This is a genomic window from Streptomyces sp. NPDC056835 (genome assembly GCF_042789485.1).
Taxonomy (GTDB): domain Bacteria; phylum Actinomycetota; class Actinomycetes; order Streptomycetales; family Streptomycetaceae; genus Streptomyces.
This window is the reverse complement of record NZ_JBHUBB010000034.1, coordinates 1-56,079: the sequence shown is the minus strand read 5'-3', so window position 1 is coordinate 56,079 and position 56,079 is coordinate 1. Positions and strand designations below refer to the sequence as shown.

At 69.8% G+C, this 56,079-nt stretch carries 51 protein-coding genes, 2 pseudogenes and 1 riboswitch (1 of these 54 only partly in view); of the genes and pseudogenes, 23 read left to right on the top strand and 30 right to left on the bottom strand.

Translation table 11 applies throughout. The annotated features are described in order from the left end of the window. Positions 1-1,078: the 5' portion of an SWIM zinc finger family protein gene (locus ACFRMN_RS31070; protein ID WP_383025727.1), read on the bottom strand. The gene continues 299 nt to the left of window position 1, outside the view; 1,078 of the gene's 1,377 nt are visible here — the first part of the coding sequence; the start codon lies at positions 1,076-1,078; its stop codon lies off the left edge, out of view. A 69-nt stretch (positions 1,079-1,147) separates the two neighbouring features. Beyond that, positions 1,148-2,773, bottom strand: a complete 1,626-nt coding sequence (locus ACFRMN_RS31065) for an alkaline phosphatase D family protein (protein ID WP_383025725.1) — start codon at positions 2,771-2,773, stop codon at positions 1,148-1,150. Between the two features lie 285 nt (positions 2,774-3,058). Between ACFRMN_RS31065 and sigJ the strand changes: the two genes are divergently transcribed. Next, positions 3,059-3,955: an RNA polymerase sigma factor SigJ gene (sigJ, locus tag ACFRMN_RS31060; RefSeq protein ID WP_383025723.1), complete on the top strand. Its 897-nt coding sequence runs from the start codon at positions 3,059-3,061 to the stop codon at positions 3,953-3,955. Between the two features lie 256 nt (positions 3,956-4,211). Continuing rightward, entirely contained in the window at positions 4,212-4,976 is a 765-nt protein-coding gene (locus ACFRMN_RS31055; RefSeq protein WP_383025721.1) for a GntR family transcriptional regulator, read from the top strand. A gap of 36 nt (positions 4,977-5,012) precedes the next feature. On the opposite strand, the gene ACFRMN_RS31050 is transcribed toward ACFRMN_RS31055, so the two are convergent. The 11 genes from ACFRMN_RS31050 to bioB form a co-directional block, all read right to left on the bottom strand. Beyond that, entirely contained in the window at positions 5,013-6,170 is a 1,158-nt protein-coding gene (locus ACFRMN_RS31050; protein WP_383025719.1) for an ROK family transcriptional regulator, read from the bottom strand. A gap of 118 nt (positions 6,171-6,288) precedes the next feature. After that, positions 6,289-6,780: a DUF6328 family protein gene (locus ACFRMN_RS31045; RefSeq protein WP_383025717.1), complete on the bottom strand. Its 492-nt coding sequence runs from the start codon at positions 6,778-6,780 to the stop codon at positions 6,289-6,291. Between the two features lie 111 nt (positions 6,781-6,891). Then, a complete protein-coding gene (gene mug, locus ACFRMN_RS31040) occupies positions 6,892-7,431 on the bottom strand; it encodes a G/U mismatch-specific DNA glycosylase (protein WP_383025714.1) in 540 nt (179 codons plus the stop codon). A gap of 7 nt (positions 7,432-7,438) precedes the next feature. Continuing rightward, entirely contained in the window at positions 7,439-8,872 is a 1,434-nt protein-coding gene (gene purB / locus ACFRMN_RS31035) for an adenylosuccinate lyase (protein ID WP_383025712.1), read from the bottom strand. Positions 8,873-8,992: 120 nt separating this feature from the next. After that, positions 8,993-9,772 (bottom strand): SGNH/GDSL hydrolase family protein, encoded by a 780-nt coding sequence (locus tag ACFRMN_RS31030; protein WP_383025710.1) that lies wholly within the window; start codon positions 9,770-9,772, stop codon positions 8,993-8,995. 116 nt (positions 9,773-9,888) lie between these two features. Next, complete coding sequence (locus ACFRMN_RS31025; protein WP_383025811.1) at positions 9,889-10,902, bottom strand: hemolysin family protein; 1,014 nt, start codon at positions 10,900-10,902, stop codon at positions 9,889-9,891. Continuing rightward, the gene (locus tag ACFRMN_RS31020; RefSeq protein WP_383025708.1) at positions 10,902-12,239 is read right to left on the bottom strand and encodes a hemolysin family protein; all 1,338 of its coding nucleotides are present in this window, start codon (positions 12,237-12,239) and stop codon (positions 10,902-10,904) included. The genes ACFRMN_RS31025 and ACFRMN_RS31020 overlap by 1 nt, the downstream gene beginning before the upstream one ends. An 88-nt stretch (positions 12,240-12,327) precedes the next feature. Then, positions 12,328-12,756, bottom strand: a complete 429-nt coding sequence (locus ACFRMN_RS31015) for a GNAT family N-acetyltransferase (protein ID WP_383025706.1) — start codon at positions 12,754-12,756, stop codon at positions 12,328-12,330. 182 nt (positions 12,757-12,938) lie between these two features. Beyond that, complete coding sequence (gene bioD, locus ACFRMN_RS31010) at positions 12,939-13,724, bottom strand: dethiobiotin synthase (protein WP_383025704.1); 786 nt, start codon at positions 13,722-13,724, stop codon at positions 12,939-12,941. 3 nt (positions 13,725-13,727) lie between these two features. Next, positions 13,728-15,017, bottom strand: coding sequence for an adenosylmethionine--8-amino-7-oxononanoate transaminase (locus ACFRMN_RS31005; RefSeq protein WP_383025702.1), 1,290 nt, complete (start codon positions 15,015-15,017; stop codon positions 13,728-13,730). Continuing rightward, complete coding sequence (gene bioB / locus ACFRMN_RS31000; RefSeq protein WP_383025700.1) at positions 15,010-16,164, bottom strand: biotin synthase BioB; 1,155 nt, start codon at positions 16,162-16,164, stop codon at positions 15,010-15,012. Before bioB ends, ACFRMN_RS31005 begins: the two co-directional genes overlap by 8 nt. A 142-nt stretch (positions 16,165-16,306) precedes the next feature. Between bioB and ACFRMN_RS30995 the strand changes: the two genes are divergently transcribed. Then, complete coding sequence (locus tag ACFRMN_RS30995; RefSeq protein WP_383025698.1) at positions 16,307-17,458, top strand: 8-amino-7-oxononanoate synthase; 1,152 nt, start codon at positions 16,307-16,309, stop codon at positions 17,456-17,458. Between the two features lie 27 nt (positions 17,459-17,485). Here ACFRMN_RS30995 and ACFRMN_RS30990 read toward each other — a convergent pair whose 3' ends face one another. Then, positions 17,486-17,710, bottom strand: a complete 225-nt coding sequence (locus ACFRMN_RS30990) for a DUF397 domain-containing protein (protein WP_383025696.1) — start codon at positions 17,708-17,710, stop codon at positions 17,486-17,488. Positions 17,711-17,718: 8 nt separating this feature from the next. Further along, a complete protein-coding gene (locus ACFRMN_RS30985) occupies positions 17,719-18,573 on the bottom strand; it encodes a helix-turn-helix domain-containing protein (RefSeq protein WP_383025693.1) in 855 nt (284 codons plus the stop codon). A 256-nt stretch (positions 18,574-18,829) separates the two neighbouring features. Between ACFRMN_RS30985 and ACFRMN_RS30980 the strand changes: the two genes are divergently transcribed. Continuing rightward, complete coding sequence (locus ACFRMN_RS30980; protein WP_383025690.1) at positions 18,830-19,270, top strand: ATP-binding protein; 441 nt, start codon at positions 18,830-18,832, stop codon at positions 19,268-19,270. A 144-nt stretch (positions 19,271-19,414) separates the two neighbouring features. On the opposite strand, the gene ACFRMN_RS30975 is transcribed toward ACFRMN_RS30980, so the two are convergent. Together ACFRMN_RS30975 and ACFRMN_RS30970 are read right to left on the bottom strand one after the other, a co-directional pair. Further along, positions 19,415-19,888 carry a C40 family peptidase gene (locus ACFRMN_RS30975; RefSeq protein WP_383025688.1) on the bottom strand — a complete coding sequence of 158 codons (474 nt, stop codon included), beginning with the start codon at positions 19,886-19,888 and terminating at the stop codon, positions 19,415-19,417. A gap of 3 nt (positions 19,889-19,891) precedes the next feature. Beyond that, positions 19,892-20,075, bottom strand: a riboswitch (cyclic di-AMP (ydaO/yuaA leader). A gap of 328 nt (positions 20,076-20,403) precedes the next feature. Further along, complete coding sequence (locus tag ACFRMN_RS30970; protein ID WP_383025685.1) at positions 20,404-21,051, bottom strand: ATP-dependent Clp protease proteolytic subunit; 648 nt, start codon at positions 21,049-21,051, stop codon at positions 20,404-20,406. A gap of 220 nt (positions 21,052-21,271) precedes the next feature. Here ACFRMN_RS30970 and ACFRMN_RS30965 point away from each other — a divergent pair, with 220 nt between their 5' ends. The 8 genes from ACFRMN_RS30965 (at position 21,272) to ACFRMN_RS30930 (ending at position 28,085) form a co-directional block, all read left to right on the top strand. Next, entirely contained in the window at positions 21,272-21,586 is a 315-nt protein-coding gene (locus ACFRMN_RS30965; RefSeq protein ID WP_383025682.1) for a type II toxin-antitoxin system Phd/YefM family antitoxin, read from the top strand. A gap of 249 nt (positions 21,587-21,835) precedes the next feature. Then, on the top strand, positions 21,836-22,138 hold the full coding sequence (locus tag ACFRMN_RS30960) for an urease subunit gamma (RefSeq protein ID WP_383025679.1): 303 nt from the start codon (positions 21,836-21,838) through the stop codon (positions 22,136-22,138). 15 nt (positions 22,139-22,153) lie between these two features. Beyond that, positions 22,154-22,465, top strand: a complete 312-nt coding sequence (locus ACFRMN_RS30955) for an urease subunit beta (RefSeq protein WP_383025676.1) — start codon at positions 22,154-22,156, stop codon at positions 22,463-22,465. After that, positions 22,458-24,179 carry an urease subunit alpha gene (locus tag ACFRMN_RS30950; protein ID WP_383025674.1) on the top strand — a complete coding sequence of 574 codons (1,722 nt, stop codon included), beginning with the start codon at positions 22,458-22,460 and terminating at the stop codon, positions 24,177-24,179. The genes ACFRMN_RS30955 and ACFRMN_RS30950 overlap by 8 nt, the downstream gene beginning before the upstream one ends. Further along, the gene (locus ACFRMN_RS30945) at positions 24,179-24,853 is read left to right on the top strand and encodes an urease accessory protein UreF (RefSeq protein ID WP_383025671.1); all 675 of its coding nucleotides are present in this window, start codon (positions 24,179-24,181) and stop codon (positions 24,851-24,853) included. Before ACFRMN_RS30950 ends, ACFRMN_RS30945 begins: the two co-directional genes overlap by 1 nt. Positions 24,854-24,928: 75 nt before the next feature. Further along, positions 24,929-25,606: an urease accessory protein UreG gene (ureG, locus tag ACFRMN_RS30940; protein WP_030349817.1), complete on the top strand. Its 678-nt coding sequence runs from the start codon at positions 24,929-24,931 to the stop codon at positions 25,604-25,606. Then, complete coding sequence (locus tag ACFRMN_RS30935) at positions 25,603-26,364, top strand: urease accessory protein UreD (protein ID WP_383025668.1); 762 nt, start codon at positions 25,603-25,605, stop codon at positions 26,362-26,364. Before ureG ends, ACFRMN_RS30935 begins: the two co-directional genes overlap by 4 nt. A 209-nt stretch (positions 26,365-26,573) precedes the next feature. Next, positions 26,574-28,085, top strand: coding sequence for an alpha/beta hydrolase (locus ACFRMN_RS30930; protein ID WP_383025808.1), 1,512 nt, complete (start codon positions 26,574-26,576; stop codon positions 28,083-28,085). A gap of 172 nt (positions 28,086-28,257) precedes the next feature. Here ACFRMN_RS30930 and ACFRMN_RS30925 read toward each other — a convergent pair whose 3' ends face one another. Both ACFRMN_RS30925 and ACFRMN_RS30920 read right to left on the bottom strand, forming a co-directional pair. After that, a complete protein-coding gene (locus ACFRMN_RS30925; RefSeq protein WP_383025665.1) occupies positions 28,258-28,974 on the bottom strand; it encodes a lysophospholipid acyltransferase family protein in 717 nt (238 codons plus the stop codon). A gap of 220 nt (positions 28,975-29,194) precedes the next feature. Continuing rightward, on the bottom strand, positions 29,195-30,400 hold the full coding sequence (locus tag ACFRMN_RS30920) for an erythromycin esterase family protein (RefSeq protein WP_383025662.1): 1,206 nt from the start codon (positions 30,398-30,400) through the stop codon (positions 29,195-29,197). Positions 30,401-30,458: 58 nt separating this feature from the next. On the opposite strand from ACFRMN_RS30920, the gene ACFRMN_RS30915 reads away from it, so the two are divergent. The 8 genes from ACFRMN_RS30915 (at position 30,459) to ACFRMN_RS30880 (ending at position 41,244) form a co-directional block, all read left to right on the top strand. Next, positions 30,459-31,202, top strand: a complete 744-nt coding sequence (locus tag ACFRMN_RS30915; RefSeq protein ID WP_383025659.1) for a TioE family transcriptional regulator — start codon at positions 30,459-30,461, stop codon at positions 31,200-31,202. 185 nt (positions 31,203-31,387) lie between these two features. Beyond that, positions 31,388-31,630, top strand: coding sequence for a DUF6296 family protein (locus ACFRMN_RS30910; RefSeq protein ID WP_383025656.1), 243 nt, complete (start codon positions 31,388-31,390; stop codon positions 31,628-31,630). 83 nt (positions 31,631-31,713) lie between these two features. After that, a complete protein-coding gene (locus tag ACFRMN_RS30905) occupies positions 31,714-32,109 on the top strand; it encodes a DUF2267 domain-containing protein (protein ID WP_383025654.1) in 396 nt (131 codons plus the stop codon). A gap of 229 nt (positions 32,110-32,338) precedes the next feature. Beyond that, entirely contained in the window at positions 32,339-36,403 is a 4,065-nt protein-coding gene (locus tag ACFRMN_RS30900) for a Pls/PosA family non-ribosomal peptide synthetase (RefSeq protein WP_383025651.1), read from the top strand. Next, entirely contained in the window at positions 36,400-37,074 is a 675-nt protein-coding gene (locus ACFRMN_RS30895; protein ID WP_383025648.1) for a hypothetical protein, read from the top strand. Before ACFRMN_RS30900 ends, ACFRMN_RS30895 begins: the two co-directional genes overlap by 4 nt. 497 nt (positions 37,075-37,571) lie before the next feature. Beyond that, complete coding sequence (locus tag ACFRMN_RS30890; RefSeq protein WP_383025645.1) at positions 37,572-37,934, top strand: hypothetical protein; 363 nt, start codon at positions 37,572-37,574, stop codon at positions 37,932-37,934. A gap of 29 nt (positions 37,935-37,963) precedes the next feature. Beyond that, the gene (locus ACFRMN_RS30885; protein ID WP_383025642.1) at positions 37,964-38,644 is read left to right on the top strand and encodes an ABC transporter ATP-binding protein; all 681 of its coding nucleotides are present in this window, start codon (positions 37,964-37,966) and stop codon (positions 38,642-38,644) included. Next, positions 38,644-41,244 carry a hypothetical protein gene (locus ACFRMN_RS30880; protein ID WP_383025639.1) on the top strand — a complete coding sequence of 867 codons (2,601 nt, stop codon included), beginning with the start codon at positions 38,644-38,646 and terminating at the stop codon, positions 41,242-41,244. The genes ACFRMN_RS30885 and ACFRMN_RS30880 overlap by 1 nt, the downstream gene beginning before the upstream one ends. A gap of 714 nt (positions 41,245-41,958) precedes the next feature. Here ACFRMN_RS30880 and ACFRMN_RS30875 read toward each other — a convergent pair. Beyond that, positions 41,959-43,004 (bottom strand): annotated as a pseudogene (locus ACFRMN_RS30875) (hypothetical protein); the annotation flags it as partial. Positions 43,005-43,247: 243 nt separating this feature from the next. On the opposite strand from ACFRMN_RS30875, the gene ACFRMN_RS30870 reads away from it, so the two are divergent. Continuing rightward, complete coding sequence (locus ACFRMN_RS30870) at positions 43,248-44,306, top strand: chitinase (RefSeq protein WP_383025637.1); 1,059 nt, start codon at positions 43,248-43,250, stop codon at positions 44,304-44,306. A gap of 164 nt (positions 44,307-44,470) precedes the next feature. Here the strand turns inward: ACFRMN_RS30870 and ACFRMN_RS30865 are convergent, their stop codons facing one another. Further along, entirely contained in the window at positions 44,471-44,917 is a 447-nt protein-coding gene (locus ACFRMN_RS30865; RefSeq protein ID WP_383025804.1) for an anthrone oxygenase family protein, read from the bottom strand. Between the two features lie 91 nt (positions 44,918-45,008). Here ACFRMN_RS30865 and ACFRMN_RS30860 point away from each other — a divergent pair, with 91 nt between their 5' ends. Further along, positions 45,009-45,587, top strand: a complete 579-nt coding sequence (locus ACFRMN_RS30860; protein WP_383025634.1) for a TetR/AcrR family transcriptional regulator — start codon at positions 45,009-45,011, stop codon at positions 45,585-45,587. A 230-nt stretch (positions 45,588-45,817) separates the two neighbouring features. Here the strand turns inward: ACFRMN_RS30860 and ACFRMN_RS30855 are convergent, their stop codons facing one another. The 9 genes from ACFRMN_RS30855 to ACFRMN_RS30815 all read right to left on the bottom strand — a co-directional run bounded on the left by ACFRMN_RS30855 (position 45,818) and on the right by ACFRMN_RS30815 (position 55,149). Next, a complete protein-coding gene (locus ACFRMN_RS30855) occupies positions 45,818-46,816 on the bottom strand; it encodes a terpene synthase family protein (RefSeq protein ID WP_383025631.1) in 999 nt (332 codons plus the stop codon). Next, positions 46,813-48,174: a cytochrome P450 gene (locus ACFRMN_RS30850; RefSeq protein WP_383025628.1), complete on the bottom strand. Its 1,362-nt coding sequence runs from the start codon at positions 48,172-48,174 to the stop codon at positions 46,813-46,815. The genes ACFRMN_RS30855 and ACFRMN_RS30850 overlap by 4 nt, the downstream gene beginning before the upstream one ends. Positions 48,175-48,236: 62 nt before the next feature. Further along, positions 48,237-49,808, bottom strand: a complete 1,572-nt coding sequence (locus ACFRMN_RS30845; RefSeq protein WP_383025625.1) for a prenyltransferase/squalene oxidase repeat-containing protein — start codon at positions 49,806-49,808, stop codon at positions 48,237-48,239. A gap of 49 nt (positions 49,809-49,857) precedes the next feature. Then, positions 49,858-50,913, bottom strand: coding sequence for a polyprenyl synthetase family protein (locus ACFRMN_RS30840; RefSeq protein ID WP_383025623.1), 1,056 nt, complete (start codon positions 50,911-50,913; stop codon positions 49,858-49,860). Positions 50,914-51,104: 191 nt separating this feature from the next. Then, positions 51,105-52,394: a cytochrome P450 gene (locus ACFRMN_RS30835; protein WP_383025620.1), complete on the bottom strand. Its 1,290-nt coding sequence runs from the start codon at positions 52,392-52,394 to the stop codon at positions 51,105-51,107. Continuing rightward, the gene (locus ACFRMN_RS30830) at positions 52,391-52,972 is read right to left on the bottom strand and encodes an ATP/GTP-binding protein (protein WP_383025617.1); all 582 of its coding nucleotides are present in this window, start codon (positions 52,970-52,972) and stop codon (positions 52,391-52,393) included. Before ACFRMN_RS30830 ends, ACFRMN_RS30835 begins: the two co-directional genes overlap by 4 nt. A gap of 10 nt (positions 52,973-52,982) precedes the next feature. Then, on the bottom strand, positions 52,983-53,363 hold the full coding sequence (locus ACFRMN_RS30825; RefSeq protein ID WP_383025614.1) for a DUF742 domain-containing protein: 381 nt from the start codon (positions 53,361-53,363) through the stop codon (positions 52,983-52,985). Further along, positions 53,360-53,797, bottom strand: coding sequence for a roadblock/LC7 domain-containing protein (locus tag ACFRMN_RS30820; protein ID WP_383025611.1), 438 nt, complete (start codon positions 53,795-53,797; stop codon positions 53,360-53,362). Before ACFRMN_RS30820 ends, ACFRMN_RS30825 begins: the two co-directional genes overlap by 4 nt. Next, positions 53,794-55,149, bottom strand: a complete 1,356-nt coding sequence (locus ACFRMN_RS30815; RefSeq protein WP_383025608.1) for an ATP-binding protein — start codon at positions 55,147-55,149, stop codon at positions 53,794-53,796. The genes ACFRMN_RS30820 and ACFRMN_RS30815 overlap by 4 nt, the downstream gene beginning before the upstream one ends. A gap of 592 nt (positions 55,150-55,741) precedes the next feature. Here ACFRMN_RS30815 and ACFRMN_RS30810 point away from each other — a divergent pair. Then, a pseudogene (locus ACFRMN_RS30810) lies at positions 55,742-55,876 on the top strand (SDR family oxidoreductase); the annotation flags it as partial. Positions 55,877-56,079 lie beyond the last annotated feature (203 nt).

The following is a 56,079-nucleotide window of genomic DNA, read 5'->3' as shown; positions in this document are numbered from 1 at the left end:
CGATGTCGTAGCCGACCCGGCCCGCCGTTCCGAGCCGGATCAGCGCGGCCCGTACCCGCTCCACCGTCAGCCCCGCCCGCGCGGCCAGCTCCACCGGGTCGATCCGCGGCTCCCACGCCAGCAGTACGGACACCAACTCGGCGTCCTCGGCGGCCTCTTCCGTCGCCAGCGCCTCCAGCACCCCGCCCTCACCGGAGAATCCGCGCGCCGGGTCGGGCGACAGGGTGAGCGTGAGCCGCATCCCCGGCAGCACCACCTCCCAGGCGCTCGCCGTCGCGGCTCCGTCGGCCACCGGCCCGTACACCCGCAGCGCCGTCGCGTCCCGCAGCACCCGCTGCAACGCCACCAGCCGGTGCGGACCCGGCAGACATACCGCCCCCGGCGCCGGCCTGGTGGTCGGCCGTAGCGTCCTGCCCGCCGGTACGACCCACATCGCCCCGCGCGAGGAACTGCCCGAGCCACGTGGCAGCGAACGCAGAAAACGGACGGCCTCGGCGGCGGTCAGCTCGGCCCGCAGATCGAAACCGGCCGAGACCACCTGCGCCTCGGCGAAGCCGCGCAGCCACCGGTCGGGCAGCGGGACCTTCTTCTCCACCACCGCGCCGTCCAGCGTGGTGACCGCCAACTCGTCGGGCCCCACCCGCAGATGCAGCGGATCGTCACCCATCATCCGGGACAGGGCCGCACGCAGCGGATTGTTCACGTCCACATTGGTCGTGCCATGCCCGGTCTCCGCGCCGTCGAGCCCGTCCCGCCCCACATCGAGCCGTGCGTACACCCCGCAGCAGCCGGAGAACGACTCGAAGCGCAGCCGGTCGCCGTTGCCCGTCACCACCGGATCCAGCGACGCGCGCGACACCTGCTGGTAGTACCGGGCGCCCGCCACATCCGCGACCGCGAGCAGCCCCCGGGCGGCGGCCCGCGGCGAGGACAGGAACCCGGAGAAGAAGCGCGGATGCGCCTCGGCACCGGTGGGTGTGAGCCCGCCCGAGGTCTCCAGGCCGAGCAGCCGTCCGCCCCGCGCACTCTCCAGGGCGGACGGACGGGAATAGGCGAGCGCCTGTACGGATCGCGTCATGGAAAAGACGTTAGATCCCGGCACTGACAATCGACTTCGGGCGAACCCCGGCAGGCGGAGCCGCGGCTCCTACTGGCCGACCTTCCCCGGCTGGAGCACCTTCGTGAACAGCACCGTTCCGCCCTCTTCCCGCAGCCGGACCGTCAGTTCACCGCCGGCGCCGTCGATGTCGACCTCGCCGAAGAGCGGCGGGACCTCCATCGGGGAGAGGTTCGAGCCCTGCGGCGCCTTGACGAAGGCCCGGTCGGGACCGAACGTGTCGTCCAGCTTGCTGGCCGGGAACTGGCCCGCGGCGATCGGGCCCGAGACGAACTCCCAGAAGGGCGCGAAGTCCTTGAAGGCGGCCCGCTCCGGCGTGTAGTGCTGCGCCGAGGTGTGGTGGACGTCCGCCGTCAGCCACAGCGTGCCGGTGATCCGCTGGTGCTTGATGTACCGCAGCAGCTCGGCGATCTGGAGTTCCCGGCCGAGCGGAGCGCCCGGGTCGCCCTGGGCGATCGCCTCGATGTTCGCCGTACCGTCCGGCACGACCAGTCCGATCGGCATATCGGCGGCGATCACCTTCCACACCGCGCGCGACCGCGACAGCTCGCGCTTGAGCCACGCGAGCTGCTCCGCGCCGAGGATGCCGTTGGTGTCGTCGGTCTGCCGGCCGGGCGAGTTGGCGTTGCGGTACGTCCGCATGTCCAGGACGAACACATCGAGCAGCGGACCGTGGTTCACCACACGGTGGACGCGCCGGTCCGCCCCGCGCGCGGGCGTCGAGATCGGGAAGTACTCGTGGAACGCCTGCGTGGAGCGGGCGGCCAGCACATCCACGTTCTTCTCGGTGTAGCGCACGTCGTCCAGGATCTGGCCCGGGTACCAGTTGTTGCGCACCTCGTGGTCGTCCCACTGAGTGATCGACGGGACCTCGGAGTTGAAGCGCCGTACGTTCTCGTCGAGCAGGTTGTAGCGGAAGTTCCCCCGGTACTCGGCCAGCGTCTCCGCGACCTTCGCCTTCTCCGGAGTGGTGACATTGCGCCAGACACGGCCGTCGGGCAGCGTCACGCTCGGCTCGATCACACCGTCCGCGTAGATCGTGTCGCCGCTGCACAGGAAGAAGTCGGGGTTGAGCCGGCGCATCTCGTCGTACACGGTGAAGCCGCCGATGTCCGGGTTGATGCCCCAGCCCTGCCCCGCGATATCGCCGGACCACACGAACCGCACGCCCTGACGGCGCCTCGCGGGCGCCGTACGGAACGTGCCGTACACCGGCTCGCCGGTACGGCGCGGGTCGTGGGGATCGGCCAGGGTCACCCGGTAGTGCACCTGCTCGCCGGCCGGCAGTCCGCGCAGCGGGACCGTACCGGTGAAGTCGGTGCCGGGGCCGAGCAGCGGACCGTGCCAGGAGCGGGCGCGCCGGAACGATTCGGTGGCCGAGGTCTCCACGATCATGCGGGCCGGCCGGTCGGACCGTACCCACACCAGCCCGGACGAGGAGGTGACATCGCCGGCCTGCACACCCCAGGCGGCGCGCGGCCGGCCGGACAGCGCCTGGGCGGGGGCGGCGCCCGCGAGCGCGGCACCGGGCAGCGCCAGCACGGCCGAGGCGGCGAGCGAGCCGCGCAGCACACCGCGGCGGCCGGGGCCGCTCGGAGCGTCGGGGGAGGGAGAGGAAGAGGAAACCGGGGAGGTGTTGCCGGAGTCGTGCGACATCGATGCGTCTCCTGTGCAGATGGTGCGCCGGGGTGTCACGCCATGCCTAACGCCCGGCGGCGGCCGGAGCACGAACCCCGGGTGAACAACCGGCCGCGCGCCCCACCCCTCGGCGGCCCCGGCCGGCAGCCGTACCCCGCGCTGGATCCCGCCCGGCGTCAACTGCGCGTACCCGATGACCAGTCGCACCGCGGAACCCGCCGTTCCCGGGATCTTCCCTCCGGGTACGGCGGCCAGGACCCAATCGCCTGGACAACCGGTGCGCCCATCGGCTGGGATGGGAACGTGGCGACCGACACCGCGAGCACCGACGAATTCGAAGCGCACCGGCCCGTATTGACCGGGGTCGCCTACCGCATGCTCGGCGGGGTCGCCGACGCCGAGGACGTGGTGCAGGAGGCATGGCTGCGCTGGAGCGCCGCCGAGCGCACGGACATCCGCGAGCCGCGCGCGTATCTCGTACGGATCACCACGCGCCTCGCCATCGACCGGCTCCGGCAGGCGAAGGCGCGGCGCGAGTCCTACGTCGGCCCCTGGCTGCCCGAACCGATCGTCACCGACTTCGGACCCGCCCTCCCCGACACGGCCGAGCGCGCCGTGCTCGCCGACTCGGTGTCCGTCGCCGTGCTGGTCGTCCTCGAATCCCTCTCGCCGCTGGAGCGCGCGGTGTTCGTGCTGCGCGAGGCGTTCGGCTTCCCGTTCGGCGAGATCGCCGTCACCCTGGAGCGCAGCGAGGCCGCCGTCAGACAACTGGCCGGCCGGGCCCGCCGCCATGTCGAGGAACGCAGGCCGCGATACGACGTCGACCCGGCCGAACGCCGCGCTCTCACCGAGCGGTTCCTCGCCGCCGCGGGTGGCGGCGATCTCGACGCGCTGCTCGCCCTGCTGGCCCCCGACGTACGGCTGGTCGGCGACAGCGGAGGCAAGGCCAAGGCGCCGCTGCGGGTCATCGAGGGTGCCGACAAGGTGGGCCGGTTCATGTTCGCCGTCGCGGAGGCAGCGGCGCTGTTCGAGTTGCGGGCCATGGAGTTCAACGGCGCCCCCGCGGTGCTCGTCCTCGCCGGCGGAGTACCCGATCTCGTCCTCCAGCTGGAGATCAGGGACGGCAAAGTGGAGTGCGTCTACATCGTGCGGAATCCGGACAAGCTCAGTGGAGCCGTCCTGGAGCGCCCCTCCGCGTAAGCCCTGCTCGTCGCTACCCGGGACACCTGACTCCGGATCCGATCCGGACGGCCGGGCCTGTGTCACGCGCGCCTCACCAGCGTACGAACGTACTGTGAACACCCTGCGTCCGAGAGTGACTTCTCTGCGTGACCGGCGGAGGATTGGTCTTGACCAACCGGATGGCCCGTCCTATCGTCACTATTTAGTGCAGGAACCTTTAATAAACAAGGGCACGGAAAACCCGCCGGAGAGACGGCGATTGCGGAGGATCAGGGTGGGGACCACGCAGCTGGAAGCAGTGCCGGAGCCTAAGTACTGGCACCTCAAGACCGTGCTCGGCGAAGCGCTCGACTCCGACTTCGCGGTGGGGGAGGTCCTGCCCAACGAGCGTGATCTGGCCGCCCGTTTCGGAGTCGCCCGCGCCACGCTCAGGCAGGCGCTCGAACAGCTGGAGCTGGAGGGCCGGCTCCAGCGCCGCCGCGGGGTCGGTACGACCGTCGCGCCGCCGCGCGTGGGCGTCGACGTCTCCACCACCCAGCACGAATGGCCGGGCACCGTACAGGACGCCTGGCAGCCCGTTGAGTGCGCCAAGGCGCCCGCGCCCGCCGCGGTGGCCCGGCTGCTGGAGACGGCCGCCGATGAAGAGGTCCACACCGTCCGCAGGGTCCGCTCCACCCACGGCCAGGCCGTCGCGGCGGAACTGCTCTACGTACCCGCCTCGTCGGTGCCCGAGCTGTCGGCCATCGACGCGTCCGAGGGCCCGGCGCGTGCCCGCGCCGTCCTGCGTGAGCTTCAGCGCCTCGGCCTCGACGGCCAGGACCGCGCCGTGGAACTGGGCTCCGCGCGCGCGGACGACGCCAGGGAGCTGGACCGGCTGCCCGGCGCACCCGTCCTCGTCGTCACGACGCGCTATGTCGTGGCGGGCCGTACCGCCGCGGTATCGGTGGCCACGTACCGCGCCGACACCTGCCGGCTCACGTTCGGGGACTCCGGCGACCTGGAGATCAGCGAGGAGCCGCAGGAACGCCGCGCGTCCTGAACCCGTTCACCCTGCCCGGTCCGTACGGCCCGTCGCTCAGCGGCGGGCCGTCACCGTACCCTCCACCGCGAACAGCTGCTCCTCGACATGGTCGAGCGCCAGCCGCAGCGCACCCGTGGCCACCGCCGCCTCGCCGAGCAGCGAGAGCGCGACGCGCGGCGGGCGCAGGCAGAAGCTGGCGAGCGCGTCACGCAGCGGGTCCAGTACGCCGTCGAGCCCGGCGGCCCAGCCACCGATCACCACCAGCTCCGGATCCAGCGCCAGCACCAGCGCCGCCACATCCTGCACCAGCCGCTCGGTGAACCGCTCGACCGCCTCCTGAGCCCGGACGTCCCCGCCCTTGGCATCGGCGAAGACCTTCGCCACCGCCTGCTCGTCGAGCGGGCTCAGCGGCTCGTCCGTCGTCGACAGCAGCGTCTCCGGCGCCGCGCCGTGCCCCAGCAGATGCAGCGCGCCGATCTCGCCGGCTGCCCCGCCGAAGCCGCGGTGCAGCCGCCCGCCGATCAGGGAGCCCGCCCCGGGGCTGAGCCCGGCCAGTACGAAGACGATGTCGTCGGAGTCGATGGCCGCGCCCTTCCACTGCTCGGCCACGGCCGCCGCGTTGGCGTCGTTCTCCACCAGCACCGGACAGCGGAACGAGCGCCGCAGCCGCTCGCCGAGCGGCAGCCCCGTCCACTGCGGCAGCGCGGTGCCCAGCCGTACGGTCCCGTCGGCCTCCACGATGCCGGGGCTGCCGACCCCGACCGCGCGCAGCGCGCCGCGTGACACCCCCGTGCGACGCAGCACATCGGCGACGACGAGCCGTACGCGTTCCAGGCGCTCGTCCGCGTCGGCCGTCTCCGAGACCACCCGTGATCCGGCGCCGACGATCCGGCCGTCCAGCCCGGAGATCAGCGCGGCCACGCGGTGCGGCCCGATCTCGATGCCCAGCAGATAACCGGCCTCGGCCCGGAACCGGAACCGGCGCGCCGGGCGGCCCTGCTTACGGGTCCCGCCCTCCGCCGGCGCGGACTCCACGACCAGGCCCGTTTCTATCAGCCCTTCCACCACGCCCTCGACCGTCGGCCGGGAGAGCCCCGTGATCCGGGTCAGATCCGTCAGCGTGAGATCACCGGCGTCCCGCAAGGAGTGCAGTACCACCGCGGAGTTGATCCGCCGCAGGAGCGAAGGGTCTCCACCGGTCAGCCGCCCCACGGTGTGTCCTCCCAGCTCGTGCGCGTGTAGGCGGATGCTACTCGGTGCCCGCCGGTGCTGCGAGTGCCGCGGACCTCCGCACAGCGACTCGTCGCCGTCATCGAGCCGTTGATACGTGTCAGGGGACTGGGCGGCGCAGCGCTCTCGGGAGTACGAACCACAGGCCGGTGAACATGGTGAGCGTGAGGGCCGTGATCGTGACGGCGGCGGTCAGGCCGAGGACAACATCCATGAGCAGGAGAACAACGCCGTTGAGCGAGAGGGCGAGGAAGACCAGCCCGATCTCGGCGAGCCGCGCGGACAGGGCGACGATCCGGATCTTGGCGCCCCGGTGGAACAGGCCGCGGTGCAGTGCGACCGGAGTCGCGAGCACCGCAGAGGAGACCACCGTGAGCAGCAACGTGACCACATACGTGCCGCGTTCGAAGTGATCGAGGTGCAGAAACCGGTTGGTGAAGGCCACGCCGAGGAGGAAGGCGAAGACGATCTGCACGCCGGTCTGCACGACCCTCAGTTCCTGGAGAAGTTCGAGCAGGTTGCGGTCGGCCCGCTCAGCGGGCGTCTCCCGGCTCAACGGAGACAGATCGCCACCCGGCGCGATATGGGACATGAGTCCCATTGTTCTCCGGCCGCTCGGTCACATCACGCGGCGCACCGCATCGCGCCCGAAAGGCTCTGGGGCGTGTTCGGCGAAGAGTCCCGATCGCCCGGTCCCCCACCGCTACGCCGCCACCGCGGCCACCCGCAGGCGCGCGAATTCCTCCGCCATCGTCCCCGCCGTCCAGTGCGCGTTCAGGCCGCTCGGGTTGGGCAAGGCCCAGATCCGGGTGTCACCTATCGTCCGCTCCTGCGGTCCGACGCGCGCCTTCTTGTCGTCGAAGGCTGTCCGGTACGCCGTGATGCCCACCACCGCCAGCCAGTTCGGCCGCAGCCGCGCCACTTTCGCAGTGAGGAGCCGGCCGCCCTCACGGAACTCCTCGTCGGTCAGTTCATCGGCCCGTGCCGTGGCCCGTGCCGCCACATTGGTGATGCCCAGGCCGTACGTCAGCAGCTCGTTCTGCTCGGCGGGCATCAGCTGTCGCGGGGTGAAGCCGGACAGATGCAGCACCGGCCAGAACCGGTTGCCGGGGCGGGCGAAGTGGTGGCCCGTGGCCGCGGACATCAGGCCCGGGTTGATGCCGCAGAACAGCACACGCAGGCCCTCCGCGACCACATCGGGGATGACACGGTCGCGGGCGGCTTCCAGCTCCTCGGGCTTCATCAGGAGGTCACAGGATCGAGCCCGGCGTATAGCCCGCGGCCTCCGGGTGGCGCTTCACGATCTCCTCGACGCGGGAGACGACCGTCGCGATCTGGTCCTCCGCCGCGCCCGTGAAGGAGAGCTTGTCCGCCATCAGCGCGTCCAGCGCGGCCCGGTCGAGCGGCATGCGGTCGTCCGCGGCCAGCCGGTCGAGGAGTTCGTTGCGCTCGGCGCCCTGTTCGCGCATGGCGAGGGCCGAGGCCACGGCGTGCTCCTTGATGACCTCGTGCGCCGCCTCACGGCCGACCCCGGCCCGTACGGCGCCCATCAGCACCTTGGTCGTGGCCAGGAACGGCAGATAGCGGTCCAGTTCGCGCGCCACGACCGCGGGGAACGCGCCGAACTCGTCGAGGACCGTCAGGAAGGTCTCCAGGAGCCCGTCGAAGGCGAAGAACGCGTCCGGCAGCGCCACCCGGCGGACCACCGAGCAGGAGACATCGCCCTCGTTCCACTGGTCGCCCGCCAGCTCGCCGGTCATCGACGCGTAGCCGCGCAGGATCACCATGAGGCCGTTGACCCGCTCGCAGGAACGCGTGTTCATCTTGTGGGGCATCGCGGAGGAGCCGACCTGGCCGGGCTTGAAGCCCTCGGTGACCAGTTCGTGCCCGGCCATCAGCCGGATGGTCTTGGCGACCGATGACGGCGCCGCCGCCAGCTGCACCAGCGCGGTCACCACGTCGTAGTCGAGCGAGCGGGGATACACCTGGCCGACGGAGGTGAAGGCCTCGGCGAAGCCCAGATGACCGGCGATGCGGCGTTCCAGCTCGGCCAGTTTCGCGGTGTCCCCGCCCAGCAGGTCGAGCATGTCCTGCGCGGTGCCGACCGGGCCCTTGATCCCGCGCAGCGGGTAGCGGCCGAGGAGGTCGTCCAGGCGTCCGTACGCGACGAGCAGTTCGTCCGCCGCGGTCGCGAACCGCTTGCCGAGCGTGGTGGCCTGCGCGGCGACGTTGTGCGAGCGGCCGGCCATGACCAGCTCCCCGTACTCGCCCGCGAGCTTGCCGAGCCGGGCAAGCACCGCGACCGTGCGGTCCCGCATCAGCTCCAGGGACAGCCGGATCTGGAGCTGTTCGACGTTCTCCGTCAGATCGCGGGACGTCATCCCCTTGTGCACCTGCTCATGGCCGGCGAGCGCGTTGAACTCCTCGATCCGCGCCTTCACATCGTGCCGGGTGACCTTCTCGCGCTCGGCGATCGACGCCAGATCGACCTGGTCGAGGACGCGCTCGTAGTCGGTGAGCGCCGACTCCGGCACCTCGATCCCGAGGTCCCGCTGGGCCCGCAGCACGGCGAGCCACAGCTGACGCTCCAGCCTCACCTTCTGCTCGGGCGACCACAGCACGGCCAGCTCCGTCGAGGCGTAGCGGCCGGCAAGGACATTGGGGATACGAGGCTTGGCAGTCACGTGAAGGGATTCTATAGGCGGTTTGTGCAGGCCGGCGCCGTGGGCGCTGTTGTGGCTTGCTACGAGAGCCCCCGCGGGCCGGGGACAGGCGCCGGTGTGCTGTCAGGCCCCAGTGTGGTGTCAGGCCCCAGTGTTCTCGTACGGCAGCAGCTCCGGCCGCTTCGCGGGCCGGCCGTCCCCCGAGGAGCGCCCCGTGACCCGGCGCATGATCCATGGCCCGAGATGCCGCCGGGCGAACCGGATGTCGCTCGTCCGTCGCGCGGGCCACGCCGCGGGCACGGCAGGCGGCAGCTCCGCGCGCCAGTCGTCCTCCGGGGCCAGCCCCAGCGTCTGCCAGACGGCCTCGGCGACCCGGCGATGGCCCTCGCCGGTCAGATGCAGCCGGTCCGCGTCCCACAGCCGCTGATCACCGAGCGCCGGAACCCCGTACAGATCGACGACCAGCGCGCCATGGCGCGCGGCCAGCTCGTCCACGAAGGAGAACAGCTCCTCCATGCGCGGCCGGAACCGCTCCATCACCGGGCCGTTCCGGCCGGGGCTGCGCATCAGCACCAGCTGTCCGCAGGCCGGGGCGAGCCGTTCCACCGCCTCGGTGAGCAGCCCGCGCACCCGCCCCATGTCGACCTTCGGCCGCAGGGTGTCATTGAGCCCGCCGACCAGCGTCACCAGGTCCGGTTTCATCGCGGCGGCGGCGTCCACCTGTTCCGCGACGATCTGGCCGATGAGCTTTCCGCGTACGGCGAGATTCGCGTACCGGAACCCGGGGGTACGGGCCGCGAGCCGGCCGGCGAGCAGATCCGCCCAGCCGCGGTACGAGCCGTCGGGGAGGAGGTCGGACATGCCCTCGGTGAAGGAGTCACCGACCGCGACGAAACTGGTGTAGTTGGCATTCATCTCCATGGCGGAGCGATCGTACCGCTCGGTATGGACCGCGCCCCAGGGGGCCCTGCCGGGACTACGAGGGCCCTGCCGGGACCGCGAGGGCCCTGCCGGGACCGCGAGGAGATCCGGCGGGACTACGCGTGCTTGCCGACCAGCTCGCGCAGTACGTCCTCCATCGTCACCAGCCCTTCGAGCCTGCCCTCCTCGTCCTCGACCGCGGCCAGATGGGTCCGGCTGCGGCGCATCGCCGTCAGCACGTCGTCCATCGGCGTCGTGGCCCGTACCCGCGCGATCGTCCGCATCCCCTGGACGGGGATCGGTTCGTCGCGCGGTACGGCGTCCAGCGCGTCCTTCACATGGAGATAGCCGAGGATCCGGAGTGAGGTGTCCACCACCGGGAACCGCGAGAACCCGGTCTCCGCCGCCAGGCGCTCCAGCCCCTCCGTGGTGATCCCGAGCCGCGCGGTGACCACCCGCTCCAGAGGCATCACCACCTCGCGCACCGGCTTGCGCCCCAGCTCCAGCGCGTCGTGCAGCCGCTCGGCCGCCCGGTCGTCCAGGAGCCCCGCGTGACCCGCGTCCGTGACCAGACGGGCCAGCTCGTCGTCGGAGAAGGTGGCGGTCACCTCGTCCCTCGTCTCCACCCGCAGAAGCCTCAGCAGCGCGTTGGCGATGGCGTTGACCGTGAAGATCACCGGGCGCAGCGCCCGCGCCAGCGCGACCAGCGGCGGGCCGAGCAGCAGCGCCGCCCGCACGGGACCGGCCAGAGCGACGTTCTTCGGCACCATCTCGCCGAGCAGCATGTGCAGATAGGTGGCCAGGGTGAGCGCGATCAGGAACGAGATCAGATGCACCAGGCCGTGCGGCACTCCCACCGCGTCGAAGACGGGCTCCAGCAGATGCGCGATGGCCGGTTCGGCGACGATACCGAGCACCAGCGTGCACAGCGTGATACCGAGCTGCGCCGCCGCCAGCAGCGCCGACACATGCTCCAGGCCCCGGATGACGCTGCGCGCACGCCGGTTGCCGGCCTCCGCCTCCGGCTCGATCTGGCTGCGGCGTACGGAGATCAGGGCGAACTCGGACGCGACGAAGAAGGCGTTGACGACCAGCGTCAGCAGACCGATGAACAACTGGAGCGCGGTGATCATCCCTCCCCCTCACCGTTGTCCCCGGCCGTGGCGAGGGGCGCGCGCAGCAGCAGCCGGGCCGCGCGCCGGCCCGTGGCGTCCACGACCTCCAGCTCCCAGCCGTTCAGTTCGAGACGGTCGCCCTCGGCGGGGATACGGCCCAGCTCCGTGGCGACCAGACCGGCCAGCGTCTCGTAAGGACCCTCGGGCATCCGCAGCCCCACGGCCCTCAGCTGGTCGGCCCGCGCCGCGCCGTCCGCCGACCAGAGCCCGTGGCCCTCCGCGTCCTCGCCCAGCAGCGCCAGCCCGGGGGTCTCCTGCGGATCGTGCTCGTCGCGCACCTCGCCGACGACCTCCTCGACGATGTCCTCCAGCGTCACGACGCCCGCCGTCCCGCCGTACTCGTCGATGACGACGGCCATCGTGACGCCGCCCGACAGCCGGTCGAGGAGGTGGTCCACCGTCAGGGTCTCCGGCACGAGCAGCGGTTCGCGCAGCAGACCGGCCACCGGCTGCCGGGTCCGCCGCTCGGCGGGGAGCGCCAGTACGTCCTTGATGTGCGCGGTGCCGACGACGGTGTCGAGACTGCCCCGGTAGACGGGAAAGCGCGACAGGCCGGTGGCACGGCTGGCGTTGGCGACATCCTCCGCGGTGGCGCGCACATCGAGGGCCATCACCTGCACGCGTGGGGTCATCACGTTCTCGGCGGTCAGCGCGGACAGGCTGAGCGTCCGTACGAACAGCTCGGCGGTGTCCGCCTCCAGCGCGCCCTTCTTCGCGGAGTGCCGTGCCAGGGCGGCCAGCTCCTGCGGGCCGCGGGCGGAGGCCAGCTCCTCGGCGGGCTCAAGGCCGAACCCGCGCACGATCCGGTTCGCGGTGTTGTTGAGATGGCCGATGAACGGGCGGAAGACCGCGCTGAAATACCGCTGGGGGGTCGCCACCACCTTGGCGACGGCCAGCGGTGACGAGATCGCCCAGTTCTTCGGGACCAGCTCGCCGACGATCATCAGGACGAGGGTCGACAGGGCCGTACCGATCACCAGCGCCACCGAGGAGGAGACGGAGGGGGACAGCCCCACGGCCTCGACCGGTCCGCGGATCAGCGTGGCGATGGACCGCTCGGAGAGCATGCCCACCACCAGATTGGTGACGGTGATCCCCAGCTGGGCGCCGGACAGCTGGAAGGTGAGGCTCCGTACGGCTTTCAGCGCGCCGGCGGCTCCCCGCTCCCCGCGCTCGGCGGCCCGTTCCAGCTCCCCGCGCTCGACGGTGGTGAGGGAGAATTCCGCCGCTACGAAGGCCCCGCAGGCGAGCGACAGCAGCACCGCCACGACGAGCAGAAGCACCTCGGTCATCGATTCACCTCCGTCCCAGGATCGGTCAGCGAGGGGAGGACCGCGCGACATCGGCCGTCCGGCATCGATGGCGGGCAGTGCCGACGGATCAGCCGTCACCCAGCGGTTTCACCCAGCGGGTCCACTGCGGCTGAGGTGCGTAGCCGGACGCGCGCCAGGCGTGGTGCGCCAGTTCATTGCCGTCCAGCACCATTGCGTCACCACGCCTCCCGCCCAGCCGTACGAAGCGCTCCTCCGCCGCCGTCAGCAGCGCCGTGCCGATCCCCAGGCGCCGCTGGTCCGGATGGACCGCGAGCCGGTACAGATGACAGCGCCAGCCGTCGAAGCCCGCGATCACCGTGCCCGCGATCGCGCCGTCGCGCTCCAGGAGGATCAGGGACTCGGGGTCGCGGGCCACGAGCCGTTCGATGCCGTCGCGGTCGTCCGTGATGCTGGTGCCCTCCGCGGCGTCCTTCCAGAAGGCCGGCACCGCGTCCAGGTCGGCCGGCGTCGCGGCCCGTATCCGAAAATCGTTCATACGGGCAATCCCACCATCGGCCGTACGGCCGGGGCGAACGGTTTGGCGAGCGGACCGCGGGGCGCGACCTCGCCCGAACGCGTCCGGGACCTGGCGAAACTGGTCAAGGACGGCACGGCCGACGTCCATGACATCGCCGCCGGACCGCGCGGCTGGAGCGTCCGGGGCCGGCCGGGCAACCCCTACGGAGTTCCCGCCGCCCCGGACGCCCCCGCCGCCCCCGATACGCCTGTCGTCGTGCCCGATACGCCCGCCGCTTCCGCATCCCGCGCGAACGTCCGCGCGTCCCACCGTCCGTCCAGCCGGGGCGCCAGCCAGGACACCGCGCGCTCCCGGAACTCCCCGGGAGCCAGCGCGCCCGCGCCCTCAGGCACCGCGCCCAGCAGCGGCGCACCCGCGGACTCCGGCAGATCCGCCAGATTGCAGCGCGCCGCGAGGTCGGGCACGGCCGGCCAGCTGCCGATCACGACGCCCTCAAGCGTCAGCGACCTCGCCCGCAGCGCCTCCGCGGTCAGCGCGGTCATATTGAGCGTGCCGAGCCCGGCGGGGGCCACCACCAGCACCGGGGCCCCCAGCAGCCGGGCCGCGTCCGCGAGCGTCGCGCCCGTCCCGTCGAACCGTACGAGCAGTCCGCCCGCGCCCTCGACCAGCACCAGATCGTGCTCGGCCGCCAGCTTCTCGGCCGCTTCGGCGATCTCCTCCGGCCGCACCGGCGCCGCGCCGGCCCGCCGCGCCGCGGTCGCCGGGGCCAGCGGGTCGGGGAACCGCGCCAGTTCGACGGCGGTGACGGACCCCGCCAGCCGCGCGACCTCCGCCGCGTCACCCGCCGTACCCGGTTCGAGCCCGGTCTGTGCGGGCTTGAGCACCGCGACCGTACGCCCACGCGCCAGCGCGACCGCGGCCACCGCCGCCGTGACGACGGTCTTGCCGATCTCCGTCCCGGTTCCCGTCACGACCACCACCGGCATGCTTCAGCCCTCTCTCGCCGCCGCCGTCACCGCGCGGCAGATTTGTTCGACATCCCGGTCATCCGTGACATACGGCGGCATCGTGTACACCAGATCGCGGAACGGCCGCAGCCATACGCCCTCCCGTACCGCCGCCCGCGTCGCGGCCTCCATGTCCACCGCGTGGTCCAGCTGGACCACGCCGATGGCGCCGAGCACCCGTACGTCCCGTACGCCGGGAAGAGACGCGGCCCGCGCCAGCCCGTCGCGCAGGCCCGCCTCGATCCGCTTGACCTCCCGCGCCCAGTCCTGGTCGAGCAGCAGCTCGATCGAGGCGCGGGCGACTGACGCGGCCAGGGGATTGCCCATGAACGTCGGTCCGTGCGCCAGCACCGGGACCTCGCCGCGCGAGATGCCCTCGGCCACCCGTGAGGTGCACAGCGTCGCCGCCATCGTGAGATACCCGCCGGTCAACGCCTTGCCGATACACATCACATCGGGCGACACGCCCCCCTGCTCGGCGGCGAAGAGCGTCCCCGTACGTCCGAACCCCGTCGCGATCTCATCGAGGATCAGCAGCACATCGTGCTCATCGCACGCCTCCCGCAGCACCCGCAGATACGCGGGGGAGTGAAAGCGCATCCCACCCGCGCCCTGTACCACCGGCTCGACGATGACCGCGGCCAGTTCGTCCGCGTGACGGGCGATGAGAGCGCGCAGACCGTCGGCGTACGGCTCCTCGTATCCGACGGGCGGCGCGTCCGCGAAGATCTGCCGGGGCAGCACCCCCGACCAGAGCTCATGCATCCCCCCGTCGGGGTCGCACACCGACATCGGCTGCCAGGTGTCGCCGTGGTAGCCGCCCCGCCAGGTCAGCAGCCGCCGCTTCGCCGGACGGCCGACCGACCGCCAGTACTGGAGACACATCTTCACCGCGACCTCGACCGACACCGAGCCCGAGTCGGCGAGGAACACATGGCGCAGCGGCTCCGGCGTGATGTCGACGAGCAGTGCCGCGAGCCGTACGGCGGGCTCATGGGTGAGCCCGCCGAACATCACATGGCTCATACGGTCCAGCTGGCCGTGCGCCGCCGCGTTCAGCACCGGGTGGTTGTAGCCATGGATCGCCGACCACCAGGACGACATGCCGTCGATCAACTCGCGCTGTCCGTGGGCGGGTTCGGCGAGCCGCAGCCGTACCCCGGACGCGGACTCCACGACCAGCGGTTCGGCACGGCCGGGCATGGGGCCGTACGGATGCCAGACATGGGCCCGGTCCAGGGCCAGCAGTTCACCGGGGGCCAGGTCAGGCATTGGGCGCCAGGTCGGTCCCGGCGCCGCGGCGGCGCACCGTCACCAGGTCCGTACGGGGCGCCCCGGTGTCCGTGGGCTGATCGCGCGGATCACTCGGAGCGGACTGCCCGGTTTCGTCTCCGCCACACGGACCGCATTCCCCGCGACGGTGCTCGGGCAGCGTGGTCGTGTCCGCGCCCTCCACCTCGAAACCCGCGTCCGCGATCATCTCCAGGTCCGACCGGCCCTCCTGGCCCTCGCTGGTGAGATAGTCCCCGAGGAAGATCGAGTTGACCAGATGGAGCGCGAGGGGCTGCATCGTGCGCAGATGCACCTCGCGCCCGCCCGCGAGCCTGACCTCCACATCGGGGCAGACGAACCGCGTCATGGCCAGAATGCGCAGACAGCGCTGCGGGGTGAGGTTCCACTCCTTGGCGAGCGGTGTCCCCTCGAACGGGATCAGGAAGTTGACCGGGACCGAGTCCGGGTCCAGCTCGCGCAGCGAGAAGACGACATCGACCAGATCCGCGTCACTCTCGCCCATACCGGCGATCAGTCCCGAACACGCGGACAGCCCGGCGGTCTGCGCCCGCTGCACCGTGTCCACCCGGTCCGCGTAGGTGTGGGTGGTGGTGATGTCGCCGTAGGTGCCCTCGGACGTATTGAGGTTGTGGTTGTACGCGTCGGCGCCCGCGGCCCGCAGCCGCTCCGCCTGGCCGTCCGAGAGCAGCCCGAGACAGGCACAGATCTCGACGTCCTCGTTCTGCTCCTTGATGGCCTCGATGGTCTGCGAGACCCGGTCGACATCCCGGTCCGTCGGACCCCGGCCGCTCGCGACCAGACAGACCCGCTTCGCCCCGCCCGCCACTCCCGCGGCCGCCGCCTTCGACGCCTCGTCGGGCTTCAGCCAGGTGTACTTGAGGATCTCGGCCTTGGAGCCGAGCCGCTGCGAACAGTATGAGCAGTCCTCGGGGCACAGCCCGGACTTGAGATTGACCAGATAGTTGAGCTTCACCCGCCGCCCGAACCACTGACGGCGCACCTTCCCGGCCGCGGCCACCACTTCGAGCAGATCGTCGTCGGAGGTCGCCAGTACGGCGAGCGCTTCTTCGCGGGTCGGCAGCTCGCGCCGCAGGCCCTTCTCCACCAGTGTGTTCAGCAGGTCCATGGTGCTGATGATTGCCCACCGAGGGCGTCCGGGAAAGGAGGAACCCCACAACACCCTCGGATCGAGGTGTGTGTATGACCACACCCTGACCCGGTCGCCCCCGGGCTAAGGTCTGTGCGCTGCCTACAAAAGGACCCGGACCATGGAGCGCGACCCCTTCGACTGGACCGATGACGAGGCACGCCGCCGTGAACGGTCGGGTCTGGTCCGTACGCTCCGGCCGCGCCCCGCCGACTCCGAGCTGCTTGACCTGGCGAGCAACGACTACCTGGGGCTCACCCGGCACCCCGCCGTGACCGGTGCGGCCGCGGAGGCCGCGCACCGCTGGGGCGCGGGCGCCACCGGCTCCCGGCTGGTCACGGGCAGCACCGAATTGCACGCCGAACTGGAACGTGAACTGGCCGCGTTCTGCGGCTTCGAGGCAGCGCTCGTCCTCTCCTCCGGGTACGCGGCCAATCTGGCCGCCCTCACCGCGCTCACGGCCCGCGACTCGCTGCTGCTGTCCGACGCGGGCAATCACGCCTCGATCGTGGACGGCTGCCGGCTCTCGCGCGCCGAGACCGTGGTCGTACCGCACGCCGAGCCCGAGGCCGTACGCAAGACACTCGACGCGCACGCCGGGCGGCGGGCGCTCATGGTGAGCGACGCGGTGTTCTCGGTGGACGGCGACGCGGCGCCGCTCGGGGAGCTGGCCGAGGTCTGCCGTACCCGCGGCGCGGCCCTGCTGGTGGACGACGCGCACGGCCTGGGGGTGCTCGGGGCGGGGGGCCGGGGCACGCCGGACGCGGTGGGTATCGCCGGGGCGGACGGTGTGGTGGCCACCGTCACGCTCTCCAAGTCCCTGGGCAGCCAGGGCGGCGCGATACTCGGCCCGGCGCGGGTCATCGGCCATCTGGTCAACGCCGCCCGTACGTTCATCTTCGACACCGGACTGGCGCCCGCGGCCGTCGGCGGCGCGCTGGAGAGTCTGCGACTGCTGCGCCGGGAGCCCGCCAGAGCGGACCGGGCGCGGGAGGTGGCCCGTACGCTGCACCGGCTGCTGACCCGAGCGGGCCTGACGGCCGTACGACCGGACGCCGCCGTGGTCTCCGTACGGGCGCCGTCACCCGAGGCAGCGGTGCGCTGGGCCGCGGAGTGCCGGGCGGCGGGGCTGGTCGTGGGCTGCTTCCGGCCGCCGTCGGTGCCGGACGGCATCTCCAGGATCCGGCTCACCGCCCGTGCCGATCTGACGGATCAGCAGATCGGCACGGCGGTGGACACGATCGTGGCGCTCGCACCCGAGGGTACGAGCTGAGCCGACCGGGCCCGGCGGACCGAGCGGTCAGTGCGCCGGCGCCCCGTCGCGCAGCGCGGAGACGAAGGAGGTCCAGGCGTCCGCCGAGAAGAGCAGATGGGGTCGGGTCACTTCCTTGGAGTCACGTACGGCCAGTCCGCCCGCGTCGATGGGGGCGCACTCCACGCAATTGTTCGCGCCGGTGCTGTAGCTGCTGCGATGCCATGTCGATGGCCATGTCGGGTGGGGGGAGATGGTCAGGTGGGGGGTCATGATGCTCCCTAGGCGCCGTCACCGATCCCGGCGATGAGATCCAATGAATCCTCGGTCGAGAGGGCATGCGCCTGCATGGTGCCGAACGCCGCGCAGTACGCCTCAAGGTCTTCTTTCCGCTCCAGATAGAGGCTATTCGTCAAATGGTCGAGAACGACCAAATCCAGATCAGTAATGTGCGGAAACGAGAAGATAACGAAAGGGCCGGTGAGTCCTACATAGCCACCGGCCGTGAACGGCAGCACCTGAAGACAGACGTGCGGAAGACGCGCCAGCTCCGACAGCCGTAGCAACTGCTCCCGCATCACGCCCGGTCCGCCCACCTGACGGCGCAGCACCGCCTCGTCCAGTACGGCGTGCAGCTCCAGGGGTATGCCGGTGCGCAGCACCTCCTGGCGGGCGAGCCGCACCTCGACCAGGGAGTCGACCGTCGCGGCGGGCGTTCCGCCGAGCGCGGCACGCGTCACGGCGCGGGCGTACGCGGGGGTCTGGAGCAGCCCCGGAACCACGGAAGTCTCCAGCGTGCGCGCGGTGCGGGCCTGGGACTCCAGGCTGATGAAGTCCCGGTACTGTGGCGGGATCACGCCGCCGTAAGCCATCCACCACCCCTGACCGTTGTTGGTGGTGCCGGCCAAGGCGCCGAGCAGCAGCCGCAGTTGCGGATCGGTGACGCCGAGCGCGTCGAGCAGCCCCGCCAGATCCTCGTCCTTCACCCCGCTGACGCCCGTCTCGATCCGGCTGACCTTCGACTGGTGCCAGCCGAGCAGCCGCGCGGTCTGGCCGCTCGTCAATCCCGCGCTCTGCCGCAGCTTGCGCAATTCCTCACCGAGCCTGCGCCGGCGCACCTCTGGAATATGCCGCATGAATGATTGCCTCCCCGCCCTGTGTTCGTCGCCCCCTTGGGCGCCGCGGCGGAGAAGATATCTTTTCGCCGCCCAAATACGGTCTCGCGTTGCAGAGTTCACCGCTTTGAGCGACAGATATATGCAGATCTCGGTGGATCGGCCCTGGGAACGGCACGATCAGTGGCAGGCTGGCGCGAAGCACGGTCCGAGGCCGTCCGCGCAGTCATCCGCTCTGTGCCGGAGCCAGGCCCGGCGGGAAAGGGACGGCGTCGCCATGGCAGACCACCAGGAAGCATCCATCACCCTGCCGAGCGATCCCGCCTCGGTCACCGCGGCGCGAAGATACGTCGTGGACCTGCTGGCCGAGTGGGGGCTGCCGGCGCGGGAGGACATGGCCGAGACGGTCCGGCTGATCGTCTCGGAACTGGCCACCAACGCGGTGCAGCACACCCTCGGCCAGTCACCCACGTTCACCGTGGAGATCAGGCTCGAACGCGACGAGCGGCTGCGCGTCGGAGTCACCGACAGCCATCCGCGCTGGCCGCAGCGGCTGCCCGCGGCCGTGCAGCAGGACAACGGCCGCGGCATGGTGATCGTCCGTTCGCTCACCGCCGAGCAGGGGGGACAGCTCTCGGTCACCCCGACCGCGGAGGGCGGCAAGACGGTCTGGATCGTCCTGCCGTGGACGGTCCCGGTCGCCGCTGACGCGCGCTGACCCCCGCGGGGCGGGGGCCGGACCGGGGCCGTCCCCGCCGGGGCGGGGGCGGCCCCTCCGACGCGCCGTCAGCGCCGGTGCGTCCGGGGGCGGTGGGGGTGTTGGGGGCTGTGGGGGCGAAAGGGCCGGTGCGGGCGGCCGGGGTCAGTTCACCCGGCCGTACAAGACGCTCCGGGTCCAGATCCGCTCCAGCCTCACCAGCGCCCCGGTCTTCGGCGAGTGCCAGATCTTGCCCCTGCCGGCATAGATCCCGACGTGGTAGACGCTGCCGCCCCAGTGGAAGAACACCAGATCCCCCTTGCGCCGTTCGGACCGCGAGACATGGAGGGAGTTGTTGTACTGCTGCTGGGCCGTGCGGGGCAGCTTCTTGCCGACCTTCTTGTACGAGTAGAGCGTCAGCCCGGAGCAGTCGAAGCGATGGGGCCCCGTGGCTCCCCAGCGGTACGGCGAGCCCTCCTTCGAGGCGGCGATCTTGAGGGCCTTGACCGCGCGCGTGGCGGCCTCGGCCTCGGGCGTGGCGCCGGGCACGAGCATCGTGCCGCCGAGCGCGGCGAGTGTGAGGACCGAAACCGCACCGGTCCTGGACATCAGAGACGGGACATTCGTCTGCGCATTCATGCGCAACCCTTCGTCAGCCGCCTATGAAGGATGACCTGTCGGGTTCGGGCTGGCGAAGTTGCCCGGCCGCTCTCACGGCTTCACCCCGAGGGACGACCACACAGGGCGTCGTCCCGTACTGCCTGGGTCCTCCACTCCTGCCGATCCACTCCTGTCGACCAGTCATCCGATGCGGCGGCAGGACTCGGCGTCCGCCCGGACCGCCCCGCCGCGGTGGCGGGGGCTTGTCGTCCCACGGATCTTGACGCAGGAACAGGTGGATATCCGAGACGAAACGACGATATGTGAAGTACGTCACGGTTGTTCCGAAAGGGTGGCGAAGGGGTGTGTCGGGCCGGGGCATGAGCCCCGATGAGGCCGTACCCGCAAGGGGTTTCGGGGCGCTTCGCCGATCCGGCCGCTCCGTGCAACTTGGGTCCCCGTGGACGTCCAGTCAGTTCATCCGCCGAACGTGCGAGTCGTTCCCGTATGGGTGGCGTCCATACGGGAACGACTCGCCGTCCCGGCACCGGCGTTCATCGCCCGCCGAAGGGGGCGCGCGGCGTGTTGAGGGATGTCTTGCGGTTCTGTACGACGTGATCGAGCAGTCCGTACGCCTGTGCGGCCGGCGCGTCGAAGATCGTGTCCCGCTCGATGTCCTCGGTGATCCGCTCCGTGCTCCGCCCGGTGTGACGCGCCAGCATCGACGTGAGCAGGGACCGCAGCCGGAGCATCTCCTTCGCGTGGATCGCCAGGTCGGACGGCTGTCCCTGGACCGGCTCCTCGATGGCCGGCTGCTGGAGGACGAGTCGCGCGCCGGGCAGTGCCAACCGCTTGCCCGGCGCCCCGGCGGCCAGCAGTACGGCGGCGGTCGAGGCGGCCTGCCCGAGGCAGATGGTCTCCACGTCGCAGGTGACGATCTGCATCGTGTCGTAGATCGCGGACATGGCGCTGATCGAACCGCCGGGGGAGTTGATGTAGAGGGAGATGTCCCGGTCGGGCGCGGCGTATTCGAGGTGGATGAACTGCGCGATCACATCGTTGGCCGCGGTGTCGTCGACCGGGGTGCCGAGGAAGATGATCCGCTCTTCGAGGAGCTTGGAGTACGGGTCGAGGGTGCGGGTTCCGTTGGTCGTGCGCTCGGTGAACTCGGGCAGGACGTAGCGGGCCGAAGGACGGTTCATGGCGTGCCTCTCCTCGTGCGCGGGTCTCATGGGCCCCGCGGGTCTCCGTGAAAAATGTACAGGACGTACAGAAGTGGAGGGGCGGAAATTCCGGGGATGCCCGGGGGTGCGAGGCCTTCGCCGTGGGCGCGTTGGGGCGAATGGAGCAGACGAGAAGCGATTCCGCGGGGGAGTCGGCGCTCGAAGGTCCAGGGCGTGTCGTCCTCTTAAGCTGGGGGGCATGGCCTACGAGATTCCGGTGACGCAAGCCCGGGCAGAGCTCGCCGATCTGATCAACCGCGTTGTCTACGGCGGTGAGCGCGTGGTGGTGACCCGGCACGGGAAACCGCTGGTCGCGCTGGTCTCGGCCGCCGACCTGGAACGGCTTGAGGGCGAGCCGGAGGCGACCGAGGAGAAGGTGATCAGCTCCGTCTCGGCCCTGGGGCCCGTGGAGTCCGCCCCCGGGGAGCGGCGGCGGTTCGGGATCGCGGCGGAGCACCCGCGGGACCACGAGCGCCCGGAGGGCGGTGACCGCTCTCAGGGCCCTGGCAGGTGAGGAGGGCGTTCCACCGCTCCGTATACGACCCGGTCCTCGATCGCCGGACGTCCGTCGAGGTGCCGCGGAACGGGTTGGGCCTGATGTCCACGGGTCGGCAAAAGATCAGTTAACGCGTTGGAAAAACTTCCGCCCTAACGTGCAATGCCTGGCTGTGACCACCCCGATCACAGTTCAACAGAGTGTTGAAGTTGGCTAGGGTTTCGCTGCGCCCGGCCGTCACCGGGCCGGAGACGATGAGGTGGAAGCGTGCAACTGACCCCGCACGAACAGGAACGTCTGCTCATCCATGTGGCCGCGGATGTGGCGGCCAGGCGCAGGGAACGCGGGCTGCGGCTCAACCATCCCGAGGCGGTCGCCCTGATCACCTCGCACATCCTCGAAGGTGCCAGGGACGGCCGTACCGTCGCCGAGCTCATGGCCTCGGGGCGCGAGGTGCTGTGCCGGGACGAGGTCATGGAAGGCATCCCCGAGATGATCCACGACGTCCAGGTGGAGGCCACCTTCCCCGACGGTACGAAGCTCGTCACCGTCCATGACCCGATCGTCTGACGGGGGAGCGCGGCGATGATTCCCGGAGAGATCCTGTACGCCGACGGTCCTATCGCCCTCAACGAGGGCCGCGAGGTCACCGCCCTGACCGTACTCAACACCGCCGACCGGCCGGTCCAGGTCGGCTCCCACTACCACTTCGCCGAGGCCAACCCGGGTCTGGAGTTCGACCGGGCCGCCGCGCGCGGCAAGCGGCTGCATATCGCCGCGGGCACCGCCGTGCGCTTCGAACCCGGCGTCCCCGTCGATGTCGCACTCGTACCCCTCGCCGGTCTGCGCGTCGTGCCTGGCCTGCGGGGAGAGACCGGAGGTCCCCTCGATGACTGAGCTGTCCCGCGCCGAGTACGCCGATCTGTTCGGCCCCACCACCGGTGACCGGATCCGTCTCGCCGACACCGATCTGCTCGTCGAGATCGAGGAGGACCGCTCCGGCGGGCCGGGACTGGCCGGCGACGAGGCGGTGTTCGGCGGCGGCAAGGTGATCCGTGAGTCGATGGGCCAGTCCCGTACGACCCGGGCCGAGGGCGCGCCCGACACCGTGATCACCGGCGCTCTGATCATCGACCACTGGGGCATCGTCAAGGCCGACATCGGGGTACGGGACGGCCGGATCACCGGAATCGGCAAGGCCGGCAACCCCGACACCATGGACGGCGTCCACCCCGAGCTGGTCATCGGGCCCGAGACCGAAGTCATCGCGGGCAACGGGAAGATCGTCACCGCCGGCGCGATCGACGCGCATGTCCACTTCATCTCGCCGACCATCGTCGACCAGGCGCTGGCGAGCGGAGTCACCACCCTTGTGGGCGGCGGCACCGGACCGGCCGAGGGCACCAAAGCCACCACCATCACCCCCGGATCCTGGCATCTCGCGCGAATGTTCGAGGCGCTGGAGACCTTCCCCGTCAATATCGGGCTGCTCGGCAAGGGCAACACGATGTCCCAGGACTCGATGCGCGCCCAACTGCGCGGCGGAGCACTGGGGTTCAAGATCCATGAGGACTGGGGCGCCACCCCCGCCGTCATCGACGCCTGTCTGCGGGTGTGCGAGGAGTCCGGTGCTCAACTCGCCATCCATACCGATACGTTGAACGAGGCGGGCTTCGTCGGCGACACCCTCGCCGCCATCGCGGGCCGCACCATCCACGCGTACCACACCGAGGGCGCGGGCGGCGGGCACGCCCCCGACATCATCACCGTGGTCAGCGAGCCGTACGTACTGCCCAGCTCCACCAACCCGACCCGGCCGCACACCGTCAACACCATCGAGGAACACCTCGACATGCTGATGGTCTGCCACCACCTCAATCCGGCCGTGCCCGAGGATCTCGCCTTCGCGGAGTCCCGTATCCGGCCCTCCACCATCGCGGCCGAGGACATCCTGCACGACCTCGGAGCCATCTCGATCATCTCCTCCGACGCCCAGGCCATGGGACGCGTCGGTGAGGTGATCATGCGCACCTGGCAGACCGCGCACGTGATGAAGAAGCGCCGCGGCGCACTGTCCGGCGACGGCCGCGCCGACAACCACCGCGCCCGTCGCTATGTCGCCAAATACACCATCAACCCCGCGGTCGCCCAGGGGCTCGACCGGGAGATCGGCTCCGTCGAGACCGGCAAACTCGCCGATCTGGTGCTCTGGGACCCGGCCTTCTTCGGTGTCAAGCCGCGACTCGTCCTCAAGGGCGGACAGATCGCGTACGCGCAGATGGGCGACGCCAACGCCTCCATCCCGACCCCGCAACCGGTGCTGCCGCGGCCGATGTTCGGCGCACTGGGCCGTGCGGCGGCGACGGGCTCGGTCAACTTCGTCGCGGAGGCGGCGATCGAGGACGGGCTGCCAGAACGCCTCGGCCTGGCGAAGAGGTTCGCACCGATCGGCAACACCCGGGGGGTCACCAAGGCGGACATGCGGGAGAACATCGCACTGCCGCGCGTCGAGGTCGACGCCGACACCTTCACGGTGACCATCGACGGCGAGCCGGTGGAGCCCGCGCCCGCCGCCGAACTCCCGCTTGCCCAGCGTTACTTCCTGTTCTGATGAACCGCGCCGCACTGCTCGTACTCGCCGACGGCCGGTTCCCCGCCGGTGGTCACGCCCACTCGGGCGGGGCCGAGCCGGCCGTCAGGGCGGGGCGGATCCACGACGCCCAGGGCCTGGCCGCCTTCTGCCGGGGCCGGCTGCACACCACCGGACTGACCGCGGCGGCCCTCGCCGCCGCGGCGGCCGGGGGCCTCGACCCGCTGGAACTCGACGAGGCCGCCGACGCCCGTACCCCCTCACCCGCGCTCCGGGCGACCGCGCGCAAACTCGGCCGGCAGCTGATGCGCGCCGCCCGCGCCACCTGGCCCAGCGGTGAACTGGACGCGCTCGCCGCCGCCCGGCCACGTGGCGCGCACCAGCCGGTCGTCCTCGGACTCACCGCCCGCTCCGCCGGGCTCACCCCCGAGGACGCCGCGTACTGCGCGGCGTACGAAACGGTCAGTGGCCCCGCGACCGCGGTCGTACGGCTGCTCGGCCTCGACCCCTTCGAGGCCACCGCCGTCCTCGCCCGCCTCGCGCCCGAACTCGACCGGGTCGCCGGGCGGGCCGCGGAGCTGGCGGGGCGGGCGGCGCGGGACGGGTTCGACGCGCTGCCCGCCGCCTCGGCCCCGCTGCTCGACATCACCGCGGAGGCGCACGCGGAGTGGCCGGTGCGGCTGTTCGCCTCGTGACCCGCCCCGACGCCCGCATCCTCTTCCCGGCCCCCACTCCCCTTCCGGTACCGCCCCCGACAGGAGCCGACCACCATGCATCTCGACCACAGCCACTCGGGCCCGGCCGCCGTCAGCGCCGACGCCCTGCGCCCCGACGGCAGGCGGCGCGCTCTGCGTATCGGCCTCGGTGGGCCCGTCGGCTCGGGCAAGACCGCGACGGTCGCCGCGCTCTGCCGCACGCTGCGTGACCGGCTGTCGCTCGCCGTGGTCACCAACGACATCTACACCCGCGAGGACGCGGAGTTCCTGCTCCGCCACGCGGTGCTGCCCCCCGAGCGCATCCAGGCGGTCGAGACCGGCGCCTGCCCGCACACCGCGATCCGCGACGACATCTCCGCCAACCTGGAAGCCGTCGAGGATCTGGAGGACGCCGTCGGCCCGCTCGATCTGATCCTCGTCGAGTCCGGCGGCGACAATCTGACCGCGACCTTCTCCAAGGGCCTCGTGGACGCCCAGATCTTCGTCATCGACGTGGCGGGCGGCGACGACATCCCCCGCAAGGGCGGGCCCGGTGTCACCACCGCCGATCTGCTCGTGATCAACAAGACGGACCTCGCACCGTACGTCGGCTCCGACCTCGGCCGGATGGCCCGCGACGCCAAGGAGCAGCGCGGCGAACTGCCCGTCGCCTTCACCTCGTTGACGGGCGAGGACGGAGTGCGGCCCGTCACGGACTGGGTGCTGGCGCGGCTCGCCGCCTGGACCGCATGAGCGTCCACGCCACCGCCCGTATCGTCGCCACCCGCGCCGGACTGCCCGTACTGACCGGTGAGGGACCGCTGGCGCCGCGCCGCACCCGTGCCACCGGGGCGGGGTTCCGGGTCACCGTCGTCGGCGCGATGAGCGCGCCGCTCGGCGGTGACCGGCTCGCCATCGAGGCCGAGGTACGGGACGGCGCGCGGCTGACCGTGGACGCGGCGGCGGCGACCGTCGCCCTGCCCGGACGCACGGCCGAACCCGCCCACTACGACGTGCGGCTGACCGTGGGGGAGGGCGCGGAGCTGCACTGGCTACCGGAACAGCTCATCTCGGCGTACGGCAGCGATCTGCGGATGCGTACCCGCGTCGAACTCGCCGCCACCGCCCGGCTGGTGCTGCGCGACGAACAGATCCTCGGCCGGCACGGCGAAGGGCCGGGCACGCTGCTGACCCGGCTCACCGTCCACCGCGCCGGACGCCCGCTGCTCGACCAGGAACTCGCCCACGGACCCGGCGCGGCCGGTGGCTGGGACGGCGGAGCGGTCCTCGGCGGCTACCGGGCCGTCGGCCAACTCCTGCTCGTGGGACCGGAGTTCGAGGAGAAGCCGGTGGCGCCGCGACTGCTGGGCGACACCGCCGTACTCACCCCGCTGGCCGGACCCGCGGCGCTCGTCACAGCGCTCGCGCCGGACGCCCTGCGGCTGCGTCGGGTCCTGGACGAGGTGCTGCGCGAACACCTGAACCACGGATCCGCCGCCGCGTACCGCTGAGCGGGACATCGCGTACCGGTTATTGGTTCGGTAAAGAAATGGCCGGGTGGCCTGTTCTCAGCGGCCACACAGACGAAAGGATCCCGGGAAGTCCAATCGAACGCGTTGCCGTAGGCGGCGCATCACAGAGGGGGAGGTTCCACTTGAGACGCACCGCAGTGCTCGGCTCGGCCGGCACGCTGCTCACGGGAACGCTCATAGCGGGCGCGATGGCCGCCCCGGCGGCCACCGCCGACGGCCGTCACCAGGGGGACCCGGCGGCGTACGGTGCCACGGTCGCCGCCGAGCGAGCCGCGAAGAAGGGCATCGACTGGCAGGACTGCCCGGCCGACTGGGCACTGGAGAAGCCCATCCAGTGTGGCTGGGTGAGCGTCCCGCTCGACTACACGAAGCCCAACGGCCGGCAGATCAAGATCGCCGTCGACCGGATCGGCAACACCGGCGGCAAGCAGGAGCGCCAGGGCTCCCTGGTCTACAACCCGGGCGGTCCCGGCGGCTCCGGCATGGCGTTCCCGCGCCGCGTCGTCACCAAGAACGCCATCTGGGCCGACGCCGCGAAGGCCTACGACTTCGTCGGCTTCGACCCGCGCGGGGTGGGCCACTCGACGCCCATCTCCTGCGTCGACCCGCAGGAGTTCGTCAAGGCGCCGAAGCTGGACCCCGTCCCCGACAGCGAGGCCGACAAGCGCGCGCAGCGCAAGCTGGCCGCTGAGTACGCGGATGGCTGCCAGGAGCGCAGCGGCTGGATGCTGCCGCACATGACGACGCCCAACACCGCACGCGACCTGGATGTCATCCGGGCCGCGCTCGGCGACAAGAAGCTCAACTACGTCGGCGTCTCCTACGGCACGTACCTCGGCGCGGTCTACGGCACGCTCTTCCCGTCGCATGTGCGTCGCATGGTCGTCGACAGTGTGGTCAACCCGTCGAAGGAGAAGATCTGGTACCAGGCCAACCTGGACCAGGACGTCGCCTTCGAAACCCGCTTCCAGGACTGGATGCAGTGGGTCGCCAAGAACGACGCGTCCTTCCACATCGGGACCACCGTCGCCCAGGTCGAGAAGCAGTGGAACACCCTCCGCGCCACCGCCAAGAAGAGCCCCATCGGCGGCGTCGTGGGACCTGCCGAACTGCTCAGCCTGTTCCAGAGCGCTCCGTACTACGACTCCAGCTGGGTGCCCGTCGCCTCGGTCTGGAGCAAGTACCTCGCCGGTGACACGCAGGCCCTGATCGACGCGGCCGCGCCCGACATGACGGACACCGCGGGCAACGCCAAGTCGGAGAACAGCAACGCGGTCTACACCGCCGTCGAGTGCGCCGACGCCAAGTGGCCGACGAGCTGGAAGCAGTGGGACCGGGACAACACCCGGCTCCACCGCGACCACCCGTTCCTCACCTGGTCCAACGCCTGGATGAACCTGCCGTGCGCCACCTGGGGCGCCAAGCAGCAGACCCCGGTGGAGGTCAAGACCGGCAAGGGGCTGCCGCCCGTGCTGATCACCCAGTCCACGCGGGACGCCGCCACGCCGTACGAGGGCGCCGTCGAGCTGCACAAGCGCTTCAAGGGATCGCGTCTGATCACCGAGCGTGACGCCGGTTCGCACGGCATCACCAATGTGCTGAACCCGTGCATCAACGACCGCGTCAAGTCCTACCTGCTGACGGGGGCGCTGGACAGCGCCGATGTGACGTGCGCGCCGCACGCCACGCCCAAGCCGTAGGGGCCCGAGGACGGTGAGAAGGGGGGTGACCGGTCCGCTGGTCACCCCCCTGGGCCCTGTCTGACAAATCCCGCCTGGCTCGCGACGTCCGGCACGCACGCTCGCGGCGTTGTCGGGATCACCGGCGTTGAACCCTCGCGCCCAGGGGCGTTCACCGGTGGCGAATCTGCTCTCAGCGACGCAGCCGCGGGAACTTCCTGGCCTGTTCCGCCTTCGCCAGTTCCGCCTTCACCTCGGCCGCGTAACGGTCGACGTACTCCTGCCCGGACAGCCCGAGGATCGCGTACATGATCTCGTCGGTGACCGCCCGGACCGCCGCCTTCTCGTTCTCCAGGCCCGCGTAGCGCGCGAACTCCAACGGCTCACCGAACCGGATCGTCACCCGCTTGATCCGTGGGACGACCTGGCCGGGCGGCTGGATCTCGAACGTGCCGACCATGGCGCACGGCACCACAGGCACCTGCGCCCTGATCGCCATCACGGCGACCCCGACCTTGCCCTTGTAGAGCCGGCCGTCGTGCGAGCGGGTGCCCTCCGGGTAGATCCCCAGCAACTCGTCCTTGGCCAGCACCCCGAGCCCTTCCCGGATCGCCGCCTGCCCGGCCTCCTTCCCCGACCGGTCCACCGGGATCTGCCCGGCGCCGCGGAAGAAGAAGGCCGTCAGCCGCCCTTTCAGCCCGGGGCCGGTGAAGTACTCGGCCTTGGCGAGAAAGGTGATGCGCCGCTTGAGGATGGCCGGCATCAGAAAATGATCGGAGAACGACAGATGGTTGCCCGCGATGATCGCGGCACCATCGGCGGGTATGTGCTCAAGGCCCTCGATACGGGGCCGGAACAGCAGCCGCAGCAGGGGCCCCAGCAGCACATATTTCAGCACGTAATAGAACACGGAGTGCGCTCCTCACTGGCCCGGCCGGCCACAGGACGGCGTTGTCCCAGGTCAACGGGGGGATTCCGGCGGACGCAAGTGTATGTGCAGGTGTTGCTGGTTGTAACTGTCCGCGGGCAGTGGAGGAGTCACCGGAGAGTGGTGGAGAGACGGCGGCGTCGCGAGCCAGGCAGGACTTTCGCAACACGCCCCCGGGCAGACGGGACTTTGAAGACAGGGCCTAGCTCCGCGGGACGTCCTTGATGAACACGATCCCGTCGTATCCGGGCAGATGGGCCGGGTCGAGTGGGGCGTAGCCGTAGTAGGGGGACACGCGGAGGGCGGGCTGTGTATCGCCGAGAGCGGCGGCCAGGAGGGGGGCGTCGATGACATGACGGTCCTGCGGGAGCGCGTACAGCAGTCCTTCGAAGGTGTCCGGCGGCGGGGTGCCCACTCCCTGGTGCCGGATCGTGCCGACGGCCGTGGCCAGGAAGGCATACCCGTCGTCGCCCAGGTGGGCGTTCACGATCGAGCCGGCGCTCCACCACTCCAGCGGTAGGTCGCCCATCCGCATCGAGCTCTTCTCCCGCTGGAGATGGGAGTTGTGGGCGTGGACGAGTGCCGGGCCCCGAGCGGCGACGGCGAGGAGGTTGTCGGCCATCATCTGGTCCCGCACGCCCACCATCCGGGTCATGCGGGCCGGTGAGGTGTCGGCCATCCAGAAGTGGTAGCGCAGCAGGCCGATGGCGGTACGCCCGTACAAGCGTGCCCGGTCCCAGTCGTCCCGCGAGGTGGCCGCGATCAGCTGCGGCGTCCGCGCGTCGAGCAGCGCCACCAGATCATCGGCGAGCAGCCGCAGTTCCCCGGCCTCGGCGGACTGCCCCACGGACTGGGACGGGTCCGTCATCACGGCGGGATCGGCCCACCGGTCATCGGCGCCGAGCAGGCGGTCGAGCGTGTCCGCGGAGCAGGGGAGCAGGTCCCTGTCCACCCCGGCCGCGAGATAGCCGTGGAGTGCGGTGAGGGCCCGCCGGGGGCTCGCCGCGCCGGTGATCTCCAGCGGGCCGTCGAAACCGGCGAAGCGCAGCCACTCGGACGCGGGCCGGCCGTCGTTGTAGGCGCGCATCCAGCGCACGAGCTCGCGGTTGGCCGCGGACGCGCCGAATCCGTGGCTGAATCCGTGCTCCATGACCTCGTCGAGGCTGTGTGTGCCCCGGGTGACGTGGTCGTCCACGACCAGTCCCCTCAGGCAGTCGCTCTCGATCGTGATCGTCCGGTAGCCCTCCTCCTCGATGAGCTGCCGGAAGAGCTCGTTGCGCAGCTGGAGCAGGGTGTCCTCGCCGTGGGTGGGCTCGCCCAGGGCGAGCAGCCGCGGCCGGGCAGGAAGCAGCCTCATGACGGCGGCGGCCTCGACGGTATGGGCGGTGTGCTCGATGTCAGGTGCCATGCCTTCAACGGTATCGTTGAACTCACGGTGGAAACTTGGCCGCGATATCGTGGGGGCCGTGGGAAGAAACCTTCAAAGCGGTCGGCAGCTCAGGCCGATTGACCTGGCGCGCGGGCACGGTCTGTCCACGCAGGCCGTCAGGAACTACGAGGAGGCCGGCATCCTTCCGGCCGCCGGTCGCACCCCCGCCGGTTACCGCGCCTATATGCCGCTGCACGCGCGGGCCCTGGGCGCGTTCCTCGCCCTGGTGCCCGCCCACGGCCACCCGACGGCAGCGGCGATCATGCGGGCCGTCAACGAGGGCGCGGCCGACGAGGCGTTCCGCGTCATCGACGAGAGCCACGCCCAGCTGCTCGACGACCGGCGGACACTCCAGGCCGTCGAGATTGCCCTGCGCGGCCTGACGCCCACCACGGCGTCCGAACCGTACGAACCCGACGCGGCGTTGTCCGGGTCCGGCGGCACGTTCATCGGGCCACTGGCGGCGGAGCTCGGAATCCGTCCCGCGACGCTGCGCACCTGGGAACGCGCCGGGCTGGTGCGCCCGCGCCGCGACCCGCTGACCGGGTACCGCGTCTACGACGAGGCCGACGTACGGGACGCCAAGCTGGCCCACCAGCTCAGGCGGGGAGGCTACTTGCTGGAGCAGATCGCCCCGCTGATCACCCAGCTGCGGACGGCGGGCGGGCTGGAGCCGCTGGAGGCCGCGCTGTGCGACTGGCGCGGCCGGCTGTCCGCCCGCGGGCGGGCGATGCTGACCGGGGCCGCCGAGCTGGAGGCGTACCTCCGCGAGCGCGGATGACGAGCCGCTGTGGCCGGGCCGCCGGCGCGTCCAACGCCGAGCGCGGCCGGGATGCGGCCACAGGGTCCGTTTGGTTTCATCGGTGGTGGGACCCGCCGGTGGTGGGGCCCGTACGCCGTGACCACGGGCTCCCGATGCCACGAGGCACCGCTCTCCGTGACAGGTGAGCTGTTCCAGGAGGCCGCATGGGAATGTCGGACACGTACACGCTGGTCTTCGCGTACCCGGACGCGCCCACGAGTGATCCGGACGACGAGGATGTCGTGGTGGTGCACCGTACGGACCGGCTGGGGCCGGGCGGGCACGCGCTGTACGCGGACGAGACCGGCATCGTCCTGGCGGAGATCAGCGACCAGGACGAGGTACGGATGGTCGCCAGTGGCGGACACCAGGACCTCACGGCGTCCGTCCGGGCACGCCCGGCCTAGGGTCGGCCCAGGGCCGGACGGGGGCCTGTCTTCAGCCGCGGCCCTTCCGTCGCGGTACGTGCTGAGGAGGAGGTGCGGCCGCCATGGTGATGCGGTGGGACGCGTTCCTGGCCGCGGTCCAGGAGCGTGGTGAGTACTCCACGCCGCAGGAAGCCGAACAGGCGGTCCGTGTCGTGCTGGCCCTGCTGGGCGCCCATGTGGTGGGAGCCGAGAGGGCCGAGCTGGCCGCCCGGCTGCCGGAATCCTGCGCCCTGGTGCTCCTCGATCCGCTCCCGGCGGCCGAACCGCTCACCCCCGAGCGGTTCGTCCGGGCCACCGCGGCTTGGATCGACGGAGCGACCGAGGAGACCGCGAAGTGGGACGTCGGCGCCGTCCTGAGCCTGGTGGCCGACGCCGCCGGCGAGGAACTGACGCGCCGGATCCTCCTCCAGCTCCCGCCCGGGTACGACCTCCTCTTCGGCCCGCCCCGGCCGACCTGAACGCATCGGCCTCGGGGGGATCCATCGGCTCGGGATGCCGAAACGAGCGGATGCCGTTTCACTGTGAAGCAGCTTGATCGATCGCTGGATCGAACGATTCGCCGGACAGGGATGGACCGATGGACCGTGTCCCCCCGTCCGGGCCGGTGGCTCTCCCGTCGTATGACATCCCGGGATTCGGACCTCACCCCCGCAGTCCCGCCGTGCGCCGCGATGAAGGACAGACGTCATGAGATTGCTCGATTCCGCGCGTGGAACGCCGTCGGGAGGGGCGGCCCGGCGCCTGCATTCCGTGTTCGAGGCCGCCTGCGACCGCACCCCGTCGGCCACGGCCCTTGAGTGTGCGCACCACGCGCTGACCTACGCCGAACTCGACGCGCGCGCCAACCAGCTCGCGCACTTCCTCCGCGGTCTCGGGATAGGCCCCGGGGCCCGGGTCGCGATCCTGATACCGCGGTCGGTGGAGGTGTACGTCTCCCTGCTCGGGGTGGGGAAGGCCGGTGCGGTGTTCGTGCCGGTCGATCCGGCGTCCCCTCCGGACCGGCTCGCCTTCATCACCGAGGACGCCGCCGTGGATCTGGTCCTGACGACGTCCGCTCTCGCGCCGGCCGTGGCCGGCCTCGCGTGCCGGGTGGTCGAGCTGGACTCGTGCGGCCGCGGACTCGCCGGCGTACCCACCACCCGGCCGCTCCCGCACGAGCCCGGCCCCGGGGACGGTTACCCCGCCGCCTACATCATGTACACCTCCGGGTCGAGTGGCAGGCCCAAGGGGGTGAAGGTCGCCCAGTCGAGCATCTGCAACTTCCTCGATGTCGTACCCAAGGTCTATGACGTACGGCCGGACGACCGGGTGTATCAGGGCATGACGATCTCCTTCGACTTCTCCATCGAGGAGATCTGGCCGACCTGGTCGGTCGGCGCCACGCTCGTCGCCGGTCCGGACGGCGCCGGTCATCTCGGCGCGGAACTCGGCGAGTTCCTTCACGGCCGGCGGATCACGATGCTGTACTGCGTACCGACGCTGCTGGAGACCATCCCGGCGGAACTGCCGTACATCCGTAGCGTCATCGTCGGCGGTGAAGCCTGTCCCGGTCAGCTCGTCGAACGCTGGAGCAGGCCGGGGCGGCGCATGCTCAACACCTACGGCCCGACCGAGGCCACCGTCACCGCGACCTGGGCCGAACTGACGCCGGGCAGGGCGGTGACGATCGGAAAGCCGCTGCCGACCTATTCGGTGGTGCTGCTCGACGAGCGGCTTCGGCCCGTGGCCGACGGCGAGATCGGTGAGATCTGTATCGGGGGCCCCGGCGTCGCCGACGGCTATGTCGGACGGCCGGAGCTGACCGCCGCCCGGTTCATCGAGCACCCACTGGCCCCCCGGGGCGGCAGGCTCTACCGCACCGGGGACCTCGGCCGGATGACCCGGGACGGGGAGGTCGAGTTCCTGGGCCGGGCCGACGACGAGGTGAAGATCCGGGGATACCGGGTGGATCTCGGCGAGATCGACAGCGTCCTGCTGGAGGATCCCGGCGTGGCCGAGGCGGTCACCGCCCTGACGGCCCCTCCGGACCGCGCCAACGGCGGGGGAGGCGGTGAACTCTGCGCCTACGTAGTTCGTGCGCCCGGCCACGCGGAGGACGAGGACGCCCTGATCACCCGGGTGCACGAGAGTCTGCGGCGCAGACTCCCCGCGTACATGGTGCCGTCCTTCCTGGACATCCTCCCCGGTCTTCCCGCCATGGCCAGCGGCAAGGTGGACCGTAAGCGGCTGCCCGCCCCGACCGGCCGGCGGCTGGTGGGCGGCGGCCGACTGGTGGCCGCCGAAGGCGAGTCGGAGACGCGGGTACGGGACGCCTGGGCGGAAGTGCTCGGGATCGAGCCCGAGGCGCTGTCGGCCGAGGCGGACTTCTTCACCGACCTCGGCGGCCACTCACTCCTGGCGGCCCGGGTCGTATCGGTCCTGCGCGGCCGGGACATCGGCGCGAACACCGCGCTGCGCGACCTCTACGCGTATCCGACCGTGCGCGGCCTCGCGGCCCGGCTGAGCGCCACGGAGAACACCGAGCGGCAGTCCGCGCCGCCCCGTCCCACACCCATCCGTCACACCAACGGCCGTATCGCGGGCGCCGGGGCGGCCCAGGCGGGTGTGATCTACCTGCTGCTGCTCGTGCTCAGCCTGCCGGTGGCGTACGTGTACAGCCGGCACGGCGGTCAGATCTCGGTCCGGACGTCGGCGCAGACCACGATAGGCGTCTACCTCAGCTATCTGGTCGTGCGCTGGCTCGTACCGGTCGCTCTCGTGCGCCCGCTGTCCGCGGGTATCAGGCCGGGCCGCTACCCGCTGTGGGGCGCGGTCTACCTACGCCTCTGGACGGTGAATCTGCTGCTGAGTCTCGGCCCGCTGCCGGTGCTGAGCGGTTCGCCCGCGATGGCCGCCTACCTGCGGCTGCTCGGCGCGCGCATAGGACCGCGTACCACCATCGCCACCAGCACGATCACACTGCCCGCCCTGCTGCGGATCGGTGGCGACACCTCGGTCGGCTACGGCGTCTCCGTCAACCCGTGGCGGGTGGCGGACGGCTGGGTGACGGTCGCCCCGATCGAGATCGGGCCGCACGCCTTCGTGGGAGCCAACGCGGTCCTCGAACCCGGCGCACGCATGGGAGCCGGCGCCGGACTCGGCGAACAGTCCGTCATCGGCCAGGACGAGGCGATTCCCGCCGGCGCGCGCATGGCCGGATCGCCACCCCGCCCGGTGGACGCGCTCGCCCCCGGCGTCGAGGCCATGATGCGTGCTCACCGCCGTACCGACGGATGGCGGCCGCGCCATCTCGTCGCCGCGCTCCTCGCGCTGGTGCTGCTGGAGACCGCCGCGGTGGTGATGACCGTGCCGGGGATCGCGCTGTTCTGGTGGGCGACGCTGACCTGGGGCATCGTCGCCGGCATCGTCGCCACCGCGCTGTCCGGTCCGGTGTTCGTGGTCACGGTCTGCTGTGTGGTCGCCGTCGGCAAACGGCTGATCCTGCCGAGAGTGCCGGTCGGTGTCCACCCGGTGCGTTCCTCGCTCGGCGTCCGCAAGTGGGCCTCGGACAAGCTGCTGGAGATCAGCCTCACCTTCACCAACTCGCTGTACGCCACCCTCTACACCGTGCCCTGGCTCAGGCTGCTGGGCGCGCGGATCGGCCGGGGCGCCGAGGTCTCGACCGTCTCGCACATCGACCCGGACCTGCTCACTCTCCGCGACGGCAGCTTCGTCGCGGACCTGGCCAACGTCGGTGGTGCCACCTTCGCGGCCGGCCAGGTCGCGTTCGGCCCCACCGAGGTCGGGGAGCGCGCGTTCATCGGCAACTCCGCGCTCCTGCTCGCCGGAACGCGTACCGGACCGGGGTCCCTGGTCGGAGTGGGTACGGTCCCGCCGCAGGGAGACGTACCCGACGGCACCACCTGGCTGGGCTCGCCCGCGATATGTCTGCCGGTGCGCCAGAGCAGCGGTTCGTTCCCCGAGGAACTGACCTTCCGGCCGACCCGCAAGGCCGTATGCCAACGCCTGGGCATCGAGTTCCTCCGCATCACGATGCCCACGTCGGTGCTGGGCATGAGCGCGTACCTGTACTTGCTCGCGCTGTCCTGGCTGACCCGCCGTCCCGGCCTGCTGGTGCCGGTGCTCCTGGCGCCGGTCCTCATGATGATCACGAGCCTTGTGGTGATCTCGTACTGCGCGGCCGTCAAGCGGGTGGTGATCGGGGTCTACCGGCCCCGCGTCGAACCGCTGTGGAGTCTGTTCGTACGCCGCACCGAGTTCGTCACCGGCCTCTTCGAGGCGGCGGCGGTACCGGCGGGGGTGGGCTTCCTGATCGGAACGCCGTATCTGCCGGTGATCCTGCGCCGGTTCGGGGCACGCGTCGGCAGAGGCACCTGGATCGGCACCACCTTCCTCACGGAGTTCGACCTCGTGGACATCGGGGACAACGCCGCGATCGGTATGCGCGTATCGCTGCAAACACACCTCTTCGAAGACCGTGTCATGAAGATGTCGCTGGTCACGGTCGAGGACGGGGCGAGCGTCGGCACCCGCGCGGTCGTGCTGTACGACTCCGTCGTCGGCGAGGACGTCCAGCTCGGCGCGCTGTCGTTGCTCATGAAGGGCGAGCACCTCACAGCGGGCACGAGCTGGCGCGGCATCCCCGCCGAAGGTGTCGTCGAGCGCCGCCCCGTCCTGGCTGCCGAGGCACCGGCTCCGGAGGTCCGGGTTTTCGACATCCCCGCTTTCGACGTCTGGACACGAGGCTCATGACGGCCACCGGACCGGACCTGGCCCTCGTCTACCGGGGGCCCGCCACCAGGCCCGGCTGCCCGGAAGCCGTGGCCGGGCTGCTCGCCGACGGACCCTGGGGCCTGGACGTCCGCTACACCGGCCCTCAGGAGGAACTGCCTTTGTCGCGCGCGTCGTTGGCCCGTGCCCAGGTGTACGCGCAGCCCGGCGGCGGAACGTTGTCGGACGGCTACCGGCACCTGGAGCGGGAGCGCGACACCGTCCGTGCGTTCGTCCGGGGCGGTGGGTGCTATCTGGGCTTCTGCCTCGGCGGCTATCTGGCCGGGGCCACCCCGGGGTTCGATCTGCTGCCCGGTGACACCGACCAGTACATCTCCTCGTCCGGCTCAACGGTGCACGGCGAGGACGACACACTGGTCGAGGTGCGATGGCGCGGCCGGCCACGCACCCTCTTCTTCCAGGACGGGCCCCTCTTCCTCCTCGACAACGGCGCGGACGCCGCGGTCCTGGCGACGTATCCCAATGGCGCCGTCGCCGCGCTCGTCGCACCGTTCGGCGCGGGGCGCGTCGGGGTCGTGGGACCGCACCCCGAGGCCACCGAGGACTGGTACACCGATGTCCGCCTCCCGGTGCACCACACGCGCGACCTCGCTGTCGACCTTGTGAACGAGGCCATCACGAGGAGGTGTTGAAGGGCCGCCCCGTGGGACGAACCCTGATCGTCTGTGCGCCCAGGCCGTCGAGCCGGTCGCGCGTAAGCAGCCCGTCCTGTACTCAAGTACCGCCGCTGTAGGTCGTAAGACGGAGCTCCGTGGACAAGACCATTGAGGGATGTCAGCGACCCCCGGCGCTTCCTAACGTCGACCCATGAGCTTTCGAACCATCCCTCATCCCGGACGGCGGACCTCACAGGGCAATACAGCTAGGCGAAGAGCGGCCACGGGGCGAAGCCTTGCAGGGGCGGGTTAGTTGCTACTGTCTCTTTACGTCGTGCCGTACATCATATCTGGCACTGAGCGTTGTCGAGATGCTCCGCAACGTGACTCCATCCGATCTTGCAAGCATCTGGGGGGGGAAGTTTCTGCCGTTACGGACGAGGCGTTCGTGCTGCGTAACGCGGCTTGCCTGACGGCGTGATCCCGAGGTGCCTGTGTACGTGCAATGTCGGGAATCACGAGAAGGAGAGCACGTGAGGATCAAGAAGGCTATCGCTTCCGTCATGCTCGTCGGCTCCGCCCTGATGGGCACGCCCGTGGCCAACGCGGCGATAAGCGACTGCAACAACAACATGTGCATGTGGGGCAACAACGACTACCAGTGGATGATCGGCGAGCGGGCCCATGGCAGCGCCACGCTCGTCAATCTGAGCGGCGACAACGACAACGCGATGGACTCGTGGTCCAACGAGTCGGGCACCCACTCTGGCTGCATGTACGGCGCCTTTAACGGCACTGGCGACAGACAGGGCATGGCTCCGGAAGCCAATGACAACAACGTCTCGCCGCTGAACAGCGACGAGGTCAGCTCGTGGCGAACCAGGTACGGCTGCTAAACCGCTCAGAGAGCAGAAGGGCTGACGACATGACCGGAGCACCGCTGATCCAAACGCGCGACTTGTGTAGAGCCTACCGATCGGCAGTGGAAACGGTGTGGGCCGCACGGGAGGTGAACTTCGCCGCCAGCGCGGGCGAGTTCGTCTGCGTATATGGGGCGAGCGGCTCCGGGAAGTCGACCCTGCTGAACCTGCTGGCCGGCCTGGATGTCGCCGATACCGGTGACATCCAGGTCGCCGGTGTCGACGTCAGTGCGGCGGATGAGGCCCAGCGCGCGCGGCTGCGGTTGGATGCCGTCGGAGTGGTCTTCCAGCACCACCAGTTGGTGGAGGAGTTCACCGCCGCCGAGAACGTTGCGTTGCCGCTTGAGGCGCGCGGGGATACGTCCTCTGCTGCCCGTGCAGAGGCTGTCGCCCAATTGGCCCGCGTGGGCCTGGCCGGGCTGGAGGACCGACTTCCAGGTCAGCTGTCCGGCGGCCAGCGGCAGCGGGTGGGTATTGCCCGCGCGCTGGCCGGTGACCGCGCCGTGCTACTGGCGGACGAGCCGACAGGAGCGCTGGATTCGGCCGCTACGAGGGAGATGTTCACACTGCTGCGGAAGTTGTGCGATGAGGGGGTGCTGGCAGTGGTCTGCTCCCATGACCCCCGCTGCCGGGAGTTCGCCGACTCGGTTTATGAGGTCGTCGACGGCCGCCTGGAACACCGCTGATGGCGCGGCAGCCGAAGCAGGCCGACAAGGGCAATTCGGTCCTGCCGCAGCCACGGCTCGCGGCACGGCTGGCATGGCGGCTGGGCCGGCGCCAGGGCCAATGGATTGGTGCCTCTTCAACGGTGTTCGTGGCGGGTCTGTTCACGATGGCCATGTTCATCGCGTTGTCGACGTTGTCACTCTCAGGTGCTCAGGAGGCCGATCGCGACTTGGGCCGTTTCGACGCTCTCGCGAGCGCTGAGATGACGCTTCCCCCCGGCAGTAAGACGCCGGCCCCGGCCATGGCCGGGGCGGCGCAGCAGGCCGGTGCGAACGAGTCCGCCGCCTTCCTCACCGCGCTCGACGTGCAGCTCGCCGTCACTCCGGCACGGAACGTGACCCTGCTGGAGGGGCAGTGGAAGCCCAACCCGTACCCAGATGTGTACGAGTTGACGGCCGGGCGCTGGCCGCAACAGCCGGGCGAGATCGTTGTGACCGACCCAGGGGACGTCAAAGCCGCGGCCGGTCAGACGCTCACCGTGCTCGGTGACGTTCGGCTGCGCGTGGTGGGCGTCGCAGACAACCACTACGCGAAAACCTCGGCCCTGCTCGCCGCGCCAGGCACGTGGAGCAGTCTGGACCCGAAAGTCGCTGAGGGCTACCCCTCCCTGGCCGCACAGCCGTACCTGCTGTGGACCGGGGGTCCAGAACAAGCCGTCATGGATGCGGTGACAAAGACGCTCACGTCGTACAGCGATGGCTCCAGCTCACAGGAGGCCAAGGGCGGACCGGAATTTCTGCCCGGCCCGCCGACCCTTCGGGCACAGCTGGAGACCAAAGCAGCCGATTACTGGATCGAGAAGTCCCCCGCCGGATATGCCATCCCCGCCGTTTTGGTCCCCATTGGCGCCGTGCTGCTGATGTTCGGGCTCGTCGACCGACGCCTGCGGCGCACCACGGAGACTATGGTCTCCTTGGGGCTGCGACCCGCCACCACGGTAGCGGCCGTGAGCTTCGCCTGCGTGGCATGGTGCCTGGCGGCAGCTACCGCCGGTGCCGCTGCCGGAGTCGCCACCGGCTGGGCCCTACGACCTCTCCTGGCGTACCTGCAAGACCGGCCGGTGGGAGATGTCGAAGGAATGACAGACGCTGCTACGCAGCTCCTCGCTCTGGTCGCGGCAACCGGAGTGCTGACCGGCGCGGGGCTGCTCCTGGCCCGCCGGACCCGCAGTGAACAGCCTCACCCCACCACCACGTCACCGGCACACCAGCCGCGGGCGAAGAATCTCCGCAAGAAGAGTGCTGCGACGGTTGTCCGCGATGTCCGCCAGCTGGCCGCGCTGGGCGTCTGGTGCGTCTGCATGGTCTACACGGCGACACGCCTCGACACCCCGTCCGAGGGCATGTTCCCGACCGCCCTGATCACGGCCGCGGTGGTGCTGACGTTGCCGGAGTTCTTCGGACTCGCGACCCGCCTGCTCACGGAGCGTGACGCCCGCCGCAGGCTGGCCCGCCGTCAACTGCAGGCCGACCGACGGTGGGCACAGGCCGCCCTCGCCGTCCTTACCGTGATCATCGGCGCCAGCCTGGGCATGCTCGCCCTTCTCGACACCCTGATCCGCAGCAGCGAGAACACCGTGCAACCGGAGGTCCTGCCCGGCCAGGTACTACTGGCGCACCGGGCCAGCAGCGTCTTCGCACCACCCGAGCGGATGCTCACCGTGCTCAAGGAGAGCAAAGTTCTCGAAGGCCTTCCCCAGGTGGAACTCCACCGCCTCTCGAAGGAGTCCGTGGACGAAACCGGCCCCGTCCCCAGCACAACCCGCCAAGGCAACAACGGCGGCATCCTAGCCGTCGACTCACCCGACGACGTCCCCGTCCTGACCGGCCGCCCCCTTACCGACGACCAGCGTGCGCTGCTCAACCGCGGCGGCCTCCTAGTCTGGGCGGACCGCGACAACGCCCCGCCCCCCGAAGGACAGCCGACCCGACTTGTGGTGGCTGAGGACGACCGTATCCTCAGCGAAACCCCTCCCCTGCCCTCCAAACCACTTGAACTGGCACGCACGGGTTGGCGCGCCGGCACGGACGGGATCCTTCTCGTCGACACCGCCCGCCGCCTTGACCTCCCCATCGCTGTGCGGGGCCCGATCATGGTCGCCGACGCCGACGACGGCCAGGACGCGCGCGTGCAACAGATTCTCCAGGACCACGCGATCGACGCGCGCGCCGCCTACATCCATGTCGAGCCAGAACCACCGGTCCCGGATACAGCGCTCTACGTCTCCGCTGCGGCCTTGGCCCTGCTTGCGCTCACCACTGTCCTCACCGCGCTCCGGGGCCAGACCCGAGCACTGAAGACCTACATCGACAGCCTCATCGCGCTCGGCATCCCGCCATCCTGGGGCCGCCACATCATCCTCTGGCAGTACGCCCTGCTTCTGGGAACCGCCACTCTCCTCGGGCTCTTCATCGCCATCGTCCCGACCGTGGCTCTGGCCACCCAGATCCCCGACTTCCAGCTCAGCATTCCCTGGGGACAGATGAGCCTGCTCCTCGCCACTCTCGCCCTGGCCTCCGCACTCGCCGCAACCCGATCGACGCTCGCTCTACGCCGGTAGGGGGCAGCGCCGTCCATCATGGATCGTTCTCAGGGAGAGCGAAGCGACCACCGGCCCGGCGGACTCATGCGGTCACAGCAGTAGCCGGTGCCGCGCCGACGCCCGGGGCAGCTCGTCCCCCGTGGAACCGTCGTCCTGGTGCGATAGCGCACCAGGACGATCCGCGCGAGCAGCCACTGCATAGCCACGCGATCGTGGGGGATAGGTCAGCCGTGATGCGGGCCATCTGCGATCGGCGCCAGTCGACGACTCCGCGTCCTCCACACCCTGTGTACTGCACGGAGGCGCCGACGACACCGCAGAGCCTGCTCAACTTCTCGACGCAGATATTCCCCTTCTCGCTCCTATGGGAGGATTGGTCACAACCCCCACGGTGAGTGTCCGCTGCTACACCAAAGATCCAAGGGCGGGTGGATGTTCGCCCGGCGGCACAGTGTCTGCTCGAACGCCAAGTTGGCCTGGGCCTGGATAACCATGGCGTTGTCGCGGGAGGCCAGGTACGGGGTGACGAGTCCGATGCTCCCGCTCGCTCCGGCGATGAACATCACCTGGGCCCTGTTGGTGGGCCAGGCCAGGTACCACCACGCTGGAACGTCCCCTCGGTGAGCAGCCAGGGCTACAGAGTTCCTCATGAAGCGGGGCGAGTCGATTAGGGATTGTTCACTGAACTCCAGTGAGGGCGTTGTTCAAGTGCACAGACTGATGGAGGGTTACGCTGGTGCTCGTCTCGACGGAGTTCAGTACGGCGCGGTCCCTACAGGTGAGGGAGACTCCGTCGACGGCCGGCCTGTCCTTCCCCGGGTACCGGTAGCCGACCTCCGTCAGCCGGATCTCCTCCACACGGCCAGCCCGGCGAGGGCCGCCCAGGTGGCGACGAGGAACACCCCGCCGGTGAACGACGACACCAGCGCGATGCGCAGCGTCCGGGGAGCCGCGGCCAGTGTGCGCCGGTCGACGCGTTGCGACAGGGACCGGTACCAGTACAGCAGGTAGTCGGTCGTGCTGTTGGCGCGGACCTCGTCGCCGTATTCGGGCGTGGTCGACCACCACCGCATCATGCCCCGCACGTTGCGGTCGGCGATGTTCGCGTAGTGGATCTCGTAGTCGACGCGGGCGGTGAGCACCGCTCCGATGCCGGCCGGGAGCACCGCGAGGAGAAGCAGCGGCAGCATCAGTACGTTCAGGACCGACAGAACGCCGCCGGCCGTGACCATCCTGATCAGGGCCGACATGAAGCGCTGTGCGTCAGTGACCATCACATGGGTGCGGAGCACGCCCATCTCCGCGGCCTCCTGCCGGTCGGCGAACCCGTCCACCGCGTAGGCCGCCGCTTCGACCCGGCAGACCGCCCCTACCAGGGCGGTGTCCGTCGCGGTCGTGAGCTTGGGGGTGATCCGCCGCGACGCGTATGTGGCCAGGGCGCCCGCGCCGCGGGCGAGGGCGGTCGCACCTGCCACGAGGAGCAGGGCCGGCAGGGCCTGGTGCAGCCGGTCCGTGATGGCGCCGCCGGCCAGGATGGGACGCATCGCCCGGGCGGCGGCGGTGCGACGGCTTGCGTGGCTTGTGTGTTCGTGGTGTCGACTGAGGTCAACTGCACTCCTTGAGCACGGTCGTTGGGGTCTGCTCGGGTTCGCCGTGGTCAACGACGGGAGTGCGATATCGAACGCACGTGTTTGAGACGGAGCGGATTTCGCGGGGAGCGCGCTGTGCGCGGCGTGCGTGATGCGTCCGCCCTTGGGGCGTGCGGGCGGGGCATGGATACGGTGATGGCCGAAACGCCGGGGCCGATAGGCGTGTGGCGGATGGGATGTACCGGCCTGTGACGGCCGGGACGGGCCGGCCCGGTGCGGCCGGGACGGTACCTCGTCACCGCCGGGCCGGTTGGTCCAGACCTATTGACGGAAGGTCTGGACCACCCTACGGTTCCCCCAACTACCCGGCGTACGTTCCCAGTTCGCCGCACCGATGCGGTCGCGGGCGGACATGGTCGGAAGGGGCACAGCATGATCCGCCGAATATCGCGCGTGCTGGGGGTCGGCCTCGCCATGGCCTTCGTCATGCAGACGCTGGTCGCCGCGGCGGTGCCCGGCGCGGCGCCGGCCGCCGACACCTGCGCGGTCAAGTCGAAACCCACCGGCAAGGTGCTCCAGGGGTACTGGGAGAACTGGGACGGCGCGGCGAACGGCGTACACCCTCCGCTCGGTTGGATTCCGATCACGGACTCCCGTATCCGCGACCACGGCTACAACGTGATCAACGCGGCGTTCCCGGTCATCCGCTCGGACGGCACCGTCCTGTGGGAGGACGGGATGGACGCGACGGTCAAGGTCGCGACCCCGGCCGAGATGTGCCAGGCCAAGGCCTCCGGTCTCACGACCCTGATGTCCATCGGCGGCGCGGCGGCCGGGATCGACCTCAGCTCCAGCGCCGTCGCCGACCGGTTCATCGCGACCGTGGTGCCGATCCTGAAGAAGTACAACTTCGACGGCATCGACATCGACATCGAGACCGGGCTCGTGGGCAGCGGCAACATCAACACACTGTCGGCCTCGCAGGCCAATCTCATCCGCATCATCGACGGCGTACTCGCCCAGATGCCCTCCAACTTCGGCCTGACGATGGCGCCCGAGACGGCCTATGTCACCGGGGGCAGTGTGGCGTACGGCTCGATCTGGGGCGCCTATCTGCCCATCGTGAAGAAGTACGCCGACAACGGCCGGCTCTGGTGGCTGAACATGCAGTACTACAACGGCAGCATGTACGGATGCTCCGGTGACTCGTACTCCGCCGGTACGGTCCAGGGATTCACCGCGCAGACGGACTGCCTGAACAGAGGACTGGTCGTCCAGGGCACCACGATCAAGGTCCCCTACGACAAACAGGTGCCGGGACTCCCGGCGCAGCCGGGCGCCGGGGGCGGCTATATGGCGCCGAACCTGGTGTCGCAGGCCTGGAACACCTACGGGGGCGGGCTCAAGGGCCTGATGACCTGGTCGCTCAACTGGGACGGGTCGAAGGGCTGGACCTTCGGTAACAACGCCAAGGCGCTCCAGGGCCGTTGAGACACCACGGCGTCCCTGGTATCGCACATGGCCAGGTCGGAGGGGATCGTTCCGTTCGAGGATCGGTCCCCTCGTCGCTACCGTGCTGACGTGGTGCTGAGGTGGCCCACTGCCGCCCGGGGAGTGGGGATCGTGCGCCACCAGCGCGATGTCGGCCCGCGGGCTCAGGTGAGGGCGGCGACCAGCAGGGCGAAGGCGGCGATGATGACGGCGACGCGGACGTAGTGGAAGCGGTCCCAGCGGTTCATCTGCTCCTTCCAGTCCTCGGGCCGGTTCTCGGGGGTCCACGTCTTGCCCCGGTTGTTGATCGGGACGAGCAGCAGAATCGACATGATCACGCTGAGGATCAGCAGTGCGCCGGCGGTGACGACGAGGCCGCTGCCGTGGTGGTGCCATCCGGCGATGGCCCAGACCGCGACGAGGACGAGCGAGGTGATGTACCAGACCGGCATCACGGCGCCGAGCATCCGGCCCCCGTGGGCGCGGCCGAGTTGGCCACTGTCACCAGGGAGTGCGTTGAGGATCGGGTTGATGACGAAGGCGACGGAGAACTCCACCCCCACCATCACACCGACGACCACGGTGGTGAACACCTCAAGTGCGTTGAGTATGATGACCCCTCCTGGCATCTAGTGTTGCTAGCTTACGAGGCGATGCTAGTACTGCTGCCGCTTGATTGTCTAGCGATGCTAGGATCGAGTCATGTCGGTACAGGAACGCAAGCAGCGCGAACGGGCGGAGCGCGAACGCCTCATCGTGGCGACAGCCCGCGAACTCGCCGAGCAGCAGGGCTGGGACGCGGTCACCACCCGTCGGCTCGCCGAGCGCATCGAATACAGTCAGCCCGTCCTCTACAGTCACTTCCGCGGCAAACGCGAGATCATCGGCGCCGTCGCCCTCGAAGGCGCCACCGAGATGGCCGCGGCGCTGCGGGCCGCGGCCTCCGCCGCGGACCGCCCCCGTACCCGGGTCACCGCCCTCGCCCGCACCTACCTCGACTTCGCCGCACGCAACCCGGCGGTCTACGACGCCCTGTTCCAGCTCGACGGCGGCCTGGCCTTCGCGAACGAGGACACCCCACAGCCTCTGCAGGACGCCTTCGCCGCCCTGCTGGAAAGCCTCGGCGAGGTCGCCGGGGACGGCGTCCACCCGGGACTGTTCACCGAGGTGTTCTGGGCGGCCCTGCACGGACTGGCCACCCTGACCCGGGCGCGACGGCTCCCGCCGGAGGACACCGAGCGCAGGGTGGAGCTGCTGGTGGACCGGCTCGCCAAGGTCTGACACACCATCCCGGCGGTCACGCGGCCGTGTGTTGTCCCGGCAGGGGCTGAGTATTGACGAGGCTATTCAGGAGCGGACCGGAGTGTGGGACGGCCTGCTGTGCGAGGGCGGAAAACCTTGGTCCAGAAAACACTTTCCAGATACAGGGATACAGGGAAGGAAGACCCTGTGGAGAACCACAGGATTTCCGCTGGTCTTTGTACTCTGCGTCGTCCAGTGTGTGCGATTCGTTATTCGTGATCCCGGTAGCGGGAGTGTTGGATGTGCCAGACATAGGAGGACGCGATGGATTTGATCGCTCGTGCGTGATCGGCGAGCGGGCCGTTGCCGTTGGCGGTCAGCGCGGTGATGCGAAGGACGGCCGCGTCGGCCCGTTCTTCGCACATGCGGGAGGCCAGGCGGAATGCCTCTTCGAGGTCACATGCGTGTTGTCGCATCAGGAGTGTGGGCAGGCTGAGGGGGCTCTGGCCGTCGTGGGATGTTTCCTTGGCGTATGAGGCGAGGTCGTTGATCCAGCCGGCGAGGTCGGCGACAGCGGCTTCCATCTCTCGGACCGCCGCCGAGGACCGTTGTGGCTCGGCCAGTTCATATCCGAGGGTGATTTCCGCGGTTGCCATGACGGTTCGTACGAAGGCCGTGTGTGGGCGCATCGCGAGGTAGTCGGCAAGCGTGACGTGGTCTGGTTTGTCGAGGTGATGTGCCTCCCAGAGGATGCCGAAGAGGCTGTCCCGCAGGTGTGCGGTGAGGCGCAGGTACTGGTTGGGCGTGGCCCGTTCCCCGAAACGGGTGAGGAGGTGGCGCAGCGCGGTGCCGAAGACGCTGGTCTCGCCCGGAGGTTCATCGTGATCGGCGAGGAGGTGGACGCATTCGCTGATCCGGCGGATCAGGCGGGCGGGGTCGCGGGCTCCTGTGGATTCGCCGTACGTGTCGTCGAAGGCGGTGAGCCACAGGAGGAGGTCGGCGCAGAGGAAGAGACTGTCCCGGTCTGATGTCGGGAAGGTGCGGGCCATGCCCTGGCCGGTGATGTTGCAGAGGGCTTTCAGCTTGCCGGGTGAGCTGATCAGCGGGAATGCCTGGAGCCAGTCGGCGGTGTGCCGCTCGATGTCGTCAGCGTAAGGACTGGTCGGGAAAGGGCCGGGGAAAGAGCCGCGTAGATTCGGCATCGGCATCGGCATCGGCATCGGCAGGGTGGCAGAGAGCTGCGTGCCCGTGCGGTCGGAATCGTTCATGCCGTGTTTCCTGCGGCTGTGTGCTCCCTGGTCTCGGCGATCATGTCAAGGGACGAGGGGTGGACGGTGATTTCGGGTATGGGCCGGACGGTGGCGCCGGGTGTCGGCCGTAGGCGCCAGCGTGAGGCGATGAGCGCTGTGATGACGATTGCCTCGGTCATGGAGAACTGATCGCCGATGCACATCCGCTTGCCGATCCCGAAGGGGATGAAGGCTCCCCTCGGTGGCTGGGGGCGTTCGGGCAGCCAGCGGTCCGGGTCGAAGCGCAGCGGGTCGGGAAACAGGTCCGGATCCCTGTGCATCGCGTAGGGGCTCCACATCACGTCCGTGTCCGCCGGCAGGCTGAACTGCCCGAGCCGCACGGGGGAGATGGTGCGCCGGGTGAGGATCCAGGCGGGGTTGTGCAGGCGCAGGGTCTCGTCGATGAGCCGGCGGGTGAAGACGAGCTGGGGAATGTGCTCGGCGGCGAGTGGCCTTCCGGCGAGCACGGAGTCGACTTCCTCGTGCAGTCTGTGCTCCAGGTCGGGGTTGTGGCCCAGTTCGTGGAACAGCCATGCCAGGGTGACCGCGGTGGTTTCGGAGCCGGCGGCGAGCAGCGCGGTGACTTCCGCTATGACTTCTTGGTCGGTCAGTGTCGCGCCGGTTTCGTCCTGGACGGTCAGGAGCAGCGACACGAGGTCGTCGTAGGCGTCGGGGTTCGCCCGGTGGTCGGCGATGATGTCTCCGATGGCGTTGCGCAGCACGGTGTTGGCGGCCTGGGCCTTGCGGTTGCCGCGGGTCGGCAGCCGTTCCAGGGTGGAGATGGGCACCATGGCGTGCTGGAGGGCGGCCTTGAAGACGGTGTCGACGCCGTTGAGGATGGTCTGGGCCGGTCCGCGCTGCGGGTTCGAGGAGAACAGTGCGGCCATGACGACGCCTTGGGCCATGAGTTGCATTTCGTTGCAGACGTCGAGGGTTTCCTGATGGTGCCAGGCCGCGATCGAGGGTTCCGCGGTGTCCCGCATGGTCGTGACATAGCCCTTGACCTGTTCGCGGTGGAGGGCGGGCTGCATCATGCGGCGCCGGTTCAGGTGTTGCTTCCCTTCTGCGACCGGCAGGGGGTCTCCACCGAAGATCTTGAGTTTGTCGAAGAGCAGTCCCTTGTTGAAGTGCTGGGATTTGCTGGTGAGTATCTCCTGGAGAAGCTCGTGCGAGTTGATCACGGTCATGGATTTCGGACCGACGGTGATGCGTGCGACGGGCCCGTAGGTGCGCAGGCGTTGGACGTATGCCAGACGGTCCCTGAGCAGGGGGATGGCGTGTCCGATGAGCGGCAGCCGCCCCGGGGCAATGGGCGGAATGTGTGTGTCGGCAGTCATGTGTCTTTCCTTTTCACATCTGGTCGGTTCTCTGGCCTTGTGGCGTGGAGTGGTTGTTCCGCTCAGCTGTGACGGGTCCGCAACATCTCCCGGGCTGCGAGGACCTCGGCTTCGATCAGTGTGCCGGGGGCGTACAGGGTCTTGTCGTGCCAGAGGGCGGGGTGTTCGTGGCCGGGGCCCCATGCGGCGTTCAGATACGTTTCGGCTCGGTCCAGGGCGCGGGTGTGGTGCGTCTGCCGTGCGGAGGCGGTTGCGCACAGCAGGATTTTCACGGCATAGGCGGTCTCTTCGACGGTGCCGTTCCATACGCCCCAGGAGCCGTCGTCGCGCTGTGTGTCCACCGTCCACGCGGCGGCTGTCTCGACGGCGGTGGACGCGTGGCTGCCGCCGTACCGCGCGAGCGCGGTCACGCACCGTTCGGTGGCGTAGTAGGGCGAGGCGTGCCATTTGTCGTGCCATGGCCCTTCGGGCTGTTGCCGGCCGGTGAGCCAGTCGCACAGTTTGTCCGCCCGGGGACCGTAGGTGTTCTCTGCCTCGGGGTGGTGTCGCAGGTAGCTGCCCAGGGCCTGGAGGGCGTGGGCGTTGGCGGTGACTGACCCGGTGTCCTCACCGATGTAGCAGTCGTAGTGGCTGCCGTTGTGGAACGGGTCGAGCGGCGCGGGGTCGTAGGGCCGGCCGACGAGCGAGGCCACCAGCACGGCCATCGCGGTGTCGTCGGCGTCTGTCATGAGGCCGGGCGCGCCTCGTACTCCTTTGGGATCGTAGATGTGGTCGGCCCACCCGCGGATGGTGGGCAGGGTGGTGGCGGGCAGGTGGGCGCGGGCGAGTGCGGCGGCGGCCCACAGGCGTTCGACGACGTAGAACGGGGCTGCCTCGGGGAAGAGCCCGTCGTATCGCCGGGCCACCGGGGCAAGGTCCGCGGCGGCCCGCGCGGTGGCGGCGGGTGTCCGCGCCATCGCCGCGCGGGCGGCGGTCGCGGCTGGTGAACTTCCCAGCAGTCCGGGGGCGTTGGGTATCAGGGCTTGCGGTATGTATCCGGCTATGCCTTCAAACGTGTGGTGGAATTTGACAGGAAGGCTGCCGGCTGACTTGTACCGTCCTGCCACGTGGGCGGGTGCCGCCTCGTGGTAGCCGCCCGGGATCACCGGCCGGGGTCCCGGGCGCCATTCCCCGAGGCCCGGTTCTCCGTCGGTGGCGGCCAGGTCGATCTGCTCGTTGATCTTGGCTATCAGGCTGGGGACGAGGATTTCCGCGGCGGCCGTGTCGGGCCACGGGCCCGAGGTCGGCAGCGCGCGCAGTGCCGCGAGAGCGTTGTCCACCGCCGCCGCGAGCCGGCGGGTGACCTCCGCGGACGTGGTGCCTCGCCTGAGGACTGCCAGCGCGGCTTCCACCCCGCTGAGTGTCGGCAGGAGCCGGTACGGCCGCGGCCCTTCGCCCCAACTGCCGTCGGCTGCCTGGTGTTCCAGCAGATACGCTATCCGGCGTTGCTCTCCGGGCAGCCAGGGTGCCGCCGAGATGACCCGGGCCGTCTCATACAGCGAGGGGCGCACGCTGCCCCACTTGTCCTCGTCGGCCCTGGCCACCAGATGTGTGGCCTGCTCGGAGTAGGTCGTACTCAGGGGCGTGTTGTTCACGGGCCTCTTCCACCTCACGGTTCTGGCTACTGGTGTACGGGTGGTTCCGTCAGGCGTGTCTCGCCGTGGCGGCCCGGGCGATCTGACGCAGGCCGTCGGCTGCCGCTGCCGGAAAGGGGGCCTCGTCCAGGGCGGCGAAGGCGGCGTTGCGCCGCGTGGTGATCATTTTCTCCACCGTCTGTCTGGCGCCGGTGGAGTCGAGGATCGCGCGGATGTCGGCGGCTTGTTCCTCGGTCAGGTCGCTTCGGCCGACGAGGCCGCGCAGGGTGCTCAGTTCGGCGGGGGAGGCTCGCTGGACCGCGAGCGCCATCAGTACGGTGGCTTTGCCTTCGCGTAGATCGTCCAGGACTGGTTTACCGGTCTTGGCGGGATCACCGAAAACTCCGAGCAGGTCGTCACGCAGCTGAAACGCTTCTCCCAGCGGTATGCCGAAGGCGGTGCACGCGTCGAGTACGGGCGGGGCGGCGCCGGCCAGTGCCGCCCCGATATGCAGGGGGCGTTCGACAGTGTATTTGGCCGTTTTGTACCGGATGACATGGAGTGCTGTGTCGACGTCACCGGTCAGCCGGCCGGTGGTCTGAAGGTCCAGGAGCTGGCCGTACATGACCTCGCTGCGCATTTCGGCCACCAGAGGCAGCACCTGGGCGAGCCGGTCCGGGGTGACGCCCACCGTGTGGAGCAGTTCGTCGGACCACACCAGCGCCAGATCTCCGAGGAGGACGGCCGCGCCCAGGCCATGTGCCTCGGCCCTGCCTCGGGGACCGCCGCTGTCGGTGTAGGCGGCGGCGAGCGCCCGGTGGGCGGACGGCTGCCCGCGGCGGACATCGCTGTCGTCCATCACGTCGTCGTGGACCAGGGCGAATACCTGGAAGAGCTCAAGGCTGGCGGCCGCGCGTATGGCGGCCGTCACGTCGCCGGTGGAGCCGGCGGCCTGCCATCCGTACACGCACAGCAAGGACCGCAGCCGTTTTCCGCCGGAGAGGAGCCCGCGGAGGGTGGTGGTCAGGTACAGCAGCTCGGTTCCCGGCGCAGCGTGGTCTTTGGCGTCCAGGAACCCGGTCAGAGCGGTGCCCACTTTGTGGCGCAGGGAGGAGAGGTCAGGCATGCCGGTGCCTGGAAGTGTGTCTTTCATCGGTGGTTGATCCCCATTCGGTCGAGAACCGTCGTGGCGGCTCTGTTCGGGCAGAGGACAGGGCCAGGAACACGGACTTCCCCTGAAGGCCGCGGTGGCGCCAGTCGTTCCAGTGGCGGCGCCACCGCGACACGGTGATCGACGGCAGGCTGGAGAGACTGCTTTTACGTCTGGGGGCTGCCTGCCTTCGAGGGGGATGACGCGTCCGCGCTGGGGTCGGACGGTGCCCGGCTCCAGGGGGTGGCTCCGTTGGCGTCGGGGGTCAGCGCGGTGAACCGGGCGGGGAGCGCGGTGAGCGTGCGGTGGACAGCCCCGTCCTGGTAGGTCAGCTGGTCGACGGGGACATCGAGTTGGATGTCCGGCAGATAGCTGAGGAGCCGTTCGATCGCGGCGGTGGCGATCAGCAGCGCGAGGTCACGGCCGGGACAGGCGTGGGGACCGGCGGCGAAGGCCAGATGCGCCCGGGTGCCCGAACGGTAGCCGTCGGACGGCACGCCCGCGTGGGGACAGGTGTTGGCGGCGGCGTACGACACCATGAAAGGTGAGCCGGCGGGGTAGTGGGTACCGTGGAAGGTGATGTCTTTCTTGGGGAAGTGGAAGCTGTAGTTGGCCAGCGGCGAGTCGTTCCACAGCGCGTCGTCGATGGCGTGCTGGACGGGCAGACTGCCGGTGGTGAGGGTGCCGAAGTACCGGTCGTCGCTGAGCATGCGGACGCATGTGTTCGCGATGAGGTTGGCCGTCGGCTCGTTCCCCGCACCGAGGGTGATGAGGACCTGATTGACGGCCTCTTCCTGGCTCAGCCCGTTGGGGTGGTCGATGAACCAGGAGGTCAGGTCATGGCCTCGCTGCGTGGCCTTTGTCCGGTAGAGGGTCTCCAGATACGCGCTGAACGACGCTGCGCCCTCCGCCTGTGTCCCGGGATCAGTGTCCATCATCGCCGCGAGAGCCCGCACCAGCTGGGGGCCGTACTCGTCCGCCATCCCGAACAGAGCGTTGAAGACCATCAAGGGCAGCTGTTGCGCGTACTGGCTGACCAGATCGACCGTTCCGGTGTCCGCGAAGTCCTGCAGAAGCGTATCGGCGTAACGGAACGTCAGGACCCGGACATCGTGGGGATCGAGTAGACCGAAGCTGTCAGTGATCACCCTGCGCAGGTGCGCATGTGTTTCTCCGTCGGCGAAGAGGAGGCTGGGCCGCCACTGCACCAGAAGCCTGATCGGGCTGTTCTCCGGCACCTGGGGCAGCCATGACCGGGTGTCCTTGGTCCAGGTTTCGGGATCCTGCAGCAGGTCGAGCGCGGCCCGGTAGTCGGTGACCAGATTGACCACGACACCAGGGGCGACCTCAGCGACACCGACAGGCCCCTGAAGGCGCAGCAGTTCATAGCTGCGCTCGGGGTTGGCGGCGTGTTCGGCCCCGTGCACGGGCACAGGAGCGTGTGGTGCGGTTGTCACGAGGTTTCGGCTCCGGCAGAAGATATGGAATGGGTGGTCAGTTGGATGAGGGCCTCAAGGGAGCTGCGCTTGTCGCGAGCGTCGCAAGTGACCAATGGGGTTTCTGGGGCGAGGTCGAGCTTCGAACGAAGGAGTTCCAGGGGGTAGTTGGGCGAGTCAGGGAAGATATTGACAGCGACGGCGTACGGCAAACCGCGCTCCTCGATGAGATCCATCACCTCGAAGGACTCGTCCAGGCGCCGGGTGTCGGCCAGGACGAGCGCACCGAGAGCTCCGAAGGCGATGCCCTCCCACAGAGGGAGGAACCGGCGCTGCCCCGGAGTGCCGTACAGGTACAGGACGATGCGGTCGCCCGGCAGGGTCAGACGGCCGAAGTCGATGGCGACCGTGGTTTTGGTCTTGTTGCGCAGGCCGACGAGGCTGAGGTCGTCGGTGCTGGCCGCGGCGTCCGTCATGACTTCGTCGGTGTGCAGAGTGGGGATCTGCGACAGCCTCTCGACCAGCGTCGTCTTGCCGACGCCGAGAGGACCGGCCACAAGGAACTTGACCCTCTGGTGCTCTTTCTCCGGCAGGTACACCGGGTCCGGGCTAGGCGACGAGGAGGGATTGGAGTCCACTCAAAACCTCTTCCATAAGTTCCTTCGACGGCCGGCCGGCGCGCGAGGGGGCGAGAGCGTCTGGGGTCGGCACGCTGGCTTTTAACAGGCCGTCACTGACGAGTTGCTCGGCGAGCACCAGACCGACGCTGACCGAGATGCGGAGATAGCCGGCTATCTCGACGGCGGTGAGGGACCCGTCGGTCACCAACTCGACGACACGCCGGTGCACCGATGTGTGGTAGGCGGCGAGCGGAAGGCCACTGGCACGCAGGGCAGTCAGCGTGTCGAGCGTGGTGGGCAGGGGAGCATCACTGCTGCCGGTCGCCAGATAGGCCGGAAGCAGCCGTCGCTGGTGTTTGTCCCGGCTCATGAAGCGCCGTCATTGGTACGGACGGAGACAGACATGAGCTGTTCCCCGAGCTTCATCGCCTGGCGGGCCATCGTGTGGGCGACCACACCCATAGGCATCGCGTCGTCGCCCGCGGCTGCGATCAGGGTATTGGTTCCCGGACCGGCCGGCATGACCATGTAGGTGCCCAGGGCGTTCTTCACGGTGACGGTCTCAATGGGTGTGTCCTCCCCGGCCCTCAGCGCCGTGTTGGCGGCCGCGCGAGAGGCCGCGTGCATGGCGGAGGTCATCGCGGCTATACCGTCCGCCTCGTCCGCGGTGAGGTCCTTCGACCTGGCCTGGACCATCCCGTCGAGGGTCATGATCAGGGCATGCTGGACGCCCTTGATCTCGGTGATGGGGTTCAGATACCAGGCGGGCCGGCCGGTCTCGTTGTAGCCCTCGGGCGTGGTCACAGTGTTTCCTCCGAATCGGTGCCGGTACGGCCGCTGCTGAGGCCTTCCTGGAAATCGCTCCAAACGTCACGGACGCGTTCCGGGTCCAGGGCACGCCGCGTGGGAGTGGTGCTCTGGCCGGTGGTTGTCGCGGAGCCACGGCGGCGGCGCTGGGGCAGCTGGGAGGCGGCAGCATCGGACGGCGGTGCGGTGCGCGTGGGCAAGTCGCCCGACGCGGCGGGGGTGGGCCTCGGACGGACCGTGGGCGCCAGGGCGGGCAGGGGAGCCATGGCCGAAGGGGGCACGGCTTCCTCGTCGATCGAGGTCAGCAGGTTCGGGGGAATGGACACCACAGCACGCACCCCGCCGTAGGGAGAGGGATTGTCGATGGAGACGTGGAAGCCGTGGTCGGCCACGAGGCGGCCGATGGCGGCGAAGCCCTGGGAGGGCGGGTTGCCGAGCTCGGTGAGCATCACCTCCTGCTGTTCAGCCGATATCAGGCGCATACCCCGGGCGAGCGCTTCGGCGGTCATGCCCTTGCCGGCGTCCTCGATCGTGATGCACACACTGCCGCTACCGGTCTGGATCAGGCTGACGTCCACCTCAAGGTCGTCACGGGACGCTTCCAGGGCGTTGGCCATGAGTTCGGCGCAGGCCACGGCGACTGGCTCGGCAGCGCGTCCGACAATGCCGATATCGGAGGCACGGAGCCGCGAGACGATCTTGATGCGTTCGAAGCCGTGCAGCCGGGAAGAGGCGCCGCTGACGAGTTCGGCCACATAGGTGTCCTTACGGACCTGTCCCGGCCAGGCCCCGGACACGATGGCAGCTCTCTGGGAGAGGCGCAGAATCTGCTCATTGAGGTGGTCCACGCCGAGCAGGCGGCTCGTCAGACTCCGCGGCGCGCTGAACTCGTTCTGAAGGGTTTCGAGTTCCGTCTGCATACGGTACGAGAGGGCCTGCGAGTCCTGGCTCGTGCCGCGCAGGGCAGCCCGGGCGGCGGCGTCCACGCGACGGCGTTCCTTGAGGACGATGCCGGAAACCTGGGCAAGCAGGGCTTCCAGGAGCTCAGCGCCCTCAGACCCCGCCTGGCTCGCGTGCAGTGGTCCTGGGACGGGGTGGTGAGAGCTGATCAGATTCAATGCGAGGGCGGGAAGGCGCACGGAGGCGAGATGGCCCACTTCGTCACGGAACTGTGACTCGCGGGCTTCTATCTCCTTCATGCGGGATTCGGCGGTCTGCCTGCGCTCCTCAGCGGATTGCGCGCGGGATTCGGCGCTCTTCACGGCTGTGTCGAGTTCTCTGCCGCGTCGCACATGTTTGCGGCGCGAGCGCACCAGCAGCAGTGCGACGACGGTTATGACGACAGTCATAGCGCCGAGCGCAAGGGCGGTTTCTGAGAGAGAGGTCACGGGGAGAGGGGTCCTAGGGATTGGGTCGAGACTCCGGGTACTGCCTGGCGGGTCCCCCGCCTGTACGGCGGTGGGCGCCGGCCTACCGGAGAGCTAGTGGACTGAAGGTGGACACGGCGGAGTATCGCCGTGGGTCCGTGGAGGCTCCGTGCAGGGCGCGGAAACGGTGCTGCGAGACGGGGCCCGCTTACGATCGCAGGTGATCAGGTTCATCAGAGCTCCATCGCGATAGAAGGCCGACGCGGTGTGTACTGTCCGTCACGTGCTGTTCCATTTCGGTGATGTCACACGGCAAAGCGCCGTTAGTCTAAGGGAGTTGATCTGTTTACGCAGCGTGGGTACGCTGCTGAGACCGCGCATTGAGAATGAATCCGACGAGCTGGTTCCGGATGTACCGATGCCCCTCTCGGTCGGCCGTGGGCGCCCCTGTTCCGCGAGGGAGTGCGTCGATCATCGATGCGATGAGGCCGAGTTCCTTCAGTGCCTCGCGTTCACGCAATTCCGGGTTGGCGGCGATCACTGCCGACCTCCGGGCGCTGAATTCGCGACGGCGCTTGTCGCGCAGATCCCCATGCTGCGACTGGGGACCCCGTCCGAAGTGACCAAGGCTGCGCTCTTTCTCGCGTTTGACGCCACCTACACCACCGGCACCGAACTCGCCGTGGACGGCGGTGGCACTCAGCTCTGACACCCAACACCAACGAAGACCCTGGTCGCGGACCCGGCGCGGCACCCCGACTCGCCAGCACGTGCGAGGTCCAGTACAAACCCGGCGAACTTATGCGGTCAGACAGGGCCTAGGTCCTGTCTTCAAAGTCCCGCCTGCTCGGAGGCGTCCGGCACGCACGCTCGCCGCGTTGTCGGGATCACCCCAGTACATCCAGTACTGGG

What these genes read in the sequence shown, in the direction of transcription:
- ACFRMN_RS31065 (WP_383025725.1), bottom strand. Translation starts at nt 2,773, where the DNA reads ATGTCGCACGACTCCGGCAACACCTCCCCGGTTTCCTCTTCCTCTCCC.
- ACFRMN_RS30965 (WP_383025682.1), top strand. Translation starts at nt 21,272, where the DNA reads ATGGCCTACGAGATTCCGGTGACGCAAGCCCGGGCAGAGCTCGCCGAT.
- ACFRMN_RS30975 (WP_383025688.1), bottom strand. Translation starts at nt 19,888, where the DNA reads ATGAATGCGCAGACGAATGTCCCGTCTCTGATGTCCAGGACCGGTGCG.
- ACFRMN_RS30910 (WP_383025656.1), top strand. Translation starts at nt 31,388, where the DNA reads ATGGGAATGTCGGACACGTACACGCTGGTCTTCGCGTACCCGGACGCG.
- ACFRMN_RS30900 (WP_383025651.1), top strand. Translation starts at nt 32,339, where the DNA reads ATGAGATTGCTCGATTCCGCGCGTGGAACGCCGTCGGGAGGGGCGGCC.
- ACFRMN_RS30950 (WP_383025674.1), top strand. Translation starts at nt 22,458, where the DNA reads ATGACTGAGCTGTCCCGCGCCGAGTACGCCGATCTGTTCGGCCCCACC.
- ACFRMN_RS30935 (WP_383025668.1), top strand. Translation starts at nt 25,603, where the DNA reads ATGAGCGTCCACGCCACCGCCCGTATCGTCGCCACCCGCGCCGGACTG.
- ACFRMN_RS30905 (WP_383025654.1), top strand. Translation starts at nt 31,714, where the DNA reads ATGGTGATGCGGTGGGACGCGTTCCTGGCCGCGGTCCAGGAGCGTGGT.
- ACFRMN_RS30840 (WP_383025623.1), bottom strand. Translation starts at nt 50,913, where the DNA reads ATGCCTGACCTCTCCTCCCTGCGCCACAAAGTGGGCACCGCTCTGACC.
- ACFRMN_RS30870 (WP_383025637.1), top strand. Translation starts at nt 43,248, where the DNA reads ATGATCCGCCGAATATCGCGCGTGCTGGGGGTCGGCCTCGCCATGGCC.
- ACFRMN_RS30885 (WP_383025642.1), top strand. Translation starts at nt 37,964, where the DNA reads ATGACCGGAGCACCGCTGATCCAAACGCGCGACTTGTGTAGAGCCTAC.
- ACFRMN_RS30880 (WP_383025639.1), top strand. Translation starts at nt 38,644, where the DNA reads ATGGCGCGGCAGCCGAAGCAGGCCGACAAGGGCAATTCGGTCCTGCCG.
- mug (WP_383025714.1), bottom strand. Translation starts at nt 7,431, where the DNA reads ATGAAGCCCGAGGAGCTGGAAGCCGCCCGCGACCGTGTCATCCCCGAT.
- ureG (WP_030349817.1), top strand. Translation starts at nt 24,929, where the DNA reads ATGCATCTCGACCACAGCCACTCGGGCCCGGCCGCCGTCAGCGCCGAC.
- bioB (WP_383025700.1), bottom strand. Translation starts at nt 16,164, where the DNA reads ATGGACCTGCTGAACACACTGGTGGAGAAGGGCCTGCGGCGCGAGCTG.
- ACFRMN_RS30955 (WP_383025676.1), top strand. Translation starts at nt 22,154, where the DNA reads ATGATTCCCGGAGAGATCCTGTACGCCGACGGTCCTATCGCCCTCAAC.
- ACFRMN_RS30945 (WP_383025671.1), top strand. Translation starts at nt 24,179, where the DNA reads ATGAACCGCGCCGCACTGCTCGTACTCGCCGACGGCCGGTTCCCCGCC.
- ACFRMN_RS30825 (WP_383025614.1), bottom strand. Translation starts at nt 53,363, where the DNA reads ATGAGCCGGGACAAACACCAGCGACGGCTGCTTCCGGCCTATCTGGCG.
- ACFRMN_RS30920 (WP_383025662.1), bottom strand. Translation starts at nt 30,400, where the DNA reads ATGGCACCTGACATCGAGCACACCGCCCATACCGTCGAGGCCGCCGCC.
- ACFRMN_RS30860 (WP_383025634.1), top strand. Translation starts at nt 45,009, where the DNA reads ATGTCGGTACAGGAACGCAAGCAGCGCGAACGGGCGGAGCGCGAACGC.
- ACFRMN_RS31015 (WP_383025706.1), bottom strand. Translation starts at nt 12,756, where the DNA reads ATGAACGATTTTCGGATACGGGCCGCGACGCCGGCCGACCTGGACGCG.
- ACFRMN_RS30970 (WP_383025685.1), bottom strand. Translation starts at nt 21,051, where the DNA reads ATGAACCGTCCTTCGGCCCGCTACGTCCTGCCCGAGTTCACCGAGCGC.
- ACFRMN_RS31045 (WP_383025717.1), bottom strand. Translation starts at nt 6,780, where the DNA reads ATGTCCCATATCGCGCCGGGTGGCGATCTGTCTCCGTTGAGCCGGGAG.
- ACFRMN_RS30980 (WP_383025690.1), top strand. Translation starts at nt 18,830, where the DNA reads ATGGCAGACCACCAGGAAGCATCCATCACCCTGCCGAGCGATCCCGCC.
- ACFRMN_RS30930 (WP_383025808.1), top strand. Translation starts at nt 26,574, where the DNA reads ATGGCCGCCCCGGCGGCCACCGCCGACGGCCGTCACCAGGGGGACCCG.
- ACFRMN_RS30985 (WP_383025693.1), bottom strand. Translation starts at nt 18,573, where the DNA reads ATGCGGCATATTCCAGAGGTGCGCCGGCGCAGGCTCGGTGAGGAATTG.
- ACFRMN_RS30815 (WP_383025608.1), bottom strand. Translation starts at nt 55,149, where the DNA reads ATGACTGTCGTCATAACCGTCGTCGCACTGCTGCTGGTGCGCTCGCGC.
- ACFRMN_RS31030 (WP_383025710.1), bottom strand. Translation starts at nt 9,772, where the DNA reads ATGGAGATGAATGCCAACTACACCAGTTTCGTCGCGGTCGGTGACTCC.
- ACFRMN_RS30855 (WP_383025631.1), bottom strand. Translation starts at nt 46,816, where the DNA reads ATGAACGATTCCGACCGCACGGGCACGCAGCTCTCTGCCACCCTGCCG.
- ACFRMN_RS30895 (WP_383025648.1), top strand. Translation starts at nt 36,400, where the DNA reads ATGACGGCCACCGGACCGGACCTGGCCCTCGTCTACCGGGGGCCCGCC.
- ACFRMN_RS30995 (WP_383025698.1), top strand. Translation starts at nt 16,307, where the DNA reads ATGGAGCGCGACCCCTTCGACTGGACCGATGACGAGGCACGCCGCCGT.
- ACFRMN_RS30990 (WP_383025696.1), bottom strand. Translation starts at nt 17,710, where the DNA reads ATGACCCCCCACCTGACCATCTCCCCCCACCCGACATGGCCATCGACA.
- bioD (WP_383025704.1), bottom strand. Translation starts at nt 13,724, where the DNA reads ATGCCGGTGGTGGTCGTGACGGGAACCGGGACGGAGATCGGCAAGACC.
- ACFRMN_RS30850 (WP_383025628.1), bottom strand. Translation starts at nt 48,174, where the DNA reads ATGACTGCCGACACACACATTCCGCCCATTGCCCCGGGGCGGCTGCCG.
- ACFRMN_RS31020 (WP_383025708.1), bottom strand. Translation starts at nt 12,239, where the DNA reads ATGACCGAGGTGCTTCTGCTCGTCGTGGCGGTGCTGCTGTCGCTCGCC.
- ACFRMN_RS31005 (WP_383025702.1), bottom strand. Translation starts at nt 15,017, where the DNA reads ATGCCTGACCTGGCCCCCGGTGAACTGCTGGCCCTGGACCGGGCCCAT.